The following is a 41,399-nucleotide window of genomic DNA, read 5'->3' on the forward strand; positions in this document are numbered from 1 at the left end:
GAGTTCCTCTGAACACATGATCAGTCAGGCGCTCAACGTCCTACCTCGTGTCTCAACCGCTGGGCGGCTGAGTCGGTGTCCGTGTCGCTCTGACTTGAATAAAGTTACGTGTCGACATTTGCAATGTCAAATCCCCTAGTCAGGGGATATTTTCGCAGTGTTCATGTATGAAAGGGCCTATGGCGGGCGAACATAGCGGGAAGCGTCGGCGGTTGCGTCGCATCGCGCGGGCCGGACTTGTCGTGGCGGGTGGCCTCGTGTTGGTGACGGCCGGGGCGAACATAGCGATGTGGATTTTGTCCTCCGGTCATAGAAGTGATGTGGCGGCCGCGCCCAGCGCACCCGTCGTGATCATCCCGGGTGCCAGGGTCGCGCCGGACGGAACTCCGATGGCTTATCTACGGGGACGTCTCGATGTCGCGATCGAGTTGGTCGAAGCGGGCAAGGCCAAGGCGATTCTGCTGTCCGGGGATGCCGGCGGCTCGTCGGGCGACGAGATCGCGTCGATGAGGCGCTATCTACTCAGCCACGGCATCGACCCGGCCATTATTCGGTCGGATAGTGCTGGACTGTCCACCCGGGAGACGTGTGAGCGGGCGAGGTCTATGTTCGGCGTCGACCGGGCGATCATCGTGAGCCAGTATCAGCATCTCCCCCGCGCGGTGGCACTGTGCCGGGCAGCGGGTATCGAGGCCGACGGGGTGGTCGCCTATTGCGAGTGCACGCGGGTCACCGAGGTACGCAACAACGTTCGTGAATGGCTTGCAGCACCGAAGGCCGTGGCGGAGATGCTGCTGCGCTGACTGCGGGTCGGGACCATAGGTAGGCGGCGAAACGTCGCCACCTCGGAGGATGCACCGAACGTTGCAGGCTCGACCAGCGCGGGCGTGTCGAACCCACGCGCGAGCGCTCGGCCGCGACCATGGACAGATCCTCACCGTTGAGCTCACCGAGCACGAACTGGTCTGCGGCGTGGGCCAAGTCGTCCATGACCCCAGCGTGCGCGGCGCGAGGTCGACGGGTCAAAGGGTTTTCCCAGCTGAAGGTCGAGGTTTCCGGGCAGTCAGGGTGGTCAACCCTGGTCGTCGGTATGTACTGCGCTGATCGAGGAGGACGAGTGGGCATCATCAAGACAGCTGCGATTGCGTTGGCTGTGGTCGCCGGGGCTGTGGTCGGGGCGGGTTCCGCTGCGGCGGAGCCGGAGCCGAAGGAGAACATCTTCATCGATATCAACGTGCTCGGGTGCTCGTTCGGGGCCGGGTTGGGTGGGGATGTACTGGTGGCTCTCGGCGGCGGTAGTGGGTCGGGCGCACTGGTTTCGAGTTCGCTGGCGGGGCGGTTGCGGGCGGCGGGGTGCTTGCCGCGGCTGTAGGACCAGCACCGATGGTCTCGCCACGGCAGGCGGGACCATCGGGGTGGCGTGCTAGAGGGATCCGGATCGCGTACCGTGATCGGGGTTGTCTGCAATGATGTCCGACCGGATTGGGGTGCATCGTGGGCGGTTCCGAGCACGCCGCGCGGCTCGTGCGTTTCTGGCAGACCGTGGAGTTGTTCGGTCCGCAGCTTGTGCCGGACGTCGAGACCGACGCAGCGGTGATCGATCTCGCGGCGGATGAGCTCGCGCCGTGGGAGAACCTCGCCGCGCTGCCCGCGTTGAAGTCGGGGCGGGTATGGCAGTTCGTCGTGTACGGCGGGTTGTTCGAAGTGGGTCGCGCGCGAGAAGCGCTGGTGCGGACATTCGGCGAGGATCAGCTAGAGGCCGACGCTCGACGCGCCGGGACCACAGCGGCTTTCGCGGTGACGCTCACCGACAGCGGCGTGGTTGTCGGTGGCTCGGCGACGTTGTCGGGGTTGGCATGGGCCGTGAATCGGTTGCGAGCGCCGGGCCCCGGCGATAGCGGCTGGGCCGACGGGTTCGACCATGATTCGGCGGCGTTCACTGCCGCGCTCGACACGCTCACGCGAGAGACGCAGCCGGACAACGAGCACATGGGTCCGGCGCCGCGGTGGCGTGCGCTTGATATGGCCGGTCGTGGTGTTGCCGCTTCGTTGATCGCGGCGGGTGCGGATGGGGTTATCTCGCCGGGGCTTGCCGGAATGTCGGCGTTGGCCTTCGCCGAAAGGTTCGCCACCGGGGGTGATGAGGACATTGTCGAGGAGCCCCGGCTGACCGGTCGCGACCTGCACACTTTCACCGGCGAACTGTGTGCCGCGCTGGGCATTCGATCGGAACTGCGGGCCGGTGGTGTGCGGGTGGCGTGCGTCCAGGTCGCGGCGCGTGATGCGGACAGCGATGCCGCCGAGGATCGGCTCAACAGTGGGCTCGGGCCGGATCTGGCGGAGCTCGCGAAGGCGGTGGAACGCGGCGATATCGGCGCGGCGCTGCGGGACTACCTCACGGCGGCGGAAGCGCTTCCTGTCGATGACCGGATCGATGTGCGTCGACGACAGGATGCGGTAGTCGAAGGGCTACTCCCCCAACTCGTTCCGGACGGTCGCTGGCCGGGCGATCCGCTGGTGTCGGGACAGCAGTTCGCGGTCGACCGTGCGCTGTCCGAATTGCGCGACGGTGCCGGGATTTTCGCCGTGCACGGCGCGCCCGGCACCGGAACGACGACGATGCTGCGAGACCTGCTCGCCGGGATTCTGGTCGAGCGAGCCGCTCAGCTGGCGGCTTTCGATGATCCGATGGCGGTGTTCGCTGGAGTCACCGAGCAGGTGCAGGTGGCCAAGAACTACACGGTGGGCGCGCACCGATTGGCGAACAGCGTGACCGGGTTCGAAGTGGTACTGGCGACGGGCAGCGATGCCACCGCTGCCGAAGTGGTCGCCGAGATCCAGCATCGTGGCGCGATCGACGGCGAGCTCAATCACTTCACCGAACTGGCCGAACTCGTCGGCGGTGCACCCGCTTGGGGATTGGTCGCCGCGGCACTGGGCGAAACGCGACGGACGTTCGCCGAACAGTTCTGGTTCGGCGATCGGTTCGCCGCCGAGCGGAAGACCGGGACACCGAACGGTGGGATGCTCGACATCCTCAAGCAGGCCGAGGCCGACCCGGATTCGATTCCGGATTGGCCGACCGCGGTGCGGGACTTCGCCACTCGTCGCGCCGAGGTACGCAGGCTCGCGCAAGAGCGGCAGGACGTCGCCGATGCGGTTGCCGACCTGCCCACCATGAACGCGGGGTTGCAGTCGACGGCGGCTGAGATCGCCAATGCCGATGACGCACACGCACATTGGCGGGAACGTCATCAGCTGGCCACCGAAAATCTGCGCGTCGCGCAGGCCGCGCATCATCGGGCTGGCAAGGTCCTGAGCGAGCACGGTGGGCGCAAGCCCGGGTTCGTGGCGTCGCTGTCGACGGGGTTCCGGGCGGGGCGGCGGTGGAGTGCCCGCAGCAATGAGTTGCTGCGGGAACGACATATCGCCGAGGCGGATATGCGGCGTCGCCAGACCGAGGTCGAATACACGCGGGAACAGTGGGCCGAGGCAGCCGAGCACGGACGCACGCTGATTCGCGAGCACGTCGAGTTGACAGAGCGGCGGGCGTCGGCGCTCGATGTTATCGAGCGTGGGCGCGAGAACTGGTCGCGGACAATCCCGTTCGGCGATGTCGCGGGTGACGACGAGCAGTTCCAGCTGTGCAATCCGTGGGCGGACGAACAGTACGCGAGCGCGCGGCGTGAGCTGTTCCTGTCAGCGTTGAAGCTGCATCGCGCGTTCTTGCTGAACGCGGCGCCGCGGGTTCGCGACAATCTGATCGTCGCTATCGCGTTGATCCGTGGTGAGCTCGCGGCCGCGCCGAGGCCGGAGACCGTCGTGGCGGCGTGGCAGACGCTGTTCTTCGCGGTGCCGATGATCACGACGACCTTCACCGCGCTGCCTCGGTTGTTCGCCGGGCTGGGCTCGCAGGCGCTCGGATGGTTGTTCGTTGACGATGCCGGGCAGGCTGCGCCGCAGTCGGTGGCCGGCGGGTTGTGGCGGGCCCGGCGGGCGGTAATCGTCGGTGATCACCGTCAGCTGGGACCTGTTGGCGCGCTGCCCACTTCGGCGCAGGAAGCGTTGGTGCAGCAGTACGGGCTCGACGCGGAGTGGATGCCGGATCAGGCGTCGGCGCGCCAGGCGGCGGATCGCGGGGTGCGGTACGGGACGTGGTTGATGCCATCGGATTCGGTCGCGCCGGTGTGGGTCGGCACGCCGTTGCGCGTCCATCGCCGCAGTGACAGGCCGATTTTCGAGCTCACGCATCACATTGCCTATGACGATGATCTGCTGGTATTCGGCACGCCGGATCGACCGGAGTTCCCCGGGCACGATCGGTGGATCGATGTCAGATCCGTACGGGCCGAAGGCAATTGGATTCCCGGTGAAGGTGAAGCGCTCGCCGCACTGCTCGCCCGGGTGACCGAGGACGGGGTGGCCGCGGCCGATATCCGTGTGGTCAGCCCGTTCCGTGATGTCGCCGACGGCGCGCAGGAGGTCGCGCGCGAGGTGCTCGGTGCGGAGTTCGCGGAGCGGCAGGTGGGGACTGTCCATGCGATGCACGGCAATTCGGCCGAGGTTGTGGTGCTGATCTTGGGGACATCGCCCGCCGCGGGCGGGTCGCGACGGTGGGCGGCGACGAATCCGAATGTGCTCAACGCGGCGGTGTCGCGCGCTCGGCGGCGGGTCTACGTGATCGGCAACTACCGATTGTGGAGCAGCCAGCGGTATTTCGACGACCTCGCCAGGCGCTGGACGGTCGAGACCGAGCAGCTGGCCGATCAGACCGTGAGCCGGTAGAAGCGCCAGAATCCGAAGTCCTCGATCGGCAGGATGTCCACGGCGGTGAAACCGGCCTTGTCGGCATACTCCCCCAGCTTCGCGGTGCGCATGACTGTGCCGGTGCCTGCGGAGTCGGGGTGCGCCATACCGTCGGGCAGGCAGACCAGCAGGCTGAACCCGTACATCAGACGGTCGATATCGCTTGCGGGTGCGGTGAATTCCGGGGCAACAGCCTCATCCATGATGATCACCGCGCCGCCGGGGCGCAGCGCCTTGCGCATCGAGGTCAGCACCTCGACAGGGTGTGGCATGTCGTGCAGGCATTCGAAGGCGAACAACGCGTCGTAGGTGGATTCGGGGAGGTCGGTGGCGGCGTCGGCCTGGTGGAAGCGGACGCGGTTGCCGAGGTCGGCGGCGTTTTCGCAGGCCATCCGCACCGAGGGCTGGTCGATGTCGTAGCCGTCGACGGTCAGCTCGGGGTAGGCGCGGGCCAGCGCGATCGTGGACCAGCCGCCGCCGGAGCCGATGTCGGCCGCCTTGGCATCCGGGCGCGAAAGCAGTGCGTGGACGTCGGCGACACCGGCCAGATCGGTGGCGAGGCGTTGTTCGAACCACGGGCGGTTCATGTCCGACTGTGATTCGCGCATGTCGGCGCCGTATTCGGACCAGCCGACCCCACCGCCGTCGCGATAAGCACGCACGAGCGCGGGCATCTGGGCGGCAGCGCCCGCCAGCATACGAGCGAGTGGCGCAAGGTAATTGAGACTTCTCGGGTCGGTGAGGACTTCCGCGGCGCCGACCGGCAGCGCGAACCGCCCGTCCGCGGTCACCGTCAGAATCTCGGTCGCCGCCTGCTGCTCGAGCCACTCCTGCGCGTACCGGCGATCCCCACCCGCCCGCGCGATCAACTCACCCGCATCGGCGGGCCCACCGGCAGCCAACGCCCGATACCAGCCGAGCCGATCCCCGAGATGCACCGCGAGAACGTCGATCGCCCCGAGCGCCGCCCCGAACAACCGCTCGGCGAACTCCTCACTGGTCTGCTCCGCTCCGCTCACCGGTCGTCCTCCTGTCGATGCGACACGAATCGGCGCCGACCCGCTGCTACGGACTACGGGTCGGCGCGCCGAAAGGTTCAGCAGCAGGTCAGGGTGGCTACGGCGAGTCGAACAGGAGACCACCGGAGGCCACGGTGGTGCCGATGGTGTCGGTGTGGATCGAGTCCTTGGCGGAATCCATCACCACGACGGGGCAGATGACCGAGTAGCCGGTGGCGGCGATTGCGGTCGGGTCGAAGGTGACGATGGGGGCGCCCGCTTCTACCGTGTCGCCTTCGGTGGCGAGGAGTTCGAAGCCTTCGCCCTTGAGTTTCACTGTGTCGATGCCCAGATGAACAAGGACGCCGACGCCGTGGCCGAGGATGACGAAGGCATGGGGGTGGAGTTTGAGGATCTTGCCGGCGATGGGGGCCGTCACCATCAGCGTGCCGCGGGTGCGGTCGGGGTCGAGCGCTACGCCGGACCCGACGATTTGTTCGGCGAAGACCTGATCGGGGACTTCCGACAGGGCCACGACCTTGCCGGGGAGGGGGGCGATGACCGGAATGCTCAAAGGATGTCCTCGATGTCGTCGGCCAAGGTGTCGGCTTCGGGACCGACAACGACCTGTACGACCGAGCCCGACTTGAGCACACCGTGCGCGCCCGCGGCCTTGAGCGCGGCCTCGTCGACCTTGCTTCCGTCCTTCACTTCGGTGCGCAACCGGGTGATGCAGGCCTCGATCTCGACGATGTTGTCCGCGCCGCCGAGGCCGGCGACGATCGCTTCCGCTTTGGACATATGTTCTCCCTTTCCGCGGTGGTTGCCAGTACCAGTATGGGAGTCTCGAATGTGCGCCACATCATATTCAGCGGTTGACATCCGACCGCCACCTGGTCAAACTGGCAACTGGTTATGACCGGACAGTACCCGTCAGGGATACCGGTTCACAACAGTTAACCCGGATCGGCGGGCAAGCCGGTCCTCCCTCGCCGAGACCGCCGGGAAGCCGGCACGAAGAAGGTCGACATGACTGCCGTTACCGACACCCCTAAACAAGAATCGAAGGTGTTCGCGGGATTGCAGCGCCTCGGTCGCAGCCTCATGCTGCCGATCGCGGTGCTCCCCGCGGCGGGCATCCTGCTGCGCGTCGGCCAGGACGATCTCCTCGGCCGCTTCTCCGCGCTGGAGAGCACCGCGTCGGTCATCTCGGCGGCCGGGCAGGCCGTATTCACCTGGCTGCCGCTGATCTTCGCGGTCGGCATCGCGATCGGCTGGGCCAAGAAGGCCGACGGGTCGACCGCGCTGGCGGCGGTGGTCGGTTACATGGTGATCGACGGCGTGTTCAAGGCGATGTCACCGATCGTGCTCGAGGGAAAGACCGACCCGAAGGGCGCGCAGGCGCTGATCAACTACGGCGTCCTCGGCGGCATCGTGATGGGTCTGCTGTCGGCCATTCTGTGGCAGCGGTTCTATCGCACGAAGCTGCCCGATTTCCTCGGCTTCTTCAACGGCAGGCGGCTGGTGCCGATCCTGACCGCGGTCACCGGCCTGGTCGTCGGCGTCGGCATGGCGTTCCTGTATCCGGCGTTCAACTCCGCGCTCACCTGGGTGGGTGAGACCGTCGCCGACAACTCGGTCGTCGGTGGCGGTATCTACGGCGCGGCCAACCGCCTGCTCATCCCGACCGGTCTGCACCACATCCTGAACTCCACAGTCTGGTTCCTCGTCGGCGATTACACCGATGCCTCCGGCCAGCTCGTGCGCGGCGACCTCAACCGCTTCTTCGCCGGTGACTCGAGCGCGGGCACGTTCATGACGGGCTTCTTCCCGATCATGATGTTCGCGCTGCCCGCTGCCGCGCTTGCCATTTGGCGCAATGCGCGTCCGTCGCAGAAGAAGCTGGTCGGCGGCATCATGCTGTCCACCGGTCTGACCGCGTTCGTCACCGGCATCACCGAGCCGCTGGAGTTCTCGTTCATGTTCGTGGCGTGGCCGCTGTATGTGGTGCACGCGCTCTTGACGGGCACGTCGATGGCACTGGTGAACGCGCTCGGCATCCATGATGGATTCACGTTCTCCGCGGGTGCGATCGACTATCTGCTGAACTTCGGCAAGGCGACCGACGCATGGATGCTGATCCCGATCGGGCTCGGGTACGCGGTGATCTACTACGTGCTCTTCAGCTTCGTAATCAAGAAGTGGAACCTGCGGACCCCGGGTCGCGAGGCGGAAACCGATGTCGAGGTCGGCGCGCCCGACGCGGCCGTGGTCGAAGCCGAGGCCGCCGTCACCGCCACGGAAGATACTCGAACCGATGCACCATCGGTAGCCGAAGTCGAAACGAAGTTGGACAAGAAGCTGGAAGGTGAGTGAGGCCATGACAACCCGCACCGTCATCGTCGGATCCGAGGTGGGGCTGCACGCGCGGCCCGCCGCGAGACTCACCAAGGCCGTGCAGGCCGCGGGGGTGCCGGTGCGGATTTCGGTGGGAGGTGGCGAACCGGTCGACGCGGCCAGCGTGCTCGCGGTGATGACGCTGGGCGCGGGCCACGGCGCCGAGGTGACCCTGTATGCCGAGGGCGCCGACGCGGTGCTGGACCAGCTGGCCGAACTCATCGCCTCGGATCTGGACGCCGCCTGATGCCCGAACAGGTAATCCGTGGCCTCGGTGTGAGTCCGGGCGTGGTGTGCGCGCCCTGGATGCGGTTCGGATCGCAGCTCGAGACCTCGGCGCAGGATCCGGTCGGCGGCACTGTCGCCGAGGAGCTGGCGCGAGTCAAGGACGCGCTCGGTGGCGTGTCCGAGGAGATGGCTGCCAGGGCCGCACGCGTGAGTGGTGTCGCATCGGAGATCCTGTCGATGTCGGCGACGATGGCCAGTGATCCGGGCATCGTCGCCGCCACCGAGAAGGAACTGGCGGCCGGGATGCCGACGGCGCACGCGGTGCACCTCGCGTTCGAGGGGTTCTGCGCGAAGCTGGAAGCGCTCGGCGGGTACATGGCCGAGCGGGCGACCGATCTGCGCGATATCGGCGGGCGGACCGTCGCGGTGCTGCTCGGGCTGCCGATGCCGGGCATTCCGGAGCCGGGGTATCCGTTCGTGCTGGTCGCGCGGGACCTCGCACCCGCCGATACGGCGATGCTGGGTGACAGTGATGTGGTCGGGTTGCTCACCACCGAGGGCGGCCCGACCAGCCACACCGCGATCCTCGCGAAGTCCCTCGCCTTGCCCGCGGTGGTGAATTGTCCCGATACCGATCGGCTCGTCGATGATGCGCCGGTGCTGCTCGACGGGACGACCGGTGAGGTCGTGATCGATCCGAGTCCTGAGCATCAGCGGGCCGCTGTCGAGCAGGCAGCGGCGGACAAGGCGCGAATCGCGGCAGCCAGTGGGCCTGGGCATACCGCTGACGGGACGCCGGTGAATCTGCTGGTGAATATCGGCACCGTCGATGACGCGGTGACAGCGGGACCGGTCGACAGTGAGGGCGTGGGACTGTTCCGCACCGAGTTCATGTATCTCGGGAAGGCGTCCGCGCCGTCGCTGGACGAACAGACCGCTTCGTACACAGCGGTTCTCGAACAGTTCGCCGGACGACGAGTGGTGGTGCGGACCCTCGATGCCGGGTCGGACAAGCCGCTGCCGTTTCTCGATCTCGGTACCGAGGAGAATCCGGCACTCGGGGTGCGTGGGTTGCGGATCGGCACGGTGTTTCCGGAGACTCTCGCCACGCAGCTCACGGCGCTTGCCCGGGCGCGCGAGGCGACCGGGGCCGACCTGTGGGTGATGGCGCCGATGGTCGCCACCGCGGACGAGGCTGCCGGATTCGCCGCGCTCGCACGGGAATCCGGATTGACGAAGGTCGGCGCGATGATCGAGATCCCGGCGGCCGCCCTGCGTGCCGTCGATCTGCTCGCGCATCTCGACTTCGTGAGCATCGGCACCAACGATCTGAGCCAGTACACGTGTGCGGTGGATCGGATGGCGGGTGGGCTCGCACATCTGCTCGATCCGTGGCAACCCGCGGTGCTGGATCTGATCGCGATGGTCGGGGCGGCCGGTACGGCGGCTGGAAAATCAGTCGGTGTGTGTGGTGAGGCCGCGTCGGATCCGACGTTGGCGCCGGTGCTGGTGGGGCTCGGAGTGACGAGTTTGTCGATGTCGGTGCCCGCGTTGCCCGCGGTGCGGGCGGCGTTGGCCGCCGTGGATATGCAGCGGTGCCAGGATGCCGCGGATGCGGCGTGCGCGGCACAGAATCCGCAGGTGGGGCGCGAGGCTGTCGCAGCGATCATCGGGCGGGCGTGAAAAAGGTTGTTGTGGACGCGGTCCGGCCGACGGTCGGATCGCGGTGTGGTGTCCGGCGACGGTTCTCGATCGTTGCCGGTAGGAGGAAGGTTTCGTGGTGATGGGTTTCGTGCGCGGGCGACTCGTCGGGGCGGCGGTGGGTGAAATCGCCGACGGTGTCGTCGAATTCGACGGGGGGCTGATCACCTGGGTCGGTGCGGCCACACATCATCCCGCGCCCGAACGGCTTCCGGCACCGCGCGATGATCTGGTACTTCCGGGCCTGATCGATCTGCACTGCCACGGTGGCGCCGGGTTCGGGTTTCCCAATGCTGATGCGCGAGGTGCTCGGGTTGCGGCGGCGCATCATCGGGAGCACGGCACTACCGGGTTGATGGGGAGCTTGGTGTCGGATCAACCGGACGTGCTGGTCGCGCAGGCGGCGATGCTGGCAGGTCTTGTCGAGGACGGGGCGTTGCTCGGGGTACATCTCGAGGGGCCGTTCATCAATGCGAGCCGGTGTGGAGCCCAGGATCCCGCGGCGATCATTCCCGGCGATCCCGCGTTGTTCGAGCGGATCTACGCGGCGGCGCGCGGCACTGTGCGGTCGATGACGCTGGCTCCCGAGACCGCGCATTTCGATGAGCTGCTGGCCGCGATGCGCCGACACGATGTGCTGCCGAGCCTCGGGCACACCGATGCCGACGCTGCGACCACCGCGGCGCGTATCGCCGAGGCTCGTGGAGGGCCGATCACCGCAACCCACCTGTTCAACGGGATGCCTGCCCTGCACCACCGCTCCCCCGGACCCGTCGCCGCCTGCTTGGCCGCGGCCGGGCGTGGCGAGATGGTGGTCGAATTGATCGCGGACGGTGTGCATTTGGCGCCAGAGACCGTGGCGATGGTCTTCGATACCGTGGGGCCGGATCAGATCGCGCTGGTGTCGGATGCGATGGCGGCGGCGGGCATGAGCGACGGCGACTACCGGCTCGGTGCGCTCGATGTTCAGGTCCACGACGGTGTCGCCCGGCTCGCCACGGCCGGCGGTTCGCCCGGGGCGATCGCGGGCGGCACGGCTCGGCTCGTCGATGTGCTGCGGTGGACCGTCCACGATGCGGGCATACCGCTGTCCGACGCGGTCACCTCCGCGACACGTACCCCTGCTCGCGTACTCGGCCTCGAGGGCGAACGCGGCAGCCTCACCGTCGGTGCACGTGCCGACATTCTTGTCACCGACCAGTCATTGCGGCCGCGGCGGGTGTTCGTCGCCGGAACGGAAGGAATCTGATGGAAATCGTGATCCGGGCTGATAAAAACGAGGTGGCGAGCACGGTCGCCGATATCGTCGGCGGCTATGTGACAGGCGGGAACGCGATCCTCGGCTTGGCGACCGGGTCGTCGCCGCTGGGGAGTTACCAGGAGCTGGCGCGCCGGTACCGCGAAGGTGAGCTGGACTTCTCGACCGCGAGCGCCTTCCTGCTCGACGAGTACGTTGGTTTGCCGAAAGATCATCCGCAGTCGTACTTTTCGGTGATCAGGTCCGAGTTCGTCGACCATGTGAACCTGGATCCCGCGCGGGTGCTGAGCCCGAACGGGGAGGCCGGTGATGTCGCGGGTGAAGGTCGACGGTATGACGCGGCCATCGCCGCGGCGGGTGGGGTCGACGTGCAACTGCTGGGGATCGGCACCGACGGGCATATCGGATTCAACGAGCCCGGCTCGGCCTTGACCTCGCGCACGCGGGTGAAGACGCTCACCGAGCAGACCCGCAAGGACAACGCGCGCTTTTTCGACGGGCCGGAGGATGTGCCGCATCACGTGCTCACCCAAGGTCTCGGCACGATCAACGAAGCTGGTCATCTGGTGATGATCGCGCTCGGCGCGGGCAAGGCCGATGCGATCGCCGCCGCCGCCGAAGGGCCGTTGTCGGCGTTCTGCCCGGCCTCGGTCATGCAGTGGCATCGTCATGTCACGGTGGTGATCGACGAAGCCGCGGCGAGCAAGTTGAAGTTGGCCGATTACTACAAGTACGCGCTGGCGAACAAGCCCGCCTGGCAGTCGTTCTGACGTGACCGCGCTCGAGTTCGCGGTGCAGGACGTGGCGGGTGCGCTCGGCGCTCGCCGCGTCGGGGCGGATCGGGTGGAATTGTGTGCGGCGCTGGGCAGTACGGGCGGGCTGACGCCGAGTATCGGGACCATCGAGGCCGTGGTGGGAACTGGGATTCCCGTCCACGTGCTGATCCGGTGCCGGGCCGGGGGTTTCGTGTATACCGATACCGACGAGCTCGCGGTGATGAATGCTGATGCACGAGCGGCAGTTTCGGCCGGTGCTTCCGGTCTGGTGGTGGGTGCGCTCACTCCTGACCACCAGGTCGACGTCGAGGGTGTACGTCGTGTTCTCGACGGTATCGATGACATAGAGCTGACCTTTCATCGTGGGATAGATCAGATCCGCGACCGCGCGGCCGCTCTGGAAACCTTGATAGCCGGTGGTATGACCAGGGTGCTCACCTCCGGTGGGGCAGCCACCTGCGCCGAGGGTCTCGATGAACTCGCCGCGATGGTCGATCACGCGGCAGGGCGCATCCAGATCATGGCGGGCGGCGGGATCACCGTCGGCGACATCCCGGCATTGCATCGGGTCGGCGTCAGCGGGATCCATCTGTCGGCCCGACGCGTCATCGCCGACGACGGCGGGCCCGGCGGGGGCGGCAAGTCCGGCCACGAACAACTGGACGAGGAGCTCGCAGGCGCCGCCGCCCGTCAGCTGCTCGCGGTAGACCGGCCGAATCGACAGCCGCCCGGCTGAGACGCCAACACCGCCGTCAGCTAGTCGTTTCAGGCGCGCTCGGCGAGGATCAGTTCTGCTTCGCCGGGATCGCAGTCGAAGGCTGCTCGTACTGCCGCAACGGCCTTTTCGTGTTCGCCTGCCGCGACCAACTGGTCGATGTCTGACCACTGATCGGTGGGCGGCGCTACCGACGGGTCGAGGCGGCGGTCTAGGCGTTCCCACATGCGGGCCACGGTGGGGTCGTCGGAGAGTAAGCCGCCGAGGTGTGCCTTGAAGGTGGGGTGTTCGGTGCGGTACATGCCCATCCAGCTGCTGGCGAGCGGGCTGGCCTCGGCATTGGCGGTGCGGTCGGCGAGTTTGAGGATCACGGCCCTCGGGTGGGCAGCGATCTTGGTGTAGGCGTTCTGGTTTCGTGCCTTGCGGTCGGGGCCGATGCCGGTGACCGCCCACACCAGATCGAGAACCTCACGACCGAAACGCGATTCGACATCCTCGGCCGTGACCGGGGTGTCTTCGACGACGTCGTGGAGCCAGGCCGCGAGGCCGAGTTCGCCGCTGTAGCCGAAGTCGTCGAGGACACCCCGCACGGCTGTCAAGTGGGTGATGTAGGGATGTTCGCCGTAGCGCTGGTCGCCGTGCGCCGCGAGGGCGAACTCCCGCGCTTCGGTTTCGCGCTGATCGAACTCCATGCCGCACCCCCGTGCTCGATTGGTGATCGTGTCGTGATCGACCCTAGCCGAGGGCACCGACAGGTTGCCGAGATCAGTGGTGGGCAACCGGTTTCACTGCGGTCAGGATGCCCGTCTGGTCACGGCTCTGGGTATAGGTGAGATCGGTGAAGCCGACCGCCTCGACCTGACCGGCGTAGTGGCGGATATCGGCGTCGGCGAACGGATCGCCACCGCGGCCGAGCAACAGCGAGAGCACTTTCCGCATCCGGGGCGACGGTGACGCGTCGGCGAGCAGGAGTCGTCCACCCGGCCGCACTACTCGCCACATCTCGGCGATCGCGGCGTCACGCTGCGACTCGGGGATGTGGTGCATGACGAAAGTACAGGTGACAACATCGAATTCGGCATCGGTCAAGGGCAGCGACTGCGCCGGGCCGACCACGTAGCGATAGTGCGCGGCGCGATCCCGGTCGCTGTTGTCGGCGACCGCCGTGGCCGAGGGGTCGACGCCGACGGCCGCACCGCTCGGTCCGACCGCTTCGCCGAGCGCCCGGACGAGTTTGCCGGGACCACAACCGATATCGAGTGCACGAGCACCAAGGCGCGCGCCGGAGAGCGTGACGAATTCGGCGAGCAGACGGCGATGCCTGCCGAGGAAGAACACCGAGGTGAACAGGTTGTATCGACGCAGGCCTGCGATGACGAGGCCGGTGTCGGCGTCATTGACGAACATGGGGGTGAGAAGCTGATTTCGGGACATGAGTTCATGGTCGGGCGCCGCCGCGCACGTCACCAGGAGCAGAATCGCCCGTGGTGTCCGTTATCGAACAGATCCGGGGAAACTGTGCAGGAGGAATCGATGGCCGAGCACCCTGACCGACGGGTTCGACGCACCAGGGACACGCTGCACAAGGCGTTGATCGAGCTGATGATCGAGCGCGGCTACGACAAGGTGACCGTCAGCGACATCATCGCCCGCGCCGACGTGGGGCGGTCCACCTTCTACGCGCACTACCGCGACAAGGACGACCTACTGCTCGTGAGCTGCACCGAATTCCTGCGCCGCGAGATCATCCGCACGACCACTCCCGGTTCCCCGCTCGCGCCGTTGCGCGTGATGTTCCATCTCGCCGCGCAGTATCCCGAGGTGTATCGCCCGCTGATCGGGCCGAAAGCGACCGCCACCGTCGTCCGCGCCTACCAGCAGTGTGTCGCCGAACTGGTCGGTGAGCTCCTCGGCGAGCAGCCCGCCGGCACGATCGCGTTCCTGTCCTGGGGGCTGCTCGGCGTGCTCGGCACGGTGATCGAGCCGACCGAGCCGATACCGCCCACGCAGGCGTGGCAACGGTTCGAAACGCTCGCGCTGTCCGGCCTCAGTGGGTCCGGCGGCTCAGGTCCGGCCACGGTGGGCGGCGCAGAATCGCCAGCGCCGCAATGACTCCGGTGAGCAAGCCGATCCATTCGCCGAGCTGAGCGATGCGATTGGCGTCCGTCGCGGGCGTCCAGTGCGCGCGTCCGGAGTGGATGACGAACAGCCCGATCGGACGCGGGTGCCACAGGAGACCACCGCTGCGAGAGACGGTGATGATGATCGTTCCGTCCGCTGTGTCGATCGGCTGACCGAACACCATCGGTGGCTCGGACACCAGCTGTTCGAGGCGATCCCTGATCGTCATCGCGTCCCCATCCCGTCGTACGACAATGCCGTCGAAGATACGCGCCTCGAGTACCTCCTGTCGGCTGCCATGATGGTGAGTGTCAAACCCATGGTGAAAGGTGTACCGATGCGGGAGCAGACACTATCGACACAGTGGTCACGATCGTTGGGACTGCGAGTGCCGGTGGTGAACGCGCCGATGGGCGGCGCGGCCGGTGGACAGCTCGCCGCGGCGGTGAGCGCGGCGGGCGGGCTCGGGATGATCGGGATGGGTAGTGCGGGGTCGGTGGTGGCCTTGCGTCGCGAGCTGGCTGTGGCCGGTGTGCCGGACGGGATCGGGCTCGTCGACTGGGTCCGCGCCCGCGAAACCGGGCTCCTGGATGCCGCGATCGCCGCAGGTCCACGGATCATCTCGGTCAGTTTCGGCACTGATTTCTCCTGGGTGCCGCAGGTGCAGGCGGCGGGCATCCTCGCCGTGACCCAGGTGTACGACGCGCCCGGCGCCCACCGCGCTCAGGACGCGGGTATCGACGTTCTCGTCGCTCGCGGCAGCGAAGGCGGTGGTCACGGGGCCGACCGGCTGGCCTTGCTGCCGCTGCTCGACGCCGTCCTCGACATCGCGACCGTCCCGGTCCTGGCCGCCGGTGGTATCGGCTCCGGGCGAACGCTCGCGGCCGTCCTCGCGGCGGGAGCGGCGGGAGCATGGCTCGGGACCTGTCTGGCCGCCGCGGAGGAATCACTGCTGCCCGAATCCGCCCGCCTGGCGATGCTCGCCGCGAACTCCAGCAGCACCACCGTCACCACCGCTTTCGACGAGGCGCTCGATCTGCCGTGGCCACCGATTTATCCGGCGCGCGTCCTGCGCAACGAGTTCACCGATCCGTGGTCGCGGCCCGAAGCCGACGACCTACCCGACGCCGAACGTCTTCGCGCGGCGATCGCGGTCGACGATCCCAGGCTCGCACCCGTTGACGCTGGTCAGGGCGTCGGTTTGGTGACCCATATCGAGCCTGCTGCCACCGTGATCGACCGCCTGTGCGGAGACGCGGCCGAGCTTCTGGCATCACGTCATACGTAGTCGAATCCGCGACCTCGCGAGGTCGGCGGTTGCAAAAATATGTAGATCGGTCTAGTTTGAGCCGGTGGGCAAAAAGGGAGCGGAAACGCGGTGCAAGCTGATCAGGGCTACGCGGTCGCTGATCGAGTCGCATGGATATTTCGGCGCCGGGCTCAATCAGATCGTGCAGGAGAGTGGGGCGCCGCGCGGATCGCTGTACTTCCACTTCCCCGGCGGCAAAGACGAATTGGTGGCCGCGGCACTCGCCGAGAGCGGCACCGAGATGGCGGCGATCATCCGCACGATCGAGGCGACCGACGCGCGAGATTTCGCGCGAAAGATGGTGAACCTGCTCGGCGATCAACTGGAAGCGTCGGACTGGACCATCGGATGTCCGGTGGCAGCCGTTGCCCTGGACACCGCGTCTACCAATAGCGCTGTGCAGCAGGCCTGTTCGGCGACGTATCAACTCTGGGAAGAGGCGATCCGGGAACGGCTGATCGGATTCGGCCATCCCGAGCCCGAGCGGATCACCACGGTCGCGCTCGCCCTGATCGAAGGCGGGCTGGTACTGGCCCGCACCCACCGCTCACGCCAACCCCTTCAGCACCTCGCCGACACCATCGACGTTCTGGTCTGAACCCCTCCCCACCTCCAGCTTCGACTCCTCTGAAAATATGTAAATCGGTCTACTGAAAGTAGGACACCATGGCACACACCGACTCCATCGTTTTCGGCGCCGCCGGCTTCATCGGCCGCTCACTGGTCGCCGAACTGCTGCGGACCGGGCATACCGTTACCGCCGCGCTGCGTGCGGGCAGTCAGAATCGGCTGCGGACCTGGCTCGATGAGCAGGGTGTCGACACCGTCGGCCTGACCATCACCACGACCGATATCGGCGAGCCGGATCTCGCACTGAGCGACACCGTCGAGGGGGTGCGCGATGTGTACAACACGGCCGCGTTGATGAAATTCGGGCTGGCTGCGGACGTGGCGCGTCGAGTCAATCTCGACGGGGCGGTGCACGTGCTGGAATGGGCCGCACGGCAACCGGATCTGCGGCGCGTCGTGCACATCAGCGGCTATCGCGCCGTCGAGGACGCGGGTGAGCAGGACTATCGCAACGGCGCGTACGAGGCGTCGAAAGTCGAGGCCGATCTCCTGCTTCGGCGCATCGCTGCCGACCGTGGCATCCCGCTGACCATGGCGAATCCCGCCGGGGTGCTCGGACCCGGTCAGTACTTCGGGCTCTCCGACATCATCGACAACCTCTGGCAGGGTCGACTGCCCGCGCTGCCGGGCTCCGCCGATACCTTTGTTCCGGTCGTCGATCTCGACTACGTGGCCAGGTTCATGGTCGGGCTGCCCACGCAACCCGATACGGTCGGCAAGTCCTATCCGCTACTGGATGCCGCGACTCCCGGGCTACCCGAACTGATTCGGCTCGTCGCTGATCACCTGCATGTCGCGGCGCCGCGCTTCACGCTGCCGACCGCGTTGGTCCGTCGACTTCCCCGCGCGGTGACCCATGCCGATCCCGAAGCGCTGTCCTTCATCAGCAGCGACCGTTACGACACCAGCGACAGCGATATCGTCGCGCGACAGCTCGGCATCAGCCATCCACCGGTCAGCGAACTGCTGCGCACCTATGCCGATGGGATCGTCGCCAGTCGCAACGGCACCGTCGCGCCAACCCCGAAGTCCGGATTCCGCGGCGGTACCTGGATGGTCGGCGAGCAGGTCGATCCGGAATATGTGCTGCTGCACGGCATTCCGGTCGACAGCGATTCGTGGGCCGAGGTGGTGCGGGAATTGGACGCACCGGTACTGGCGGCCGATCTCCCCGGGCTCGGGCGCTCGGCGGCCTCGTCGCAGTCGACCGGTGACTGGATGGCGGAACTGATGGCGCCGGTGCGGACCCGACCGGTGATTGTCGGCCATTCGTTCGGCGCCTGGCCTGCCATCGAATTCGCGCTGCGCCATCCCGATCGGGTGTCGCGGCTCGTGCTCATCGCACCCGCGTTCCTGCAGCAGCCCGCCTCCCGGCTCACGGGTTCGCCCATCGCCGCTGAGGTCGTCAAGCGGATGTCCGCGGCGACATTGGCCGCGCGACTGGGCATTCCAGAGGGGCCGACCATCGCCTCCGCCGTGGCGAATCTGCGCCGGCCCGGCGTTGCGCAGCGCACTTTCGCGGCCTTGCGCGCCGCCGGTGCCTCGCGAGACGAACTCGCCGCCAAGCTGGCCAGGGTCACGGTTCCGGTCGACATCATCGTCGGTTCGGACGATCCGCTGATCGAGCCGACCGATCGACCTGTCACCACCATCTCCGGCACCGGGCACTACCCGCAGTTGACGCATCCCGCTCTGGTAGCGAGTGTCCTGCGGGGCGAAAGGATCTCCGCAGCGATGCAATACGCAGAGGAGATCTCAACGAGCAGCCGCTAGCCCAGCGGTGTGGAAGGCGGCGCAGACCTCTTCGGCGGTACAACACCCAGCCCACCCCCACCTGCTCCGCAGTGCGGCATGTGCGGCCGCACCCGCGACCTGACCGGCGCTCGATCGACCGATCCCGCGGAGACTTTGCCGCGCCGACGGGCAGATCGACCTGCCGCACTCACCCGGTCGGTGCCGCGAGTTCGATACGCATCGCGGGGTCGTTCAGCATCTCCGGCTGGATCGAGATGGTCTCCTCGGTCCGCCACCGTGCATGCCAGATGGGGACACCGCCGGGCAGGTCGAGTTCGCGCGGGGTGGTGAGTAGGGGCAGGTCGAGGCGGGCCGAGGTGACGGTGACGGTCGCGTTCGTCGGCGTGTGCGACCACACGTCGTCGACCGCGTTGGTGATCCGGACGCCGAGCCGGTGGCCGGTGGCTAGGCGGGCATCCTGCCAGAGCAGCCGGATCTCGGATTCGGGGCGCACCGGGGCGATGCCACGGGTGATGACCGTTGCGCGCCCGTCGGGGGCGATGTCGTAGAGCTCCAGTGCGACAGTCGCTTCCGGCGGGCCGGACAGGGTCAGCGCGGCGGTGCTCCGGCCCGCCAGGTGCACGGGCTCGGTGACCGGTGCCGAGATCGACCAGATTTCCCGGTCCGCACCGGGCAGCAGGCCACGATCGCTGTAGGTACCGGCGCGCAAGGCGACTGACGCGCGCCGGGAATCGGTAGGCGGCCACACGTTTTCACCGCGCCAACCACCGTCGAACTGGCCGACGGTCACCGGAGGACCCGGCACCTCGATATCGGCGCCCGCCACATGTTTGTCGAGGAAGGCGTAGAGCTCCGAGGCGAACTGGGGTGTGCCGCACTTTTCGCGGCAGTCCGAGTGGCCCCATTGGCCGAACCAGGCGCGGTGCTCGCCAGGACCTCTGGCTTCCCAGGCCTCGATGATGCGGTCGGCTCGGGTGTTGGAGTCGAGGAAGCTCTGGCCGAGGAACATCGGGGTGGTGTTGCCGCGGACGGCCTCCACCATGTCGCGCTCGCGCCAGTCCGGGTTGGCGCCGTTGTGGTCGGCGGTGAGGGCGAGGTAGCGGGCGGCGCAGTCCTGGGTCATCTGGACCGCATTGGCTTTGTACTCGTCACCGTCGTCGGGGTGACCGGGGGTCGAGGCGATCGCCAGGTGTTCCGCGCCCGCGGTGTCGGCGGGGCGAATCCCGTCCTCGGTCAACGGTTTTCCACCGAATTTCCACGCCGTGCCCTGCATGTAGAGGTACGAGTACGGATCGACAACCGGCTCGAACGCCGCTACCGCCGCCAGCCCCTTCGGCTTCGCGGCCAGTGCCATCATCCCGGTCCACCCCTCATAGGACGTCCCGACCACCCCGACCCGCCCCGTCGACCACGGCCTGCTCGCCGCCCACTCCACGGCCGCCGCCACATCCGACCGCTCCCCCGGGCCACCGAAATCCGGGCACCCGTTGGACCCACCGAACCCGCGCAGATCGACGATCACATACGTGTATCCGGCCCGCAGCGCCCACTCGACCGGCAAGTTGTCGGTCGAAGGTCCACCACCGGGCCGAGGCTGGGACAGGTACGCCAGATGCGCCCGGTACGGACTAGCCGTCAGCAACACCGGAGTCCGCGCGTCAGACGCCACACCCGGCGGCCGAAGGACATCAGCGTGCAGCCGAGTCCCGTCGGGCGCGGTGAAATACTCCTGCGTCCACGTGTACGCCACATTCACCGGCTCAGCCGTCGCCGGCGCCACCATCCCGAGCACCAACGCCACACCGGCCACCGCCCGCGCCACCACAACACCCAATCGCACCCCCGGACTATTGCCGGTCCCCGCCTCGCCGTCCAGCCCCGATTATCCGGGGCGTGTCGCCGATCAGAGTCGACCGGATACGCGAAACGCCCGCCCCACGAATAGGTGGGACGGGCGTTTCGGTAGTGCTACTGCGTAACCCGCGGGTCAGAGCCTATGTACGACTTAGACGTCGTAGTACAGCTCGAACTCGTACGGGTGCGGACGCAGGTTGACCGGGGCGATCTCGTGCTCGCGCTTGATGTTGATCCACGTCTCGATGAGGTCAGGCGTGAAGACGTTGCCCTCGGTGAGGTAGTCGTGGTCCTGCTCGAGACGGTCGATGACCGCGGCCAGGCTGGTGGGGGCCTGGGGGATGTTCTTGGCCTCCTCCGGCGGGAGCTCGTAGAGGTCCTTGTCGACGGGGGCCATCGGCTCGATCTTGTTCTTGATGCCGTCCAGGCCTGCCATCATCATGGCGGCGAAGGCCAGGTACGGGTTGCCCGAGGAGTCAGGCGCGCGGAACTCGATGCGCTTGGCCTTCGGGTTGTTGCCGGTGACCGGGATACGCACGGCAGCCGAGCGGTTGCGCTGCGAGTACACCAGGTTGATGGGGGCCTCGTAGCCCGGCACCAGACGGTGGTACGAGTTCACGGTCGGGTTGGTGAACGCCAGCAGCGACGGGGCGTGGTGCAGGATGCCGCCGATGTAGTGACGCGCCAGATCCGAGAGGCCACCGTAGCCGGCCTCGTCGTGGAACAGCGGCTTGCCGTCCTTCCACAGCGACTGGTGCACGTGCATGCCCGAGCCGTTGTCACCGAAGAGGGGCTTCGGCATGAAGGTGACAGACTTGCCTTCCTGCCACGCGGTGTTCTTCACGATGTACTTGAACAGCTGCAGGTCGTCCGCCGCCGAGAGCAGCGTGCCGAACTTGTAGTTGATCTCGGCCTGACCGGCGGTGCCGACCTCGTGGTGGCCGCGCTCGAGCTCGAAGCCCGCGTTCTGCAGGTTGGTCGAGATCTTGTCGCGCAGGTCGACGTAGTGGTCGTACGGGGCGACGGGGAAGTAGCCACCCTTGTTGCGGACCTTGTAGCCGAGGTTGCGGCTGCCATCCGGGTTGAACTCGTTGCCGGTGTTCCACGAGCCGGAAATCGACTCGAGCTCGTAGAACGCGCCGTTCATGCTGGAGCCGTAGCGGACGCCGTCGAAGATGTAGAACTCGGCCTCGGCACCGAAGTACGCGGTGTCGGCGATACCGGTCGACCGCAGGTACTCCTCCGCCTTGCGCGCGATGTTGCGCGGGTCGCGGGAGTACGCCTCACGGGTGAACGGGTCGTGCACGAAGAAGTTCAGGTTCAGGGTCTTCGCGGCACGGAACGGGTCGACCCGGGCGGTGCTGTAGTCGGGGAGCAGGAGCATGTCCGACTCGTCGATCGACTGGAAGCCACGCACCGAGGAGCCGTCGAACGCCAGACCCTCTTCGGCCAGGTCGGCGGTGAACGCCTTGGCCGGGATCGAGAAGTGCTGCTGGACGCCGGGCAGGTCGGAGAAGCGGATATCGACGTATTCGATGTCCTCTTCCTTGATGTACTGGATGACCTCTTCGGCCGTGCTGAACGTCACTTGCTCTCCTTACGAATCGGTTCCCAGCCAGTCGCGATGCTGGCCCTTTCGAGCGACCTGCGAGAAGTCGCAACGAAGGGGTTCGTCGCGACCTGACGCTAAGGACGCGGTGTTTCCCAACAGTCAAGGCTGTGTTTCGCCAGTGTTACGCGAACCGGATGCGGGGGTGATGTCAGCCATCCGGGCGCGACCTTCACGCTAATCCTGCCATCCGCGCGATCACGCGCTGACGTGACCTCCATTAATGCGGTCGTGGGCGACCGATCGCGCGCCACTATCCTGGGAGCCATGGCGCGTATTACCGGCACATGGCTCTCCGGATCCCCGGGCGAACCCGGCGACTCGGACATCTCCGGCTACCCCGGTGAACTGTACGGGTTGCCCCGCGTTGGGGCGGGCTCCCTCGCCCCCACCTGGCGCCGCGTCGTCGCGCTGTTCCTCGACTGGTTCATCGCGGTCGGGATCGCGGCGGTGATCACTCGCAGCTTCGTGTCGTCATCGGTGCCGCTGCTGGTGTGGTTCGTGGTCGGCGTGGCCGCGGTGACGCTGTTCGGGTTCACCCCGGGCCAGTACTTCATGAAGCTGCGGGTGCTGCGCATCGACGCACCCGTGGCCGTCGGGTTCGTGCGCGCGCTGGCCAGGCAGGTGCTGCTGGTGTTCGTCGTGCCCGCGCTGTTCACCGATGCCGACGGGCGCGGCATGCACGACCGGGCCACCGGGACCTCACTGGTCAACGCCCGCTGAGCGATCCGGCGTACCTCCGCATGCGCGGCTGAGGAACGCTGCGCCCGCGTCCATTGGGCCTGCCCATGATGGCGCGCGGCCATACGATCAGGCCGTGTCACTGAATCCGGCCTTGCTGGCCGTGCGTTTCCTGCTCGAATTGATCGCCATCACCTCGTTCGGGGTGTTCGGCTGGCGTGCCTTCGATTCCCCCTGGCGATATCTGCTCGTCGTCGTGCTGCCGGTCGCGGCGGCGCTGCTGTGGGGAACGTTCGCGGTACCCGATGACCCGAGTCGCAGCGGCGGCGCACCGGTGCCGGTGCCGGGTCCGGTGCGACTCGGCGTCGAGTTCGCGGTGCTGTTCGGCGGCGCCGCGGCGCTGTGGGCCGCGGCCCTACCGCGATTGGCGCTGATCTCGGCGGCGGTTCTCGTCGGCTATCAGCTGCTGGCCTATGACCGCGTGCTGTGGCTGCTGACCGGCCGCTCGACCGACGCCTGAAACGCCGCGAGCCCGTCACCTGGTGAGGTGACGGGCTCGTGACGGGAGTAGGTCAGCGGCGACGGATCGCGCGCTGCATGCCTTTCATCTTCGCGCCGGGGGGCATCGGACCCTTCGGCATCGCGGGACCACTGCGCGAACTGAGGGCCGTGAGCCTGCCCTCGATCTGGTCGATCCGCTTGACGTCGATGTTGCGCGGCAGCTTGGTGAGGTATTTCTGCAGCTCCTTGAGCGGAGTCTGGCCTTCCTCGTTGCCGACGATCACTTCGTAGATGGGGGTGTCACCGACCAGGCGGGCGGTGCGCTTCTTCTCCTGCGCGATAAGCGACTTGACCCGCTGCGGCGAACCCTCGGCGACGAAGATCACCCCGGGCAGGCCGATGACGCGGTGCACGGCGTCGAGCTGAGTGGTCGCGGCGACGCCGTTGGCGACCCGCCACTTGCCCTGCAGGTTCTCCAGTACCCACGCCGCGGCGCCCGCCTGACCCTCGGCCTTGCGGTACACGTTCTTCTGCACGCGGCGCCCGAACAGGATGAATGCCAGCAGCACACCCAGCAGCAGACCCAGCGGCAGCAGGAACCACTGCATGTCGAAGATCAGCCCGATGAGGAAGAAAACCACCGTGGTGCCGACCAGTGCGCCGATCATCAGCGGCAGCAGCGCCTTGTCTTCCTTGCGCTGCATGTTGAACGCCTGCCACAACTGCTGACGACGCTCGCGTGATGCCTGCTTGCGGGCCGCTTTAGCCGCGGCCCTGGCTTCCTTCGACGGCTTGCCGCCCTTGCCTCCTGCCATGATGCCAGCTTAGATGGCGCGCCGCTGGGGCGTCTGACCGCATCACACCGTGCCACGATCCCGGCGTTTCGGGCGCCTTCGGTGGGCGAAGGACCTCCCCACGGGCCACAATGACACAGATGCGCCCGATCACCGAGAACCCGGCCCCGTCCCCCGTCACCGAGGGCGTCGACGACGAGGTCGCGCGGCGGCTGGCCGTCGCGTTGCAGTGCGCGACGGTGTCGACGGAAGATCCCGCGCACACCGCCGACGCGGAGTTCGCGCGCCTGGCCACCCACCTCGAGACCTCGTTCCCGCTCGCGCATGCCGAACTGGCATTGACGAGCTTCGGCCACAGCAGGCTCTACCGCTGGGACGGCGTCGAACCGGGCACGGTGTCGGCGATCCTGCTCGCCCACCAGGACGTGGTTCCGGTCGACGACGCACAACGCTGGACCCATCCCCCGTTCGCCGGTGTCGTCGATGACGAATTCATCTGGGGTCGTGGCGCGATCGACGACAAGAGCCGCATGCTCGCCGTCCTGGAAGCGGTCGAATCGGCAGTGGCAGCCGGGATTCGCCCGCGCCACACCATGTTCCTGGCCTTCGGTCACGACGAAGAGGTCTTCGGCGACGGCGGCGCGGTCCGGATGGCCCAGCATCTGCGCGACCAGGACGTGCGCGCGGAGCTGCTGCTCGACGAGGGCGGGGTGATCACCGAGGGCGTCGCCGACGGGGTCGACCGGCCGGTGGCCAGCATCATGCTCGGCGAGAAGGGCTATGCGACGGTACGGCTTTCGGTCACCGAGGCCGGTGGTCACTCCTCGATGCCGGGCAAGCAGACCGCGGTGGGGCGGCTGGCACGCGCGGTCGCGCGAGTGCAGGACAATCCGATGCCGCTGCGGCTGACTCCAGTGATCAGCGACATGCTCGCCCGCATGCGGGAGTCGCTGCCCGAACCACGACGCAGACTGCTCGAGCTCGCCAGCTCACGCGGGCTGGCCACACTGGCCGGGCCGCTCTTGGCCCGGATCATGGCGGCGGGCCCGACCACCGAGGCCCTCGTCCGCACCACCACCGCGCCGACGGTGATCAGTGGCGGCGTAAAGGCCAATGTGCTCCCGCAGAGCGCCGAGGCGCTGGTGAATTTCCGTATCCTGCCCGGCGATTCGGTAGCGGCGGTCCTGGCGCACTGCACCCGGGTGATCCGCGATCTCGGCGTGGCGATCGACCTCGTCGGACCGGCGTCTGAGCCCTCCCGGTTCAACGAACCAGGCCCGGCGTTCGACCTGGTCGCCGAGCTCGCCTCTGGCGTGGTACCCGGGATCGTGACCACCACCGGGATCGTGCCCGGCGCCACCGATTCACGCCACTACGACGGCTTGGCCGTGACCCGCTGCAACTTCGCGCCGATCGTGTTGACCTCGGCGGATCTGGAACGGATCCACGGAACCGACGAGCGGATCTCGCGGCTCAACTACGCTCGGCTGATCGAGTTCAACCGGCGTCTCATCGAGCGGCTCGCCGCGGCGCCCGAAGCAGGAGGAGCGCCACGATGACGACCGACACCGGCGAGTTCGCGGGCCACGGCGGCAAGATCGCCTGGCGCGCATGGCAACCCGAGACGGCGCCGCGCGCGGTGGTGGTGCTGGTGCACGGCGTCGCCGAACATTCGGGCCGTTACGAACACGTCGGCGCCGCCCTGGCAGACGCGGGCTTCGCGGTCTACGCGCTCGACCACATCGGGCACGGTCTGTCCGAGGGGCCGGCGGCCAATATCGGTTCGATGCAGGGCGCCGCCGACAATGTCGCGACTCTGCTCGAGCTCGCGGGCGCCGCCCATCCCGGTATCCCCCGGTTCCTGCTCGGACATTCGATGGGCAGCCTGGCGGTCCTGCACCTGGCGACCCGCGGGCCGGTCGACGTGGCGGGCGTGATCGTGTCCGCGCCGCCCCTCGATATCCCGCTCGGCAACCCGATCCAGCGCCTCGCCGCTCCCCTGCTCACCCGGTTCGCACCGAATCTCGGTGTGCTGACCTTGGATTCGTCCACGATCAGCCGCGATCCCGAGGTGGTACGCGCCTATGACGACGACCCGCTGGTCTTCCGCGGCAAGCTGCCCGCGCGCACCGCGGTGGAGATCCTGGAACACACCGCGCTGGTGAAACGGCGCCTCGGCGCGCTCACCGCGCCACTGCTGGTGCTGCACGGCACCGCCGACGTGATCGCGTCGCCGTCGAGCGCCGATCTGCTCGAACGCGACGCGGGCTCGACCGACGTGACGGTGCTGCGCTACCCGGGGCTCTACCACGAGGTGTTCAACGAACCCGAGGGTGCGCAGGTGCTCGGCGATGTCACCGACTGGCTGTCGACCCATGTTACCGATCAGTAAATTCTCGGGCGGGTGGCACTAGTAGACTAACGACCCATGACCACGTCTTCCGGCGCTGTTGCCTTCATCCGCGCGAGCTGGCACAGCTCCATCGTCACCAAGGCGCACGAGGGCTTCCTCGCCGAATACACCGGCTTCGGGTTCGCCCCCGAGATCGTCGAGGTGTTCGACGTCCCGGGCGCCTTCGAGATCCCGCTGCATGCCCAGCGCCTGGCCCGCACCGGCCGCTACGAGGCGATCGTCGCCGCGGCCCTGGTCGTCGACGGCGGCATCTACCGCCACGACTTCGTCGCTTCCGCGGTGATCGACGGCCTGATGCGGGTGCAGCTCGACACCGATGTGCCGGTGTTCTCGGTAGTGCTCACCCCGCACCACTTCCACGAGCACAGCGAGCACGTGGACTACTACACCAACCACTTCGTGACAAAGGGAGCCGAGGCTGCCCGCGCGGTGGCGAACACCCTCAGCTCCCTGCGGTCACTGCCCGCTTCTCACTGAGTTACTTGAACTGGTTGAGGCAGGCCTGTTCGCCGCTGAGGACGCCGGTGCGGAACGCCTCCAGTCGCTGATACCCGCTCGGCACCACCTTGCCGTTGACGTCGGCGGCCGCGAGGCCGTCGGCGAGCAGGCCGGAGACCGCCTCGTCTAGGTCACCGGCCGACAGGCGCGGATCACTGCTCGGCTCACTGAGTTTCGTGGTGAGCACGCCCGTCAGGCACGCGGTGCGCAGGCCCGCGGAATCGGCACCCGACAGTGACAGCTTGCGATCCTGCTGCACCGCGAGGGCATAGCGGGACACGAAGACCGCCGCGGCGTTGTAATCGCCGGTGACGACCGCCGACAGCGGCTCCTCCTTGGTGCTCGCACCCTCACCGGCACGCTTGGCCATGGCGGGGATGTCGGTGCCGATGGTGTTCGAGCCCGGGCAGTAGGAGACCGGCTCGGTGGTGGTCGTCGACGAGCAGTTGCGGGTGACACCGGCGTAGTCGAACTTCGGCGCGTTCTTCACCGGCATCGACTTGCCCAGCTGGGCGGCCAGGGTGGTCAGCGTCTCCTTGTTCACCGGCAGCTGCTCGTCGCGTTCCCCCTCTTCGAAGGTGACGGGCAGACCGGCGCGACGCTTCTCGATCTCGTCCTCGTTGATGTCCTTGCAGGACTTGGCACCCTGGGTGTAACCCATCTGCACCGCGGTGACCCGTTCGAACGCCGAACCGTGCACGGCGTCGGGATCATTGGGGTCGCGGTCACGCACGGCGACGGTCGCGCCGAGCACGCCGTTGAGCCCGTCGGTGGTGTTGAGCGTGAAGTGCTTCGAATTGCCTTCTGCCACATGGCGAAGGAACACACCGGCCAGGCAGTCGGCCTGCTGTTCCTTGACCAGCGCATCGGTGAGGAACCCGCGCAGCAGGTCGGCCTGGGACTGGATGGCGTGCCCGTATTCGTGGGCCAGCACCATCACCACCGACATCTCCTTGTACTTGTCGACCAGCAGCGGCAGCAGGACGGTGCGGTCCCAGCCGATGGTGTGATCGAGCGGGCAGTAGGCGGCATTGACCAGCTTGTAGGTGCTGCTCTTGCAGAACTGCACCGATTCCGCTTCGCTGGCTCGCGCCGACCACGAGATGACCTTCGAGGCGGGCTTGAAGTTGCCGCGGAAAGTCTTCGAATACTCGGTCTGCCAATACTCTTCGATATCGGCGAGGGCGTTGAGGGCGAGTTTGTCGATCTTGCCGTTGTCGCCGTTCTCCGCCTTCTTGTCTGTGTCGGGCACACCGGGACGCGACCCGCTCGGACCGGTGGACGACGCCGCGCCCGCCACCTCCCACGGGTTGTCCATCATCGGCTGCGCCTGGTCGCTCGCGACTGTTGTCGCGCCGCAACCGGATACGAGCATGCCGATACTCACCAAAGCTGCCATGGTCGCGCCGAACCGATGTCTTCTCATGCGCTGTCCTCCCCGGAAAAAATGACGCGGACGCCTAACGGTCCGCTATCGAGCGCTCACATGGTAAACGACCGCTGTCACAGGTCCATTCGGATCGTTGCCAGCACCGCGCGATGGTCGGAGCCGGGAATGGTGAGGGTACGGATCTGTTCTGCCACCCCACCTGCGACGAGGATGTGATCGATCCCGATCACCGGTCCCCACCGACGGTCCGCCGGGTAGGTGAGCAGGACGCCGTCGCCGGTCTGGTCCGCGGCCGAGGCGAAGGCACCGTCGAGCAGTGCCCGGTAGGCCGAATGGTCGTGTGTCGCATTGAAATCCGCGCCGACGATCGCGGGCGCGCTGGTCGCGGCCAGGATCTCGTCGACCGCGCGCATCTCCGCCGACCAGGCGGCGAAGTCGATGTTCGGCGGGATCGGATGGAACGCGAACACCGGCATCGGGCCACGCTGCGGGTGTTCCATGGTCGCGGAGATATTGCTCATGATGAAGCCGTCGTATTTCTTGGTGTCGCGCAGCGGGTATCGGCTGTAGATGCCGGTGCCGCCACCGCCCGACGCGGCGGGTTCCAGATAGGAGTACGGCAGTCGCTCTTCCAGCCCCGCACCGCGCAAACCGACGATCGAGTCGATGGTCAATTCCTCGACGGTGAGCACGTCGACGTTGTTGTCACGCACCGCACCGACCACCGCGACCGGGTCGGCCTGGCCGAACAGGATATTCGACTGCATCACCACCAGTTCCGGCCCTTCGGCGGCCCTGGCCTCCGGAATGTAGGACGGCACCACCAACCACGCGGCACCGGCCAGCACCAGCACCGCTGCCCCCGAGCTGCGCCATCCTCGCGCGAGGAGCATCAGCACCAGCCCCACGACCGCGCCGAGCATCAACCACATCGCCCCCGACGCCAACAACACCATCGACTTCTGGCGCCAGTCCACGACGTGCAACACGATCCCGACCACCGCCGCGACCACCGCGCCCCACCCCAGGACGAGCAACGCTCGTTCCACCCATTTACGCATCATGCGGCCACCCTAAGTGGCCCCACTTTCTGATCCCTTGTGAGTGTCTTGAAGGTTCTCTGAGGCCTACACTGCCGCCGTGTACATCGAGGAATTCAATGCCGCGGGACCGCTCACCGAGCAGGCGGTCGAGGAGCTGATGACCGTCGCGAACAAATACACCTCGGCGATCACCATGACCGTCGGCGAGCGCACCGTGCAGCTACCGGTACTCCCGGTCTGCTGGGACGAGCTGCCCGTGCGCGCCGGCACCGCGATCACCGTCGAAGCCGATCGCGGTTACCGGCCGGCCGACCCCGAGGACCGCACCGCACTGACCGACTTCGTCACGACCTTCCAGCGTGCGACCGGCACACCCTAGAGCGGCAGACCTGCCTCGATCCAGTTGTAGGCCTGGATCTTTCGGGACTCGGGGTCGTTGACCACCTGGTTGATGAGGTCGTTGACCTGGTCGGCGGACAGCGGGTAGCCGTAGTGTTCGGCCGCGCCCGCCGACGCCCACAGCGAGGCGAACAGACCGGGACCGCCGAGGATGTGGGACAGCGCGGTGGCGACCTCGTCGACCGTCTCGATGACGCCGTGGACGAGGGCGATCGCGATGTCTTCGTCACCGGGCGGCATGCCGGGGGCCAGCGCACCGGATTCGACGGCGCGCTGGGCCAGCCAGGCCCGCGGGACCAGGGGGCTCGGGCCGATGGCGTCGCCGAGGTAGTAGCGCCATTCGCCGGGGTTGCCCTGGTCGAAAGCGTGGATGTAGAAGGTGCGGGTGAGTGCCCACAGCGCGATGTAGCGCAGGGCGAGCTGTTCGGGGCCGAGCAGCGCGTCGGGGCCGTCGGCGCGGTCGCGCTCCAGCTGGTTCCAGGCGAAGCGGAACCAGACCTGTTCGGAGTTGCCGACCCAGGTGGCGGGCAAGCGGTCGGCCAGTGCGGCCAGTTCGCCGGCCGGGCCGTCGACGCCGGTGTCACCCGAGGCCTCCACCCGTAGGTTGTCGACGTAGCCGCGCAGGGCGTCGACGGAGGTGAACACCGCGTAGCCCAGTTGAGCGAAGCGGGTGAGGTCGGCATTGGACGGTTCGAGTACGAGCACCACCGGCATGCCGACGCCCGGTTGCAGGCCCTCAGGCCAAAATGCTTCGGCGACAGCGAGTTCGCGGCCGGTGACCGGGTCGGAGACCTCACTGTCGAGCAGCGGGAAGCCGAAGCCATCGGCGATGAGGTCGTCGACGAGCGCGTTCACCTGGTCCACCGCGGGATCGCCGACGGTCACCCCGGCGACACCCACCGTCAGCAGGGTGGGGCGGTGCAGCTTGCCGGTGCGCAGCTTCTCGAGGAAGGCATCGGCCGAGGCGGAGAGCAGTTTGCGGCGCGCCCGCAGGAACTCGCGATAGTTCTCCACCCGCCACAGCGACGGGTCGGTCGGAATCCACTGTGAGGCGAGCACACCCGGGTTGCGGCGCTCCACCTCGGCGAAGTAGTCGGCGGGCTCGCGCTCACCGAGTTCGGCCTCCGAACCGGGGCTGAGGAAGCAGAAGTTGGCGATCGCGTTGATCTCGTTGCGTTCGTAACCGGCGTCGCGCAGCAGGGTTTTCGGGAACAGGTAGTGCACCTGCACCGGCGTGCGCTCACCGAACTGCTCGATGCCCAGTTCCGAGCCGCTGCCGAGATCGCGCGAACCGTCGACGCGCGTGAGCAGATACAGCAGCGGATAGAACCGGGAGCCGCGGGTGGCGCCGGCGAAATCGTCGGCGCACAGGTCGAGCGAGCCGCCGCGCAGCCGTTCCAGTGAGCCGATCAGCGCGTTGATGCCGCCGCGTTCGAGGGTGTCGTAGTCCTGCTGCAGGAAGGTCTCGGTGGAGCCACTGAACCGACCCCACAGTGCCGAATGCACGTACCAGTACAGCGCCCGGTCGCGGTGCAGATCGTCGTCGAAACGGCCGCCGTTGAGGAACAGCAACCGGGTGATCACCGGAATCGCGTAGCGCCCCATCAGAACCCGGTCGTGATCGAGACCGAGTCTGCCCGCCACGGTGTCGAGGAAGGTGTCGACCTGTCTGGTGGTGTCCACCAGCGCCTGTTCGAATTCCGCGGGCGCCAGATCGCCGAGCGCGTCGAAGTGCGCGCGCCCGTTGCCGACCGCGATCACGTTGCGCAGCAACCAGTCCAGGGTGAAGGTGTAGCCGTCCTTGTCCCAGCGGATCAGGTGGTCGCGCAGGTTGCCCCTGGCCTGCGGCCACTGCGCGCACAGGGTGGCCAGCGCGAGGTCACCCTTGGAGAGTTTGGTGCCGCCGGAGTTGACCCGGTTGAAGATGTCGACCACCTCGTCGACCGTGCGATCGGACCCGGTGATGGTCTCGACATTGAACTCGCGGTTGGTGACCTCGCGAACCTTGTTCAGCCGATCGAGATAGAGGGCAAGGGTTTCCGGCGACTCGTCCGGGAACCTGGACAGGTAGTGCATCGGGCCCTGAGCGAACAGCTCGGTGATGTCGATCCAGGCGGGCGCGGTATCGCGACCGGGCACCTGGAATTCGAAAAGCTCACGCTCGACATCGAAATGCAGGCCGGTGAACGCGATCTCGTCGCCCTCGAAGAACGACGGCGCCGTCCCGCGCACGATTCCGTACAGGGTGGTGATGCGCTGCTGCCCGTCGAGCAGCAACTGCCGCAGCCCCGAGCCCGTCGTCGACCCGCGCACCGCGATCTCCTCGGACCCGGTCTCCCACACCAGCAACCCACCGACCGGATACCCGAGGTACAGCGACCGCATGAGTCCACGTACCTGGTCGCGGTTCCACACGTAACCACGCTGGAACTCGGGCAGTAGCACAGCACCGGAGTCGATCTGGTCGAGCAGGGTGGACAGACGTGTCACGGCAGCCTTTCGATCGAGATCCGGTGGCGGACAAGCGCCCCATCGTTGCACGGATCGTACCGACACATCCCGACATGCCAGCGGCCGAACGGAACTGGTGCGCTCAGCCCGTCCCGGACACAGCGGCCCGGAAGGCGTCCGAGGCATAGAACGGAGCCAGCCTGCGGCGTAGCACGGTGTCGAGATAACCACGCTCGTCGAGTGTTTCGAGGACCGGCGGGCCGAAACGCAGCGCCTCTTCGATCATGTCCGCGCGCCCGACGCCCAGCTCAGCCAGCAATTCGGCAAGGGGGGTGTCGCCGTATTTGTCGAAGACGTGGTCGACGCCCTCGTCGAGCAGGGCATGGAAGTAATCGGTATCGCGGAAGGTGCGCCAGAATTCGAAGACGAGCACAACGATGTCTTCGACATCGTTGGCCGAGACCAGATCACGGTACGAGCCGACCGCGTCGCCGGTGTGCTTGCGCCAGGTCTCGCGGGCACTGTCGAGTAGTACCTCGTCGGCATCACTGCTGTTGCCGCGCAACACGAATCGCGCGCCGGTGCGGGTGAGTCTGCCGACGCCGCTCTCGATCGCGGGCATCGCGGGTTCGGCCAACCGCGACAGCGCGCCGCGCAGCGTTCGGGCCAGCCCGCCCCCGTCGGGGTGCAAGCCGTCGTCGACCGCGGTGACCACCGCGCGCTGGACCGCCTCGACGCACGCGTCGACGGTCACCGGGCTGTTGAGCACCAGCCGCACCAGGCGGTGGGTGAGGTCCAGATCGGCGACGGCGTCGACCAGCTCGTCGAAGCGGCGGTTGTCGACGAGCTCGCCGACCTCGATCTCGTCGTTGGCGCGATGGTTGTACAGCCGGGTGGCGATCTCACCGACGAGTTCGGGAATCGCCCCTTCGACCGGAACCTGCACGGCGAACTTGTGCGCGACCGCCTTGATCTGCTCGCGGGTCACGGCGTCGGCGAGGGTCAGCACCGCGGCTTCGTCGAGCGCGCCGTCGACCTCCTCGGTGACGAACTCGAGGAATCCGGCAGGCTCGCGCAACTGCTGCTTGGTGAACGCCACATGCGCGTCGAGCACTCGCATGGCCAGGTCGACGTGCCCGCCGCGCCCCTCGTTCATCTCACCCATACCGCCCACAGTGACACAGTCCGCGACGCGATGTGAAAAGGGAGCGCAGGCGGGGTTGCCCGCCGACGCGACACGCCGGTTTCCCCTGACAGACTCCGCCCAGACTGCGATGCGACAAACTGCTAGGCGCGGTTTGCTGGCGAGTATGGCATACTGGGTTGCTGAGACTGGGCTGATCGCAAGTGATCGCCATGGCTCACCTACGGAAAAGACTTTTAAAACATGACTCAAGGCACCGTCAAGTGGTTCAACGGCGAAAAGGGCTTCGGCTTCATCGCCCAAGACGGAGGCGGCCCCGACGTCTTCGTTCACTACTCGGCTATCGGCGGCTCGGGCTTCAAGTCCCTCGAAGAGGGACAGCGGGTGGAGTTCGAGGTCGGCCAGGGCCAGAAGGGCCCGCAGGCCCAGGACGTCCGCGCCATCTGATTTCGGCGTGAACTGAAAATGCCCCGCACCTGTGGTGCGGGGTTTTTTCATGTCCGCGCTGTCATGTCCTCACTCGCCGCCGAACACGCGCTCGACGACCGCCTTCGCGCGACGGGTGATGCGCATATACGTATCAAGGAATTCGCTGCCGTCGTCGTTGGGCCAGCCCGCTACCCGGGCGACCGCCGACAGCAGTTGGCCGGGGCCGGGGAGTTGGTCGGTCGGTTTTCCCTTGACCAGGACAAGGGCGTTGCGGGCGGCGGTGGCGGTGATCCACGATTCACGCAGCAGCGCGACATCCTCGGGTTCGAGGATGCCTTCGGCCTCGATCACGTCGAGTGCCTGCAGCGTTGAGGTGTTGTGCAGCGCGGGAACCTCGTGCGCGTGGCGCAACTGCAGCAGCTGGACGGTCCATTCGATGTCGGCCAGACCGCCGCGCCCCAGTTTGGTGTGGGTGGACGGGTTGGCGCCGCGCGGGAGGCGTTCGGCGTCGACGCGTGCCTTGATGCGGCGGATCTCGCGGACCGATTCCTCCGAGACCCCACCGGTCGGGTAGCGGATCGGGTCGATGACGTGCAGGAAGCGCACGCCGAGATCCTGGTCGCCTGCCACCTGGTGTGCGCGCAGCAGCGCCTGCACCTCCCATGGCTGGGCCCATTGCGCGTAGTAGGCCTGATAAGCGGCCAGCGTGCGAACCAGCGGCCCGCTACGGCCCTCGGGGCGCAGGCCCGCGTCCACCTGCAACGGCGGGTCCACACTCGGTGCGCCGAGCAGTCGCTGGACCTGCTCGGCGATCCCGTTCGCCCACTTCACGGCGGTGGCCTCGTCCTCGCCGGGGCGCGGATCGCAGACGAACAGCACGTCGGCGTCGGAGCCGTAGCCCAGTTCCATGCCGCCGAGCCTGCCCATGCCGATCACCGCGAAGTCGGCGGGCGCCGGTCCACCGCGTTCGGCCTCCGAGGCGCGGATGACCGCGCTCAATGCCGCCTCGAGCACCGCGACCCAGACCGACGAGAGCGCCGCGCACACCTGCGGGACGTCGAGCATGCCGAGCACGTCGGCCGAGGCGACCCGGGCGAGTTCGTGGCGGCGCAGTGAACGTGCCGCCGCGACAGCGCGTTTCGGATCGCCATAGCGGGCGGCCGCGGTCTGCATGCCGCGGGCGACGTCTTCGGGGTTGGTACTGAGCAGCTGCGGGCCACCGGGTCCGTCGGCGTACATGCGGATGGTGTCGGGCGCGTTGATCAGCAGGTCGGGCAGGTACTCCGAGGAGCCGAGCACGATCATCAGGCGCTGGGCGACGGCGCCCTCGTCACGCAGTTCACGCAGGAACCAGATCTGGTCGTCGAGGCCCTCCGACACCCGCCGGTACGCGAGCAGGCCCGCGTCGGGATTCGGTGTGTCACCGAGCCATTCGAGCAGCGTCGGCAGCAGCAGTGCCTGGATGCGGCCCTTGCGCGAGACGCCACCGGTGAGTGCTTTGAGGTGGCCGAGCGCATTGGCCGGTGCGCCGTAGCCGAGGGCGGCGAGCTGGCGGACGGCGGCGTCGGGGCTCAGGCGCAGCGCGTCGGAGTCCATCCGGGCGACCGCGTCCAACAGCGGGCGGTAGAACAGCTTCGCGTGCAGGCGCCGCACCCGCACGGCGTTGCGGCGGATGTCGGTGTCGAGCACGCCGACGGCGTCCTGGCGGCCGTCGGGACGGATGTGGGCGGCGCGAGCCAGCCAGCGCATGCCCTCCTCGTCGTCGGCGGCGGGCAGGGTGTGGGTGCGCTTGAGCCGCTGCAATTGCAGGCGGTGTTCGAGCAGGCGCAGGAATTCGTAGGAGGCGGTGAGGTTGGCGGCGTCCTCGCGGCCGACATAGCCGCGCGCTGCGAGGGCGGAGAGCGCCTCGACGGTGTTGGTGACATGCAGCGCGTCGTCGACCCGGCCGTGCACCAATTGCAGGAGCTGCACCGCGAATTCGACATCGCGCAGGCTGCCCGCACCGAGCTTGAGTTCGCGTTCGCGCAGGTCGGCGGGGACCAGGTCCTCGACCCGGCGGCGCATGGCCTGGACGTCGGCCACGAAGTCGGGGCGTTCCGAGGCGGTCCAGACCATCGGCATCAGCGCGTCGCGGTATTGCTTTCCGAGTTCCAGATCGCCGGTCATCGGCCGGTTCTTCAACAGCGCCTGGAACTCCCAGGTGCGCGCCCACCGCTTGTAATAGGCGAGGTGGGAGTCGAGGGTACGCACCAAGGCGCCCGCTTTGCCTTCGGGGCGCAGTGCGGCGTCTACCTCGAAGAAGGCCGCGCTGGCGACGCTCATCATCTCCGCGGCCAGCCGGGTCGCGGTCGCGTCGGCGGGTTCGGCGACGAACACCACGTCGACATCGCTGACGTAATTCAGTTCTCGCGCACCACATTTGCCCATCGCGATCACCGCGAGGCGCACCGGCACCGGGCCGTTCTTGCACACCCTGGCCACCGCGACCGCCAGGGCCGCGGTGAGCGCGGCATCGGCCAGATCCGACAGGTGTTTGCCGACCACCAGATACGGCGGGACCGGTTCGTTCTCGACCGTGGAGGCGAGGTCGACCGCGGCCAGCAGCATCAGCTGATCGCGATACCTGCTGCGCAGCAACGCGACTGCCTCTGGACCGGCGACATCGGCGCGGAACAGCATCGGCCCGGCGTTGGGTCCGGTCTCCGGTGCCGCGTCGACGGCGTCGAGCAGATCGGCGATCAGCTCGGCACGGCGGGGAAGTTCGTTCTGGCGCAGCACTTTCCACGAGGCCGGGACAGCCACGAGATGGTCACCGAACGCCGTCGACGACCCCAGCAAGCCGAACAGCCTGCCGCGCAACGTGGTATCGGAACGGATCGCCGAATCCAGTTCGGGCCAATCGTCTTCGAGAGATTCGCGCAGCCGCACGAGCGTGCACAAGGCGAGATCGGCATCAGGCGAACGCGACAGTGCCCAGAGCACGGGCACCCCGTCGACGTTGTCCCAGCCGAGCTGGCGCAGTGAAGCTGCCGCTGCCGGTTCGAGTAAACCGAGCCGGCCGACGCCGGGAACAGCGGAGCGGGCAGTCGGAGGCCGGACCATAGCTGCAATCCTAGCGGCTGGCGCCGCGGGTTTTCGGCCTGGAAGCCTCGATCTTCCCTCCCGGCGGGCACTCCTTCGTCGCACCCTCTGGTCAGTCCAGATCAAGGCGGCCGAAAACCGCCAGGATCGCTTAGAGACTCAGGTATTCCTTCAGTTCCCAGGGGGTGACCTGCGAGCGGTAGTCGGCCCATTCGCGGCGCTTGTTGCGCAGGAAGAAGTCGAAGACATGTTCGCCGAGGGTTTCGGCGACCAGCTCCGAGCGCTCCATCGCCTGTAGGGCCTCGTCGAGGGTGCCGGGCAGGGTGCGGAAGCCCATGGCGCGGCGCTCGGCGTCGGTCAGCGACCACACGTCGTCTTCGGCCTCGGGCGGCAGGTTGTAGCCCTTTTCGATGCCGCGCAGACCGGCGGCCAGCAGCACCGCGAAGGTCAGGTACGGGTTGCAGGCCGAGTCTGGGCTGCGGATCTCGACGCGACGCGAGGACGACTTGTTCGGGGTGTACATCGGCACCCGCACCAGCGCCGACCGGTTGGACCGGCCCCAGGACGCCGCGGTCGGAGCTTCGCCGCCGTGGATCAGGCGCTTGTAGGAGTTGACCCACTGGTTGGTGATCGCGCTGATCTCGGGGGCGTGCTCGAGGATGCCCGCGATGAACGAGCGCGCGGTGCCGGAGAGGTTGTTCGGATCGTCGGGATCGGCGAAGGCGTTGTTCTCACCCTCGAACAGGCTCATGTGGGTGTGCATGGCCGAGCCGGGGTACTGCGAGAACGGCTTGGGCATGAACGTCGCGCGCACGCCCTCGTCGATCGCGACCTCTTTGATCAGGTAGCGGAAGGTCATCACGTTGTCGGCCATCGAGAGCGCGTCGGCGTAGCGCAGGTCGATCTCCTGCTGGCCGGGGGCGCCCTCGTGGTGGCTGAACTCGACCGAGATGCCCATCGATTCGAGCGAGTCGATGGCGTGGCGGCGGAAGTTCGGTGCCGAATCGTGCACGGCCTGGTCGAAGAAGCCGCCATTGTCGGCGGGGGTGGGCTCGTAGCCGTCCTTGAGCTGGTTCTTCAGCAGGAAGAACTCGATTTCGGGGTGCACGTAGCAGCTGAAGCCCGCGTCGGCGGCCTTGTTCAGCTGACGGCGCAGGACGTGGCGCGGGTCGGCCCAGGACGGCGAACCGTCGGGCATGGTGATGTCGCAGAACATCCGCGCCGAGTGCTGGTGGCCCTTGGAACTGGCCCAGGGCAGCACCTGGAAGGTCGACGGATCGGGCCGGGCGACCATGTCCGCCTCGGACACGCGCGCGAAGCCTTCGATGGCCGAACCGTCGAAGCCGATGCCCTCCTCGAAGGCGCCTTCGAGCTCGGCGGGCGCGATGGCCACGGACTTGAGGTAGCCCAGCACATCGGTGAACCAGAGACGGACGAAACGGATATCCCGCTCTTCGAGCGTCCGCAGCACGAATTCCTTCTGGCGATCCATACCGGCGAGCGTAAGCACCCGGCGTTAAATCCGTGTTACATACGCAGACGGGTTTGCGATCACGTCACATCGTTCGCACATCTCACCGGCCACAACGGGGCGCGGAGAGGAGATGTGGCTCTCAGCATGTGAGACCGGGAGCGGGCGTGGCGAGATCGACGAGGTAGTTGATCACCGCGGCATCGAGGCACTGATCGCCCGCGACGAGAGCGGCGGTGTGCCGATTGCCACGGAAAGTGATCAGGTCGGCGCCGAGCTGTGCAGCCAGGTCGACACCGGCCTGATACGGCGTGGCCGGGTCGTCGGTGGTGGAGACAACGACAGTGGGCGGTAGTCCAGGGGCCGAGACACGATGCGGGGTGCTGGTGTTGGGCACCGGCCAGGCGGCGCACAGTTCCAGCGGGGCGGCGCCGGTGCCCTTGCCGTCGTCGAGGAACGGGGCCGCCTTGCGGTATTCGGAGTCCTGACGACCGGTCACCGCGGGATCGGTGATGCGCGGATCGTCGACGCAGCGGATCGCGTTGAAGGCGTCCTGGGTGTTGGCGTAGGTGCCGTCTTGGCGGCGACCGTCGTACATATCGGCCAGTTGCAGCAGGGTGTCGCCGTTTCCGCCGCGCAGTTCCGACAGGCCCTGGGTGAGGATCTGCCACAGGTCGTCGCTGTAGAGGGCCTGCTGGACGCCGGTGATCGCGTCGTTGTAGCTGAGGCCGCGCGGGTCGGCGGTCGACGCCGGGGTCTTCTCCAGTGGGCCGACCAGCTCGCGGAAGCGGGCCACGGCCTGGGCTGGGTCGGTGCCGAGCGGGCAGTCGGCGTTCTTCGCGCAGTCGGTGGCGTAGGCGTTGAACACACCTTGGAAGCCCGCTGCTTGACGCAACGACTCCTGGACCGGGTCCTGGGAGGAGTCGACGGCTCCGTCGAGGACGAGAGCGCGCACGTTCTGCGGGTATTTCTCCGCGTACGCCGAGCCGAGGCGGGTGCCGTAGGAGTAGCCGAGGTAGCTCAGCTTCGCGTCACCCAGGACCGCCCGCATGACATCCATATCCTGGATCACCTCGCGAGTGCCGACATGTCCGAGCAGGTCGACACCCGAGCGCTGGGCGCAGCGGTCGGCGTATTCGCGGTTGTCGGCCTCGGCCTCGGCGATGCCGGCCGGGGTGTTGTCGGTGGGCACCTCCGCGCGTTCGGCGTCGGCCTGCTGCGGGGTCAGGCAGACGATCGCGGGCAGCGAGGAGCCGACACCGCGCGGATCGAACCCGACCCGATCGAACTTCTCCGCCAGTTCGGTGCGGTTGCCGACGGTGATCATCGACAGGCCGGAGACACCGGGTCCACCCGGGTTCATCAGCAGCGAGCCGACCTTCTCACCGGTGGCCGGGATCCGCGAGAGCGCGATCTGGGCGGTCGGGCCGTCCGGGCGCGCGTAATCGATCGGCACGGTGATCCGCGCGCATTCGGTTTTGGGCGGCAGCCGGTCCTCCGGGCTGCCATAGCCCTCGCACGAACCCCAGCCGATCTGCTGGTCGTAGAAGGTGCTCAGGCCCGGCGGTGGCGGGGGCAGTTCAGCGCGCGGTGCGCTCTCCTCACCGATGCCGCAGCCGGTGACGATCAACGCAGAGACAGCGCCGAGGAGCACGACGAGCCGGCCTCGCTGCACAGTTGGCCCACCTTTCCGCGCCCTGCGGCGCACACCTGCGCCCGAATGGGCTCGCATCACGGTAGCCGAATCGACGATGTGACCGATCACACCTGCGCCGGGCCTTAAACCCGCGCGGGCGCAGGTGGCACACTGGGATCGTCAGAAACGCCCGGGGACCCGGTATGGGCCTCGAGGAACCAGACGAAAGGGACGATGATGTCCGTATCCGATGAGCAGAGTCCTGCCTACGGTGCCACTCCCGCCGAAGCCAAACCACGCCGCAAGACCCGCGTCCAGCATCTACAGCAGATGAAGGTCGACGGCGAGCGCTGGTCGATGCTGACGGCCTATGACTACTCGTCCGCCCGACTGTTCGAGGAAGCCGGTATCCCCGTGCTCCTGGTCGGCGATTCCGCCGCCAATGTCGTCTACGGCTACGACACCACCGTGCCGATCACCATCGACGAACTCATCCCGCTCGTGCGCGGTGTCGTTCGCGGCGCACCGCACGCGCTGGTGGTCGCCGATCTGCCGTTCGGGACCTACGAGTCCTCGCCGCAGCAGGCCCTCGCGACCGCCATCCGCTTCATGAAGGAGGGCGGCGCGCACGCGGTGAAGCTCGAGGGCGGCGAACGTGTCGCCGAGCAGATCGCGCTGATCACCTCCGCGGGCATCCCCGTGATGGCCCACATCGGGTTCACCCCGCAGAGCGTGAACACCCTCGGTGGTTTCCGGGTCCAGGGCCGCGGCGACGGTGCCGATCAGCTGGTCGCCGACGCGATCGCCGTGCAGGAAGCCGGTGCGTTCTCGGTGGTCATGGAAATGGTCCCCGCCGACATCGCGGGCCAGGTGACCCGCAAGCTGACCATCCCCACCGTCGGCATCGGCGCCGGTGCCGACTGCGACGCCCAGGTGCTGGTCTGGCAGGACATGGCCGGCTACACCAGCGGCAAGACCGCCAAGTTCGTCAAACGCTTCGGCAACGTCGGCGACGAGCTCCGCACCGCCGCAGCCACTTACGCCGCCGAAGTCCGCCAGGGCACCTTCCCAGGCCCCGAACACAGCTTCTAATAGGGCGAAACCCACACCCCAGAAGTCCCTACCGCACTACCAGCCACACCACACACCCCAGAAAGTCCCTACCGCACTACCAGCCACACCGCCCACCCCAAGACCGCCATGACCGCACTCCCCACCCCGCACCCGCGACCCCTGGGGAGCGGCGGCCACGAAGTGGCCGGTCCGCGGCCGGGTCGCCGATCAGGGCTCGAAAGCGCTACGCCGAAGGCG

The 41,399-nt window shown here is 67.4% G+C and carries 37 protein-coding genes; 21 read left to right on the plus strand and 16 right to left on the minus strand.

Annotation, left to right across the window (positions count from 1 at the left end; translation table 11 throughout):
- The first annotated feature begins 179 nt into the window (after nucleotides 1-179).
- The 3 genes from ACFWO8_RS32320 (at nucleotide 180) to ACFWO8_RS32330 (ending at nucleotide 4,785) form a co-directional block, all read left to right on the plus strand.
- Entirely contained in the window at nucleotides 180-803 is a 624-nt protein-coding gene (locus tag ACFWO8_RS32320) for a vancomycin high temperature exclusion protein (protein WP_378973896.1), read from the plus strand.
- Between the two features lie 314 nt (nucleotides 804-1,117).
- On the plus strand, nucleotides 1,118-1,372 hold the full coding sequence (locus ACFWO8_RS32325; RefSeq protein ID WP_378973899.1) for a hypothetical protein: 255 nt from the start codon (nucleotides 1,118-1,120) through the stop codon (nucleotides 1,370-1,372).
- A 122-nt stretch (nucleotides 1,373-1,494) separates the two neighbouring features.
- On the plus strand, nucleotides 1,495-4,785 hold the full coding sequence (locus tag ACFWO8_RS32330; protein ID WP_378973906.1) for a DEAD/DEAH box helicase: 3,291 nt from the start codon (nucleotides 1,495-1,497) through the stop codon (nucleotides 4,783-4,785).
- On the opposite strand, the gene ACFWO8_RS32335 is transcribed toward ACFWO8_RS32330, so the two are convergent.
- The 3 genes from ACFWO8_RS32335 to ACFWO8_RS32345 all read right to left on the minus strand — a co-directional run bounded on the left by ACFWO8_RS32335 (nucleotide 4,767) and on the right by ACFWO8_RS32345 (nucleotide 6,605).
- On the minus strand, nucleotides 4,767-5,825 hold the full coding sequence (locus ACFWO8_RS32335; protein ID WP_378973911.1) for a class I SAM-dependent methyltransferase: 1,059 nt from the start codon (nucleotides 5,823-5,825) through the stop codon (nucleotides 4,767-4,769). The two genes, ACFWO8_RS32330 and ACFWO8_RS32335, sit on opposite strands and share 19 nt — an antisense overlap.
- Before the next feature lie 97 nt (nucleotides 5,826-5,922).
- Nucleotides 5,923-6,378, minus strand: a complete 456-nt coding sequence (locus tag ACFWO8_RS32340; RefSeq protein WP_378973915.1) for a PTS glucose transporter subunit IIA — start codon at nucleotides 6,376-6,378, stop codon at nucleotides 5,923-5,925.
- Nucleotides 6,375-6,605 (minus strand): glucose PTS transporter subunit EIIB, encoded by a 231-nt coding sequence (locus tag ACFWO8_RS32345; RefSeq protein ID WP_056821036.1) that lies wholly within the window; start codon nucleotides 6,603-6,605, stop codon nucleotides 6,375-6,377. The genes ACFWO8_RS32340 and ACFWO8_RS32345 overlap by 4 nt, the downstream gene beginning before the upstream one ends.
- 228 nt (nucleotides 6,606-6,833) lie before the next feature.
- Here ACFWO8_RS32345 and ACFWO8_RS32350 point away from each other — a divergent pair, with 228 nt between their 5' ends.
- The 6 genes from ACFWO8_RS32350 (at nucleotide 6,834) to ACFWO8_RS32375 (ending at nucleotide 12,900) form a co-directional block, all read left to right on the plus strand.
- Nucleotides 6,834-8,180 carry a PTS transporter subunit EIIC gene (locus tag ACFWO8_RS32350; RefSeq protein ID WP_378973921.1) on the plus strand — a complete coding sequence of 449 codons (1,347 nt, stop codon included), beginning with the start codon at nucleotides 6,834-6,836 and terminating at the stop codon, nucleotides 8,178-8,180.
- Nucleotides 8,181-8,184: 4 nt separating this feature from the next.
- The gene (locus ACFWO8_RS32355) at nucleotides 8,185-8,448 is read left to right on the plus strand and encodes an HPr family phosphocarrier protein (RefSeq protein WP_378973925.1); all 264 of its coding nucleotides are present in this window, start codon (nucleotides 8,185-8,187) and stop codon (nucleotides 8,446-8,448) included.
- The gene (gene ptsP, locus ACFWO8_RS32360; RefSeq protein WP_378973930.1) at nucleotides 8,448-10,112 is read left to right on the plus strand and encodes a phosphoenolpyruvate--protein phosphotransferase; all 1,665 of its coding nucleotides are present in this window, start codon (nucleotides 8,448-8,450) and stop codon (nucleotides 10,110-10,112) included. Before ACFWO8_RS32355 ends, ptsP begins: the two co-directional genes overlap by 1 nt.
- 100 nt (nucleotides 10,113-10,212) lie before the next feature.
- Nucleotides 10,213-11,379 carry an N-acetylglucosamine-6-phosphate deacetylase gene (locus tag ACFWO8_RS32365; RefSeq protein ID WP_378973935.1) on the plus strand — a complete coding sequence of 389 codons (1,167 nt, stop codon included), beginning with the start codon at nucleotides 10,213-10,215 and terminating at the stop codon, nucleotides 11,377-11,379.
- Nucleotides 11,379-12,158, plus strand: a complete 780-nt coding sequence (gene nagB, locus ACFWO8_RS32370; protein ID WP_378973939.1) for a glucosamine-6-phosphate deaminase — start codon at nucleotides 11,379-11,381, stop codon at nucleotides 12,156-12,158. Before ACFWO8_RS32365 ends, nagB begins: the two co-directional genes overlap by 1 nt.
- 1 nt (nucleotide 12,159) lies before the next feature.
- A complete protein-coding gene (locus ACFWO8_RS32375; protein ID WP_378973946.1) occupies nucleotides 12,160-12,900 on the plus strand; it encodes a copper homeostasis protein CutC in 741 nt (246 codons plus the stop codon).
- Nucleotides 12,901-12,929: 29 nt separating this feature from the next.
- On the opposite strand, the gene ACFWO8_RS32380 is transcribed toward ACFWO8_RS32375, so the two are convergent.
- A complete protein-coding gene (locus ACFWO8_RS32380) occupies nucleotides 12,930-13,571 on the minus strand; it encodes an HD domain-containing protein (protein ID WP_378973950.1) in 642 nt (213 codons plus the stop codon).
- A gap of 73 nt (nucleotides 13,572-13,644) precedes the next feature.
- Nucleotides 13,645-14,313: a class I SAM-dependent methyltransferase gene (locus ACFWO8_RS32385; RefSeq protein WP_378973955.1), complete on the minus strand. Its 669-nt coding sequence runs from the start codon at nucleotides 14,311-14,313 to the stop codon at nucleotides 13,645-13,647.
- A 99-nt stretch (nucleotides 14,314-14,412) separates the two neighbouring features.
- Between ACFWO8_RS32385 and ACFWO8_RS32390 the strand changes: the two genes are divergently transcribed.
- Nucleotides 14,413-14,991 carry a TetR/AcrR family transcriptional regulator gene (locus ACFWO8_RS32390; RefSeq protein ID WP_378973958.1) on the plus strand — a complete coding sequence of 193 codons (579 nt, stop codon included), beginning with the start codon at nucleotides 14,413-14,415 and terminating at the stop codon, nucleotides 14,989-14,991.
- Here the strand turns inward: ACFWO8_RS32390 and ACFWO8_RS32395 are convergent.
- Nucleotides 14,927-15,229, minus strand: coding sequence for a hypothetical protein (locus tag ACFWO8_RS32395; protein WP_378973961.1), 303 nt, complete (start codon nucleotides 15,227-15,229; stop codon nucleotides 14,927-14,929). The two genes, ACFWO8_RS32390 and ACFWO8_RS32395, sit on opposite strands and share 65 nt — an antisense overlap.
- Nucleotides 15,230-15,337: 108 nt before the next feature.
- Here ACFWO8_RS32395 and ACFWO8_RS32400 point away from each other — a divergent pair, with 108 nt between their 5' ends.
- The 3 genes from ACFWO8_RS32400 to ACFWO8_RS32410 all read left to right on the plus strand — a co-directional run bounded on the left by ACFWO8_RS32400 (nucleotide 15,338) and on the right by ACFWO8_RS32410 (nucleotide 18,712).
- A complete protein-coding gene (locus tag ACFWO8_RS32400) occupies nucleotides 15,338-16,288 on the plus strand; it encodes an NAD(P)H-dependent flavin oxidoreductase (protein ID WP_378973966.1) in 951 nt (316 codons plus the stop codon).
- A 64-nt stretch (nucleotides 16,289-16,352) separates the two neighbouring features.
- Entirely contained in the window at nucleotides 16,353-16,907 is a 555-nt protein-coding gene (locus tag ACFWO8_RS32405) for a TetR/AcrR family transcriptional regulator (protein WP_378973970.1), read from the plus strand.
- Between the two features lie 68 nt (nucleotides 16,908-16,975).
- Nucleotides 16,976-18,712 (plus strand): alpha/beta fold hydrolase, encoded by a 1,737-nt coding sequence (locus tag ACFWO8_RS32410; RefSeq protein ID WP_378973975.1) that lies wholly within the window; start codon nucleotides 16,976-16,978, stop codon nucleotides 18,710-18,712.
- Nucleotides 18,713-18,881: 169 nt separating this feature from the next.
- On the opposite strand, the gene ACFWO8_RS32415 is transcribed toward ACFWO8_RS32410, so the two are convergent.
- Together ACFWO8_RS32415 and glnA (ACFWO8_RS32420) are read right to left on the minus strand one after the other, a co-directional pair.
- Nucleotides 18,882-20,534: a CocE/NonD family hydrolase gene (locus tag ACFWO8_RS32415; RefSeq protein WP_378973980.1), complete on the minus strand. Its 1,653-nt coding sequence runs from the start codon at nucleotides 20,532-20,534 to the stop codon at nucleotides 18,882-18,884.
- Between the two features lie 165 nt (nucleotides 20,535-20,699).
- On the minus strand, nucleotides 20,700-22,136 hold the full coding sequence (gene glnA, locus ACFWO8_RS32420; RefSeq protein WP_378973987.1) for a type I glutamate--ammonia ligase: 1,437 nt from the start codon (nucleotides 22,134-22,136) through the stop codon (nucleotides 20,700-20,702).
- A 288-nt stretch (nucleotides 22,137-22,424) separates the two neighbouring features.
- On the opposite strand from glnA (ACFWO8_RS32420), the gene ACFWO8_RS32425 reads away from it, so the two are divergent.
- Nucleotides 22,425-22,880, plus strand: coding sequence for an RDD family protein (locus ACFWO8_RS32425; protein ID WP_378973993.1), 456 nt, complete (start codon nucleotides 22,425-22,427; stop codon nucleotides 22,878-22,880).
- 94 nt (nucleotides 22,881-22,974) lie between these two features.
- On the plus strand, nucleotides 22,975-23,358 hold the full coding sequence (locus tag ACFWO8_RS32430) for a YrdB family protein (protein WP_378973996.1): 384 nt from the start codon (nucleotides 22,975-22,977) through the stop codon (nucleotides 23,356-23,358).
- A 52-nt stretch (nucleotides 23,359-23,410) separates the two neighbouring features.
- Here ACFWO8_RS32430 and ACFWO8_RS32435 read toward each other — a convergent pair whose 3' ends face one another.
- On the minus strand, nucleotides 23,411-24,154 hold the full coding sequence (locus ACFWO8_RS32435; protein WP_378919322.1) for a DUF4191 domain-containing protein: 744 nt from the start codon (nucleotides 24,152-24,154) through the stop codon (nucleotides 23,411-23,413).
- Between the two features lie 119 nt (nucleotides 24,155-24,273).
- Between ACFWO8_RS32435 and ACFWO8_RS32440 the strand changes: the two genes are divergently transcribed.
- The 3 genes from ACFWO8_RS32440 to ACFWO8_RS32450 are packed head-to-tail and all read left to right on the plus strand — an operon-like array spanning nucleotide 24,274 to nucleotide 27,023.
- The gene (locus ACFWO8_RS32440; RefSeq protein WP_378974002.1) at nucleotides 24,274-25,692 is read left to right on the plus strand and encodes a M20/M25/M40 family metallo-hydrolase; all 1,419 of its coding nucleotides are present in this window, start codon (nucleotides 24,274-24,276) and stop codon (nucleotides 25,690-25,692) included.
- The gene (locus ACFWO8_RS32445) at nucleotides 25,689-26,525 is read left to right on the plus strand and encodes an alpha/beta hydrolase (RefSeq protein ID WP_378974006.1); all 837 of its coding nucleotides are present in this window, start codon (nucleotides 25,689-25,691) and stop codon (nucleotides 26,523-26,525) included. Before ACFWO8_RS32440 ends, ACFWO8_RS32445 begins: the two co-directional genes overlap by 4 nt.
- 36 nt (nucleotides 26,526-26,561) lie before the next feature.
- On the plus strand, nucleotides 26,562-27,023 hold the full coding sequence (locus tag ACFWO8_RS32450; protein ID WP_378974010.1) for a 6,7-dimethyl-8-ribityllumazine synthase: 462 nt from the start codon (nucleotides 26,562-26,564) through the stop codon (nucleotides 27,021-27,023).
- 1 nt (nucleotide 27,024) lies between these two features.
- On the opposite strand, the gene ACFWO8_RS32455 is transcribed toward ACFWO8_RS32450, so the two are convergent.
- Together ACFWO8_RS32455 and ACFWO8_RS32460 are read right to left on the minus strand one after the other, a co-directional pair.
- Complete coding sequence (locus ACFWO8_RS32455) at nucleotides 27,025-28,470, minus strand: neutral zinc metallopeptidase (protein ID WP_378974016.1); 1,446 nt, start codon at nucleotides 28,468-28,470, stop codon at nucleotides 27,025-27,027.
- Nucleotides 28,471-28,547: 77 nt separating this feature from the next.
- On the minus strand, nucleotides 28,548-29,498 hold the full coding sequence (locus tag ACFWO8_RS32460; RefSeq protein ID WP_378974023.1) for an endonuclease/exonuclease/phosphatase family protein: 951 nt from the start codon (nucleotides 29,496-29,498) through the stop codon (nucleotides 28,548-28,550).
- Nucleotides 29,499-29,574: 76 nt separating this feature from the next.
- Between ACFWO8_RS32460 and ACFWO8_RS32465 the strand changes: the two genes are divergently transcribed.
- On the plus strand, nucleotides 29,575-29,856 hold the full coding sequence (locus ACFWO8_RS32465) for a hypothetical protein (protein WP_378974027.1): 282 nt from the start codon (nucleotides 29,575-29,577) through the stop codon (nucleotides 29,854-29,856).
- Here ACFWO8_RS32465 and ACFWO8_RS32470 read toward each other — a convergent pair.
- Both ACFWO8_RS32470 and ACFWO8_RS32475 read right to left on the minus strand, forming a co-directional pair.
- Nucleotides 29,853-32,366 (minus strand): DUF262 domain-containing protein, encoded by a 2,514-nt coding sequence (locus ACFWO8_RS32470; RefSeq protein ID WP_378974030.1) that lies wholly within the window; start codon nucleotides 32,364-32,366, stop codon nucleotides 29,853-29,855. The two genes, ACFWO8_RS32465 and ACFWO8_RS32470, sit on opposite strands and share 4 nt — an antisense overlap.
- A gap of 103 nt (nucleotides 32,367-32,469) precedes the next feature.
- Nucleotides 32,470-33,492 (minus strand): hypothetical protein, encoded by a 1,023-nt coding sequence (locus ACFWO8_RS32475; RefSeq protein ID WP_378974033.1) that lies wholly within the window; start codon nucleotides 33,490-33,492, stop codon nucleotides 32,470-32,472.
- 222 nt (nucleotides 33,493-33,714) lie between these two features.
- On the opposite strand from ACFWO8_RS32475, the gene ACFWO8_RS32480 reads away from it, so the two are divergent.
- Nucleotides 33,715-33,918 (plus strand): cold-shock protein, encoded by a 204-nt coding sequence (locus tag ACFWO8_RS32480; protein ID WP_056821080.1) that lies wholly within the window; start codon nucleotides 33,715-33,717, stop codon nucleotides 33,916-33,918.
- Nucleotides 33,919-33,987: 69 nt separating this feature from the next.
- On the opposite strand, the gene ACFWO8_RS32485 is transcribed toward ACFWO8_RS32480, so the two are convergent.
- The 3 genes from ACFWO8_RS32485 to ACFWO8_RS32495 form a co-directional block, all read right to left on the minus strand.
- Nucleotides 33,988-37,002: a bifunctional [glutamine synthetase] adenylyltransferase/[glutamine synthetase]-adenylyl-L-tyrosine phosphorylase gene (locus tag ACFWO8_RS32485; protein ID WP_378974044.1), complete on the minus strand. Its 3,015-nt coding sequence runs from the start codon at nucleotides 37,000-37,002 to the stop codon at nucleotides 33,988-33,990.
- Between the two features lie 130 nt (nucleotides 37,003-37,132).
- The gene (gene glnA / locus ACFWO8_RS32490) at nucleotides 37,133-38,473 is read right to left on the minus strand and encodes a type I glutamate--ammonia ligase (protein WP_378974051.1); all 1,341 of its coding nucleotides are present in this window, start codon (nucleotides 38,471-38,473) and stop codon (nucleotides 37,133-37,135) included.
- Between the two features lie 121 nt (nucleotides 38,474-38,594).
- Nucleotides 38,595-40,184: an alpha/beta hydrolase gene (locus ACFWO8_RS32495; protein WP_378974055.1), complete on the minus strand. Its 1,590-nt coding sequence runs from the start codon at nucleotides 40,182-40,184 to the stop codon at nucleotides 38,595-38,597.
- A gap of 141 nt (nucleotides 40,185-40,325) precedes the next feature.
- Between ACFWO8_RS32495 and panB the strand changes: the two genes are divergently transcribed.
- Nucleotides 40,326-41,180, plus strand: a complete 855-nt coding sequence (gene panB, locus ACFWO8_RS32500) for a 3-methyl-2-oxobutanoate hydroxymethyltransferase (protein WP_378974059.1) — start codon at nucleotides 40,326-40,328, stop codon at nucleotides 41,178-41,180.
- Nucleotides 41,181-41,399: the final 219 nt, after the last annotated feature.

Source organism: Nocardia sp. NPDC058480 (assembly GCF_042720495.1).
Classification (GTDB): domain Bacteria; phylum Actinomycetota; class Actinomycetes; order Mycobacteriales; family Mycobacteriaceae; genus Nocardia.

Coding starts and splice junctions, on each gene's coding strand:
- ACFWO8_RS32320 (WP_378973896.1), top strand. CDS start 180: ATGGCGGGCGAACATAGCGGGAAGCGTCGGCGGTTGCGTCGCATCGCG.
- ACFWO8_RS32345 (WP_056821036.1), bottom strand. CDS start 6,605: ATGTCCAAAGCGGAAGCGATCGTCGCCGGCCTCGGCGGCGCGGACAAC.
- ACFWO8_RS32350 (WP_378973921.1), top strand. CDS start 6,834: ATGACTGCCGTTACCGACACCCCTAAACAAGAATCGAAGGTGTTCGCG.
- ACFWO8_RS32355 (WP_378973925.1), top strand. CDS start 8,185: ATGACAACCCGCACCGTCATCGTCGGATCCGAGGTGGGGCTGCACGCG.
- ptsP (WP_378973930.1), top strand. CDS start 8,448: ATGCCCGAACAGGTAATCCGTGGCCTCGGTGTGAGTCCGGGCGTGGTG.
- ACFWO8_RS32365 (WP_378973935.1), top strand. CDS start 10,213: ATGGGTTTCGTGCGCGGGCGACTCGTCGGGGCGGCGGTGGGTGAAATC.
- nagB (WP_378973939.1), top strand. CDS start 11,379: ATGGAAATCGTGATCCGGGCTGATAAAAACGAGGTGGCGAGCACGGTC.
- ACFWO8_RS32380 (WP_378973950.1), bottom strand. CDS start 13,571: ATGGAGTTCGATCAGCGCGAAACCGAAGCGCGGGAGTTCGCCCTCGCG.
- ACFWO8_RS32385 (WP_378973955.1), bottom strand. CDS start 14,313: ATGTCCCGAAATCAGCTTCTCACCCCCATGTTCGTCAATGACGCCGAC.
- ACFWO8_RS32390 (WP_378973958.1), top strand. CDS start 14,413: ATGGCCGAGCACCCTGACCGACGGGTTCGACGCACCAGGGACACGCTG.
- ACFWO8_RS32395 (WP_378973961.1), bottom strand. CDS start 15,229: ATGACGATCAGGGATCGCCTCGAACAGCTGGTGTCCGAGCCACCGATG.
- ACFWO8_RS32400 (WP_378973966.1), top strand. CDS start 15,338: ATGCGGGAGCAGACACTATCGACACAGTGGTCACGATCGTTGGGACTG.
- ACFWO8_RS32410 (WP_378973975.1), top strand. CDS start 16,976: ATGGCACACACCGACTCCATCGTTTTCGGCGCCGCCGGCTTCATCGGC.
- ACFWO8_RS32425 (WP_378973993.1), top strand. CDS start 22,425: ATGGCGCGTATTACCGGCACATGGCTCTCCGGATCCCCGGGCGAACCC.
- ACFWO8_RS32435 (WP_378919322.1), bottom strand. CDS start 24,154: ATGGCAGGAGGCAAGGGCGGCAAGCCGTCGAAGGAAGCCAGGGCCGCG.
- ACFWO8_RS32440 (WP_378974002.1), top strand. CDS start 24,274: ATGCGCCCGATCACCGAGAACCCGGCCCCGTCCCCCGTCACCGAGGGC.
- ACFWO8_RS32445 (WP_378974006.1), top strand. CDS start 25,689: ATGACGACCGACACCGGCGAGTTCGCGGGCCACGGCGGCAAGATCGCC.
- ACFWO8_RS32450 (WP_378974010.1), top strand. CDS start 26,562: ATGACCACGTCTTCCGGCGCTGTTGCCTTCATCCGCGCGAGCTGGCAC.
- ACFWO8_RS32455 (WP_378974016.1), bottom strand. CDS start 28,470: ATGAGAAGACATCGGTTCGGCGCGACCATGGCAGCTTTGGTGAGTATC.
- ACFWO8_RS32460 (WP_378974023.1), bottom strand. CDS start 29,498: ATGATGCGTAAATGGGTGGAACGAGCGTTGCTCGTCCTGGGGTGGGGC.
- ACFWO8_RS32475 (WP_378974033.1), bottom strand. CDS start 33,492: ATGGGTGAGATGAACGAGGGGCGCGGCGGGCACGTCGACCTGGCCATG.
- ACFWO8_RS32480 (WP_056821080.1), top strand. CDS start 33,715: ATGACTCAAGGCACCGTCAAGTGGTTCAACGGCGAAAAGGGCTTCGGC.
- ACFWO8_RS32485 (WP_378974044.1), bottom strand. CDS start 37,002: ATGGTCCGGCCTCCGACTGCCCGCTCCGCTGTTCCCGGCGTCGGCCGG.
- glnA (WP_378974051.1), bottom strand. CDS start 38,473: ATGGATCGCCAGAAGGAATTCGTGCTGCGGACGCTCGAAGAGCGGGAT.
- ACFWO8_RS32495 (WP_378974055.1), bottom strand. CDS start 40,184: ATGCGAGCCCATTCGGGCGCAGGTGTGCGCCGCAGGGCGCGGAAAGGT.
- panB (WP_378974059.1), top strand. CDS start 40,326: ATGTCCGTATCCGATGAGCAGAGTCCTGCCTACGGTGCCACTCCCGCC.